Annotated in this window: 54 protein-coding genes and 1 pseudogene (2 of these 55 cut by a window edge); 33 read left to right on the forward strand and 22 right to left on the reverse strand. The window is 59.9% G+C overall.

Annotated features, from left to right (window positions below):
* The 3 genes in view from rpsN to rpmB are tightly spaced (at most 3 nt apart) and all read right to left on the reverse strand, a layout consistent with a single transcriptional unit that may run on beyond the window.
* Window positions 1-241, reverse strand: partial view of a 30S ribosomal protein S14 gene (rpsN, locus tag MHY24_RS00270; RefSeq protein WP_005279906.1) — the 5' portion only. The gene continues 65 nt to the left of window position 1, outside the view; 241 of the gene's 306 nt are visible here — the first part of the coding sequence; the start codon lies at window positions 239-241; the stop codon falls past the left edge of the window.
* A gap of 3 nt (window positions 242-244) precedes the next feature.
* Window positions 245-409, reverse strand: a complete 165-nt coding sequence (gene rpmG / locus MHY24_RS00275) for a 50S ribosomal protein L33 (protein ID WP_005279910.1) — start codon at window positions 407-409, stop codon at window positions 245-247.
* A gap of 2 nt (window positions 410-411) precedes the next feature.
* Window positions 412-648: a 50S ribosomal protein L28 gene (rpmB, locus tag MHY24_RS00280; RefSeq protein WP_005279911.1), complete on the reverse strand. Its 237-nt coding sequence runs from the start codon at window positions 646-648 to the stop codon at window positions 412-414.
* 473 nt (window positions 649-1121) lie between these two features.
* On the opposite strand from rpmB, the gene MHY24_RS00285 reads away from it, so the two are divergent.
* The 7 genes from MHY24_RS00285 (at window position 1122) to MHY24_RS00315 (ending at window position 6505) form a co-directional block, all read left to right on the forward strand.
* A complete protein-coding gene (locus MHY24_RS00285) occupies window positions 1122-1391 on the forward strand; it encodes a type B 50S ribosomal protein L31 (protein WP_005323793.1) in 270 nt (89 codons plus the stop codon).
* Window positions 1392-1406: 15 nt separating this feature from the next.
* Window positions 1407-1580: a 50S ribosomal protein L32 gene (gene rpmF / locus MHY24_RS00290; protein WP_005279913.1), complete on the forward strand. Its 174-nt coding sequence runs from the start codon at window positions 1407-1409 to the stop codon at window positions 1578-1580.
* Window positions 1581-1745: 165 nt separating this feature from the next.
* A complete protein-coding gene (locus tag MHY24_RS00295) occupies window positions 1746-2444 on the forward strand; it encodes a response regulator transcription factor (protein ID WP_005323792.1) in 699 nt (232 codons plus the stop codon).
* 140 nt (window positions 2445-2584) lie between these two features.
* A complete protein-coding gene (locus tag MHY24_RS00300; protein ID WP_239194387.1) occupies window positions 2585-4000 on the forward strand; it encodes a HAMP domain-containing sensor histidine kinase in 1416 nt (471 codons plus the stop codon).
* Window positions 4001-4109: 109 nt separating this feature from the next.
* Window positions 4110-5576, forward strand: a complete 1467-nt coding sequence (locus tag MHY24_RS00305) for a S1C family serine protease (protein ID WP_239227965.1) — start codon at window positions 4110-4112, stop codon at window positions 5574-5576.
* Between the two features lie 85 nt (window positions 5577-5661).
* Complete coding sequence (locus MHY24_RS00310; protein WP_204609787.1) at window positions 5662-6270, forward strand: molybdenum cofactor biosynthesis protein B; 609 nt, start codon at window positions 5662-5664, stop codon at window positions 6268-6270.
* 16 nt (window positions 6271-6286) lie between these two features.
* Complete coding sequence (locus tag MHY24_RS00315) at window positions 6287-6505, forward strand: hypothetical protein (RefSeq protein WP_204609786.1); 219 nt, start codon at window positions 6287-6289, stop codon at window positions 6503-6505.
* 110 nt (window positions 6506-6615) lie between these two features.
* Here MHY24_RS00315 and mscL read toward each other — a convergent pair whose 3' ends face one another.
* From mscL to MHY24_RS00330, 3 genes are all read right to left on the reverse strand, one after another.
* Window positions 6616-7107 (reverse strand): large conductance mechanosensitive channel protein MscL, encoded by a 492-nt coding sequence (mscL, locus tag MHY24_RS00320; RefSeq protein WP_239228107.1) that lies wholly within the window; start codon window positions 7105-7107, stop codon window positions 6616-6618.
* Window positions 7108-7218: 111 nt separating this feature from the next.
* On the reverse strand, window positions 7219-7905 hold the full coding sequence (locus tag MHY24_RS00325) for an SAF domain-containing protein (RefSeq protein ID WP_204611455.1): 687 nt from the start codon (window positions 7903-7905) through the stop codon (window positions 7219-7221).
* Between the two features lie 62 nt (window positions 7906-7967).
* Window positions 7968-8543, reverse strand: coding sequence for a 5-formyltetrahydrofolate cyclo-ligase (locus MHY24_RS00330; protein WP_204609784.1), 576 nt, complete (start codon window positions 8541-8543; stop codon window positions 7968-7970).
* Window positions 8544-8610: 67 nt separating this feature from the next.
* Here MHY24_RS00330 and MHY24_RS00335 point away from each other — a divergent pair, with 67 nt between their 5' ends.
* The 4 genes from MHY24_RS00335 (at window position 8611) to glpR (ending at window position 13133) form a co-directional block, all read left to right on the forward strand.
* Entirely contained in the window at window positions 8611-9537 is a 927-nt protein-coding gene (locus tag MHY24_RS00335; protein WP_204609782.1) for a UTP--glucose-1-phosphate uridylyltransferase, read from the forward strand.
* Window positions 9538-9592: 55 nt separating this feature from the next.
* A complete protein-coding gene (gene glp / locus MHY24_RS00340) occupies window positions 9593-10903 on the forward strand; it encodes a gephyrin-like molybdotransferase Glp (RefSeq protein ID WP_239227966.1) in 1311 nt (436 codons plus the stop codon).
* The gene (locus tag MHY24_RS00345) at window positions 10903-11613 is read left to right on the forward strand and encodes a GNAT family N-acetyltransferase (protein WP_239227967.1); all 711 of its coding nucleotides are present in this window, start codon (window positions 10903-10905) and stop codon (window positions 11611-11613) included. The genes glp and MHY24_RS00345 overlap by 1 nt, the downstream gene beginning before the upstream one ends.
* A 143-nt stretch (window positions 11614-11756) precedes the next feature.
* Window positions 11757-13133 (forward strand): gephyrin-like molybdotransferase receptor GlpR, encoded by a 1377-nt coding sequence (glpR, locus tag MHY24_RS00350; protein WP_239227968.1) that lies wholly within the window; start codon window positions 11757-11759, stop codon window positions 13131-13133.
* A gap of 14 nt (window positions 13134-13147) precedes the next feature.
* Here the strand turns inward: glpR and MHY24_RS00355 are convergent, their stop codons facing one another.
* Window positions 13148-13864: a DNA-3-methyladenine glycosylase I gene (locus tag MHY24_RS00355; protein WP_239194401.1), complete on the reverse strand. Its 717-nt coding sequence runs from the start codon at window positions 13862-13864 to the stop codon at window positions 13148-13150.
* 158 nt (window positions 13865-14022) lie between these two features.
* Between MHY24_RS00355 and MHY24_RS00360 the strand changes: the two genes are divergently transcribed.
* Window positions 14023-14436 carry a DoxX family protein gene (locus tag MHY24_RS00360; RefSeq protein ID WP_239227969.1) on the forward strand — a complete coding sequence of 138 codons (414 nt, stop codon included), beginning with the start codon at window positions 14023-14025 and terminating at the stop codon, window positions 14434-14436.
* A complete protein-coding gene (locus MHY24_RS00365; protein ID WP_239227970.1) occupies window positions 14423-15124 on the forward strand; it encodes a zf-HC2 domain-containing protein in 702 nt (233 codons plus the stop codon). Before MHY24_RS00360 ends, MHY24_RS00365 begins: the two co-directional genes overlap by 14 nt.
* A 17-nt stretch (window positions 15125-15141) precedes the next feature.
* Here MHY24_RS00365 and MHY24_RS00370 read toward each other — a convergent pair whose 3' ends face one another.
* Entirely contained in the window at window positions 15142-16761 is a 1620-nt protein-coding gene (locus tag MHY24_RS00370) for a dolichyl-phosphate-mannose--protein mannosyltransferase (RefSeq protein ID WP_239227971.1), read from the reverse strand.
* A gap of 24 nt (window positions 16762-16785) precedes the next feature.
* Between MHY24_RS00370 and rsmI the strand changes: the two genes are divergently transcribed.
* From rsmI to metG, 3 genes are all read left to right on the forward strand, one after another.
* Window positions 16786-17640, forward strand: a complete 855-nt coding sequence (gene rsmI, locus MHY24_RS00375) for a 16S rRNA (cytidine(1402)-2'-O)-methyltransferase (protein WP_239227972.1) — start codon at window positions 16786-16788, stop codon at window positions 17638-17640.
* A gap of 247 nt (window positions 17641-17887) precedes the next feature.
* Window positions 17888-19744: a BCCT family transporter gene (locus MHY24_RS00380; protein ID WP_301332435.1), complete on the forward strand. Its 1857-nt coding sequence runs from the start codon at window positions 17888-17890 to the stop codon at window positions 19742-19744.
* A 152-nt stretch (window positions 19745-19896) separates the two neighbouring features.
* Complete coding sequence (metG, locus tag MHY24_RS00385; protein WP_204609761.1) at window positions 19897-21729, forward strand: methionine--tRNA ligase; 1833 nt, start codon at window positions 19897-19899, stop codon at window positions 21727-21729.
* A gap of 126 nt (window positions 21730-21855) precedes the next feature.
* Here the strand turns inward: metG and MHY24_RS00390 are convergent, their stop codons facing one another.
* On the reverse strand, window positions 21856-22356 hold the full coding sequence (locus tag MHY24_RS00390; protein WP_239227973.1) for a GNAT family N-acetyltransferase: 501 nt from the start codon (window positions 22354-22356) through the stop codon (window positions 21856-21858).
* A 10-nt stretch (window positions 22357-22366) separates the two neighbouring features.
* Window positions 22367-22861 carry a GNAT family N-acetyltransferase gene (locus MHY24_RS00395; protein WP_239227974.1) on the reverse strand — a complete coding sequence of 165 codons (495 nt, stop codon included), beginning with the start codon at window positions 22859-22861 and terminating at the stop codon, window positions 22367-22369.
* Between MHY24_RS00395 and MHY24_RS00400 the strand changes: the two genes are divergently transcribed.
* From MHY24_RS00400 to MHY24_RS00415, 4 genes are all read left to right on the forward strand, one after another.
* Entirely contained in the window at window positions 22860-23714 is an 855-nt protein-coding gene (locus MHY24_RS00400) for a TatD family hydrolase (protein WP_239194415.1), read from the forward strand. The two genes, MHY24_RS00395 and MHY24_RS00400, sit on opposite strands and share 2 nt — an antisense overlap.
* A 284-nt stretch (window positions 23715-23998) precedes the next feature.
* Complete coding sequence (locus MHY24_RS00405) at window positions 23999-25180, forward strand: resuscitation-promoting factor (RefSeq protein WP_239227975.1); 1182 nt, start codon at window positions 23999-24001, stop codon at window positions 25178-25180.
* A gap of 72 nt (window positions 25181-25252) precedes the next feature.
* Window positions 25253-26113 carry a 16S rRNA (adenine(1518)-N(6)/adenine(1519)-N(6))-dimethyltransferase RsmA gene (gene rsmA / locus MHY24_RS00410; protein WP_239227976.1) on the forward strand — a complete coding sequence of 287 codons (861 nt, stop codon included), beginning with the start codon at window positions 25253-25255 and terminating at the stop codon, window positions 26111-26113.
* A complete protein-coding gene (locus tag MHY24_RS00415; RefSeq protein ID WP_239227977.1) occupies window positions 26114-27094 on the forward strand; it encodes a 4-(cytidine 5'-diphospho)-2-C-methyl-D-erythritol kinase in 981 nt (326 codons plus the stop codon).
* Here MHY24_RS00415 and MHY24_RS00420 read toward each other — a convergent pair whose 3' ends face one another.
* Window positions 27095-28432 carry a hypothetical protein gene (locus MHY24_RS00420; RefSeq protein WP_239227978.1) on the reverse strand — a complete coding sequence of 446 codons (1338 nt, stop codon included), beginning with the start codon at window positions 28430-28432 and terminating at the stop codon, window positions 27095-27097.
* A 92-nt stretch (window positions 28433-28524) separates the two neighbouring features.
* Here MHY24_RS00420 and MHY24_RS00425 point away from each other — a divergent pair, with 92 nt between their 5' ends.
* Together MHY24_RS00425 and MHY24_RS00430 are read left to right on the forward strand one after the other, a co-directional pair.
* Complete coding sequence (locus MHY24_RS00425) at window positions 28525-30333, forward strand: ABC-F family ATP-binding cassette domain-containing protein (protein ID WP_239194423.1); 1809 nt, start codon at window positions 28525-28527, stop codon at window positions 30331-30333.
* On the forward strand, window positions 30300-32033 hold the full coding sequence (locus MHY24_RS00430) for an alpha/beta-hydrolase family protein (RefSeq protein ID WP_204609743.1): 1734 nt from the start codon (window positions 30300-30302) through the stop codon (window positions 32031-32033). Before MHY24_RS00425 ends, MHY24_RS00430 begins: the two co-directional genes overlap by 34 nt.
* A 4-nt stretch (window positions 32034-32037) precedes the next feature.
* Here MHY24_RS00430 and MHY24_RS00435 read toward each other — a convergent pair whose 3' ends face one another.
* Entirely contained in the window at window positions 32038-32952 is a 915-nt protein-coding gene (locus MHY24_RS00435; protein ID WP_204609741.1) for an AEC family transporter, read from the reverse strand.
* A 165-nt stretch (window positions 32953-33117) separates the two neighbouring features.
* Between MHY24_RS00435 and MHY24_RS00440 the strand changes: the two genes are divergently transcribed.
* Both MHY24_RS00440 and MHY24_RS00445 read left to right on the forward strand, forming a co-directional pair.
* Window positions 33118-33708 (forward strand): hypothetical protein, encoded by a 591-nt coding sequence (locus tag MHY24_RS00440; protein WP_239194425.1) that lies wholly within the window; start codon window positions 33118-33120, stop codon window positions 33706-33708.
* A gap of 88 nt (window positions 33709-33796) precedes the next feature.
* Window positions 33797-34120: a putative quinol monooxygenase gene (locus MHY24_RS00445; protein ID WP_005323747.1), complete on the forward strand. Its 324-nt coding sequence runs from the start codon at window positions 33797-33799 to the stop codon at window positions 34118-34120.
* 186 nt (window positions 34121-34306) lie between these two features.
* Here MHY24_RS00445 and MHY24_RS00450 read toward each other — a convergent pair whose 3' ends face one another.
* Window positions 34307-38050, reverse strand: coding sequence for an acyltransferase family protein (locus tag MHY24_RS00450; protein ID WP_239227979.1), 3744 nt, complete (start codon window positions 38048-38050; stop codon window positions 34307-34309).
* Window positions 38051-38170: 120 nt separating this feature from the next.
* Window positions 38171-38968: an HAD family hydrolase gene (locus tag MHY24_RS00455; RefSeq protein WP_204609735.1), complete on the reverse strand. Its 798-nt coding sequence runs from the start codon at window positions 38966-38968 to the stop codon at window positions 38171-38173.
* 69 nt (window positions 38969-39037) lie between these two features.
* Here MHY24_RS00455 and MHY24_RS00460 point away from each other — a divergent pair, with 69 nt between their 5' ends.
* Complete coding sequence (locus tag MHY24_RS00460; protein WP_239227980.1) at window positions 39038-40081, forward strand: 3-hydroxyisobutyryl-CoA hydrolase; 1044 nt, start codon at window positions 39038-39040, stop codon at window positions 40079-40081.
* Here MHY24_RS00460 and MHY24_RS00465 read toward each other — a convergent pair.
* From MHY24_RS00465 to MHY24_RS00475, 3 genes are read right to left on the reverse strand one after another with little or no spacing between them, the layout of a single operon-like run.
* Window positions 40058-41236: a DUF6882 domain-containing protein gene (locus MHY24_RS00465; protein ID WP_239227981.1), complete on the reverse strand. Its 1179-nt coding sequence runs from the start codon at window positions 41234-41236 to the stop codon at window positions 40058-40060. The genes MHY24_RS00460 and MHY24_RS00465 overlap by 24 nt on opposite strands.
* A gap of 42 nt (window positions 41237-41278) precedes the next feature.
* Window positions 41279-41878: a TetR/AcrR family transcriptional regulator gene (locus MHY24_RS00470; protein WP_239192743.1), complete on the reverse strand. Its 600-nt coding sequence runs from the start codon at window positions 41876-41878 to the stop codon at window positions 41279-41281.
* Window positions 41871-44249 (reverse strand): MMPL family transporter, encoded by a 2379-nt coding sequence (locus MHY24_RS00475; RefSeq protein ID WP_239227982.1) that lies wholly within the window; start codon window positions 44247-44249, stop codon window positions 41871-41873. Before MHY24_RS00475 ends, MHY24_RS00470 begins: the two co-directional genes overlap by 8 nt.
* A gap of 233 nt (window positions 44250-44482) precedes the next feature.
* Between MHY24_RS00475 and MHY24_RS00480 the strand changes: the two genes are divergently transcribed.
* A complete protein-coding gene (locus MHY24_RS00480) occupies window positions 44483-45136 on the forward strand; it encodes a hypothetical protein (RefSeq protein ID WP_239227983.1) in 654 nt (217 codons plus the stop codon).
* On the opposite strand, the gene MHY24_RS00485 is transcribed toward MHY24_RS00480, so the two are convergent.
* Entirely contained in the window at window positions 45133-45672 is a 540-nt protein-coding gene (locus MHY24_RS00485) for a gamma carbonic anhydrase family protein (protein WP_239227984.1), read from the reverse strand. The genes MHY24_RS00480 and MHY24_RS00485 overlap by 4 nt on opposite strands.
* Before the next feature lie 19 nt (window positions 45673-45691).
* A complete protein-coding gene (locus tag MHY24_RS00490) occupies window positions 45692-46069 on the reverse strand; it encodes a hypothetical protein (protein ID WP_239227985.1) in 378 nt (125 codons plus the stop codon).
* Window positions 46070-46189: 120 nt separating this feature from the next.
* On the opposite strand from MHY24_RS00490, the gene MHY24_RS00495 reads away from it, so the two are divergent.
* The 3 genes and pseudogenes from MHY24_RS00495 to MHY24_RS00505 all read left to right on the forward strand — a co-directional run bounded on the left by MHY24_RS00495 (window position 46190) and on the right by MHY24_RS00505 (window position 48355).
* Complete coding sequence (locus tag MHY24_RS00495; protein WP_239227986.1) at window positions 46190-46987, forward strand: hypothetical protein; 798 nt, start codon at window positions 46190-46192, stop codon at window positions 46985-46987.
* Window positions 46988-47382: 395 nt separating this feature from the next.
* Window positions 47383-47769: a hypothetical protein gene (locus MHY24_RS00500; protein ID WP_239192727.1), complete on the forward strand. Its 387-nt coding sequence runs from the start codon at window positions 47383-47385 to the stop codon at window positions 47767-47769.
* 108 nt (window positions 47770-47877) lie between these two features.
* Window positions 47878-48355, forward strand: a pseudogene (locus MHY24_RS00505) (gluconokinase).
* A 197-nt stretch (window positions 48356-48552) separates the two neighbouring features.
* On the opposite strand, the gene MHY24_RS00510 reads toward MHY24_RS00505, so the two are convergent.
* Window positions 48553-48894: a hypothetical protein gene (locus MHY24_RS00510; protein ID WP_239227987.1), complete on the reverse strand. Its 342-nt coding sequence runs from the start codon at window positions 48892-48894 to the stop codon at window positions 48553-48555.
* A 25-nt stretch (window positions 48895-48919) separates the two neighbouring features.
* Between MHY24_RS00510 and MHY24_RS00515 the strand changes: the two genes are divergently transcribed.
* Together MHY24_RS00515 and MHY24_RS00520 are read left to right on the forward strand one after the other, a co-directional pair.
* A complete protein-coding gene (locus MHY24_RS00515) occupies window positions 48920-49789 on the forward strand; it encodes a patatin family protein (protein ID WP_239227988.1) in 870 nt (289 codons plus the stop codon).
* A gap of 151 nt (window positions 49790-49940) precedes the next feature.
* Window positions 49941-51506, forward strand: coding sequence for a TrkA C-terminal domain-containing protein (locus tag MHY24_RS00520; protein WP_239227989.1), 1566 nt, complete (start codon window positions 49941-49943; stop codon window positions 51504-51506).
* A 72-nt stretch (window positions 51507-51578) separates the two neighbouring features.
* Here the strand turns inward: MHY24_RS00520 and MHY24_RS00525 are convergent, their stop codons facing one another.
* On the reverse strand, window positions 51579-53213 hold the full coding sequence (locus tag MHY24_RS00525; protein ID WP_239227990.1) for a peptide chain release factor 3: 1635 nt from the start codon (window positions 53211-53213) through the stop codon (window positions 51579-51581).
* 24 nt (window positions 53214-53237) lie between these two features.
* The gene (locus MHY24_RS00530; protein WP_239227991.1) at window positions 53238-54074 is read right to left on the reverse strand and encodes an SDR family NAD(P)-dependent oxidoreductase; all 837 of its coding nucleotides are present in this window, start codon (window positions 54072-54074) and stop codon (window positions 53238-53240) included.
* Window positions 54075-54154: 80 nt separating this feature from the next.
* Here MHY24_RS00530 and MHY24_RS00535 point away from each other — a divergent pair, with 80 nt between their 5' ends.
* Together MHY24_RS00535 and MHY24_RS00540 are read left to right on the forward strand one after the other, a co-directional pair.
* Complete coding sequence (locus MHY24_RS00535) at window positions 54155-55507, forward strand: potassium transporter TrkG (RefSeq protein WP_239227992.1); 1353 nt, start codon at window positions 54155-54157, stop codon at window positions 55505-55507.
* Window positions 55500-55836 carry the start of a TrkA family potassium uptake protein gene (locus MHY24_RS00540; protein ID WP_005329053.1) on the forward strand. The gene runs 356 nt beyond the window's last position, so 337 of the gene's 693 nt are visible here — the first part of the coding sequence; its start codon is at window positions 55500-55502; its stop codon lies beyond the right edge, outside the window. The genes MHY24_RS00535 and MHY24_RS00540 overlap by 8 nt, the downstream gene beginning before the upstream one ends.

The raw sequence follows: 55836 nt of genomic DNA on the forward strand, positions 1-55836 counted from the left end.
GGGACAGGCCGAACTTGCGGAGGTAACCGCGTGGGCGGCCATCGGCAGCGTCACGGTTACGTACGCGGGCTGGGGAAGCGTCACGAGGCTGGCGGTTCAGCTCGAACTGAGCCTCTAGACGCTCCTCATCCGGGGTGTTCGGGTTCTTGATGATCTTCTTGAGCTCAGCGCGACGCTCCGCGTAGCGGGCGACGATTTCCTTGCGCTGCTCGTTCTTAGCGATCTTGGACTTCTTAGCCATTGATTATCGCTCCTCGCGGAATTCGACGTGCTTGCGGGCAATCGGATCGAACTTCTTCAAGGTGATGCGATCCGGGTTGTTGCGCTTGTTCTTACGGGTCACGTAGGTGTAACCGGTGCCCGCAGTGGACTTAAGCTTGATGATTGGGCGGATATCGTTACGTGCCATACTTAAATCTTCTCCCCACGTGCGCGAATCTTAGCCACAACGGACTCGATGCCATCGCGGTCGATGATCTTCATGCCCTTGGTGGAAACATTCAGGGTGATGGTACGGCCCTCAGAGGGCAGGTAGTAGCGACGACGCTGCACGTTGGGGTTCCAACGGCGCGAAGTGCGGCGGTGCGAGTGCGAGACCTGCTTGCCGAATTCCGGCTTGCGGCCCGTTACCTGGCAAATAGCCGACATGGGTCTTCTTTCTCCTAGCCGCCCACATCATGGCTATAGACAATGAAGCGCCGACTGCCGTGTGAGGGTGGCAGTGCTCAAAAGTGAGGTGTGAGCGGGTGCGGCGCCATCGTCAAACACCAGTAGACGGGGCGTAAAACGTATATTTTGACAACAGCAAGGGGAAATCTTACAGCCTCGGACGCGAATTACCTAATCGCTGCCTTGCTGCGGCAAGTGGGCCATTTGCCGTGCTGGGGTGGTGTTTGCCTGTGGGGCGACGCTTAGCGTGGCGCAAGAAACGTGAGTGAAATGAGTGGTCGCTGCTGGTCGGGGATTTCGTATATGGGTCAGTTGACTGTAGGATAATTCAGGTTGTTGACCCGTGCCACGCGGCGCGCGGTTAACAGAGTGAAATTTGTACGTCCCAACTCGGGCACGATCCACGCTAGGGGCGTGGAACCGACCCGTAGTCCAACCCTGAGGGAATATATATGAAGAAAGATATTCACCCGGATTACCACCCGGTAGTCTTCCGTGATGCTGGTACCGGTCACTCCTTTTTGACCAAGTCCACCGCTTCCTCCGACCGCACCGTTGAGTGGGAAGACGGCAACGAGTACCCACTGATCGTCGTTGACGTTACCGCTGAGTCCCACCCGTTCTGGACTGGTGCACAGCGCGTTATGGATACCGCCGGCCGCGTCGAGCGCTTCAACCAGCGCTTCGGTGGCATGGCTCGCCGCAAGAAGAAGAACGCGTAAGGAGGAGAGTAGAAAATGGCAACTCCTAAGTTTAAGAAGTCCCGTGCGAACACCCACGCACGCCGTTCCCAGTGGAAGGCTGACAATGTGGCCCTCCAGGAAGTCACCATCGACGGCCAGACCGTCCGCATCCCGCGCCGCCTGGTTAAGGCTGCCAAGCTGGGTCTGGTTGACGTAGAGCAGTTCTAAGCTCGCTCTTTAATCTCCCCGTCCGCTCTCGATTAGAGGGCTGGGCGGGGATTTTTAGCTTTAGAAGCGTCCTATAAGCATGTTTTAACCGTATTTGGGGGACTGTGGGGGTAAATATTTCCCTTAACTTCATGAAGTTGACTGCCATAAGTAATAATTAGGACTATGAAAATCCTTGTGGTGGATGATGAACAAGCCGTCCGCGAATCGCTACGCCGTTCCTTACGCTTTAACGGCTACGAAGTGCTGACCGCTAACGACGGCTTGGAGGCCGTGGAGACGGTGCGCGCTGAGAATCCCGAATTGCTTATTTTGGACGTCATGATGCCCAACATGGATGGCCTTGAGGTGTGCCGCACCCTGCGCAGTGAGGGCTGGGACCGTCCGATCCTCGTTCTGACTGCGCGCGATGGTGTTTCGGACCGAGTGGCTGGCCTTGATGCCGGCGCAGATGACTACCTGCCGAAGCCGTTCGCATTGGAGGAGCTCTTGGCCCGTGTGCGCTCCTTGGTGCGCCGCGCCTCCGCAGATTCCATCGCAGCTGAAGCCCCAGTGGAAAGCAAGCTGAGCTTCGAGGACCTTGAACTTGATGCCGATACCCGCGAAGTCAGCCGCGGTGGCCGGGCCATTTCCTTGACGCGTACCGAGTTCGCGCTGCTGCAACTGCTGATGGAAAATCCCCGCAAGGTTCTCTCTCGCAGCAAGATCCTGGAAGAAGTCTGGGGCTACGATTTCCCTACCTCCGGCAATGCTCTCGAGGTCTATATCGGCTACCTGCGTAAGAAGACGGAGGGCGAGGGCGATGCTCGCCTCATCCACACCGTCCGTGGCGTGGGGTATGTCTTGAGGGAGTCTAATCCGTGATTTTAAGGAAGCCCGCTTCCCCTGCGGTGGCTTCCGGGAAAGTACAGTCCACCCCTCTTACCGAGTTCTCTGAGCCTCAGGGGAGTTGGGCTTCACGGGCGCCACTGCGGTGGCGCCTTGCTACTGTTACGGGCCTTGTGGTGGCCGTAGCCGTTGCCTTGATGACGTTGGCAACGTATTGGGTAGTTTCTCTGTCCCTTACTGCCTCCGTCGACGACCGCCTGGAGGCCAAGGCCGATGTCTTGTTGCGGCAAAGCCAGGATCCACGGTTCATGGATAACGTGGACCAGGAGATCGAGGACTTTAAGTCCTATAACCCTGGCACCCGCGTAGCCCTATCACCGCCCTCCATGAGCTTTTCCTACGGCGACACCATTCCTGTGGGCGGGGACTTCCATCGGACGGAGGATTACACGGAAACTTCCGTGCGTACCGTGGGCGGCGAGCGAGTGCTGGCCAAGCGTCATGATCTTGGTTCTACCGTGGTCGTCGCTCAGTCTCTCGCTCCTACGCAAGAGCTCATCGCCATCTTGGGCACGGTGCTACTGATTATCGTTGCCCTTGGCATCGTGCTCGCCATTTTTGCAGGCCTCATCGTGTCCAAAACCGGTATGCAACCCATCGCCCGGCTGAAGCGAGCGGTGGATTACGTGACGCAGACCAACGACCTGCGCCCTATTGAGGTCTCTAATAACGACGAGATGGCGCAGTTGACCACCTCCTTTAACCAGATGCTGGAGGCGCTGCAGGAATCCCGTTCGCAGCAGTCTCAGTTCGTAGCCGATGCCGGGCACGAGCTGAAAACCCCGCTGACCTCTATGCGTACCAATATTGAGCTTTTGATGATGCTCAATCGGGCCGGTGGTGGCTTTGGTATGAGCGATGAAGACCGCAGGGACCTCGAAGATGACGTCATGTCCCAGATGAATGAGCTCTCCACCTTGATTGGAGACCTCGTTGATTTGGCGCGTGAGGACGGCAATGAGCGCGAACCGGAGCCGGTGGACCTGTGTGAAGTCATGATGGCTTCGCTGGAGCGTGCGCGCCGCCGCCGTCCCGATGTGGAGTTCTTGGTGCGCTTTATCCCGTGGGAGCTGGACGGCGACCCCTTCGCATTGGGCCGTGCCACGCTTAATCTTATGGATAATGCGGCTAAGTGGTCGCCGGCTACTGGCACGGTGCGCGTGTCTATGGAGCAGCTATCCACCCACGAGGTGCGCCTGCGCTTTGATGACTCCGGGCCTGGCATTGCACCGGAGGAAAGGGAGAAGGTCTTTGAGCGCTTCTATCGTTCGGCAGAAGCGCGCTCCATGCCGGGCTCGGGCTTGGGCTTGGCCATTGTGAAATCGGTGATTGAACGTCACGATGGCACCATCAAGATCCGCGAGTCTAATGATGGTGGTACCCGCATGGAAATCATCTTGCCGGGCAAGCCTGTGACGGGGGAGATTTTCGTGGACGGTTTGGCAGAGCCGCAAGAGGGGCTGCCGGGTGGTAAGGAAGACTCGATCGACCGCGGTGAAATCTTTGCGCAGCGCTGGTTTAATCAGAGCTAGCGTACAAGCGTTTATACTGGTGAGGTAATACAGCAACCTTTCAGGAATTCCTAGTAGGTTGGCAGATCAGTATCAGTCTTGACCAAGCGAAGTGAGGCATAGTTTTCTCATGAACATGAGGAATGACGATTACCGAGGCTTTGATGGGAACTCCCCGGAGGGAGCGTCCCAGGAAGGCCCGGGTAGGGCCGATCCGGTTCAGGGTGGTCCGAACTTTGGAGAAACCAACCAGCAAGATGCCGTGGCTGGCAACGCTGGCCCCTACAGTGACGGATTTGGTCTTCACAGCGACGCTGGCGCGCAGGCACAAGAGACCGGCTCCTATTCGCAAGGCTGGAATCAACCGCGCGGCGGTGCTGAAGGCAATGACCAGCGAACGCTAGGTTCGCTGGGGCCCTATCCGAATGCCCCACAGGCCCAAAACTTTAGCGGTCAGGGACAGGAAGGCCCGATGGTCACCCCGCTGCCTCCGCAGCCGGAGCAAAAGAAGAAAATTGGCTTGGGCGCCGCCACCGCTCTGGCGGCCGTCGCTGCCATCGCCGCAGGCTCGATCGCCGGCGCTGTGGTCGGCATGAGTTCCGGGGGAGGCAATAACGATACCTCCGTGGTCAATGAAGCCCTTAAGGCTGAGCCGGCGAACAATAGCACCGGTAAGGAACCGGAGCAGGGTTCCGTTGAAGAAGTTGCCTCCAAGGTTTTGCCCTCGGTGGTTTCTATCCAGACGATGACTCGTACTGGTGGCGCTGAAGGCTCTGGTTCTGTCATCTCCCCAGACGGCTATGTTTTGACCAACCACCACGTGGTTGCCGGTGCTGAGCACGGTGGCATGATGCAGGTGACCATGAATGACGGCAGTAGGCATGATGCTGAGGTGGTGGCCTCGGATGCGAATACGGACGTGGCCATCGTGAAAATCAAGGACGTCAAAGACCTGCCCTTCTTGCAATTCGGTGACTCCGATTCCGTTGCTGTGGGCCAAGAGGTAGTGGCCGTGGGCTCTCCTTTGGGGCTAAACGCGACCGTGACCTCCGGTATCGTATCGGCAAAGAACCGTCCCGTTCGCGCTTCCCAGGAAGGCGGCGAATCTTCATTGATTGACGCCATTCAGACCGATGCCGCAGTAAACCCTGGCAACTCGGGCGGTCCGTTGGTGGATCGAGACGGCAATATCGTGGGCATGAACTCCATGATTGCTTCGCTGTCTAATAGTTCCTCCGGCGAGGGCGGCTCCATTGGCTTGGGCTTTGCCATTCCATCCAACTTTGCCAAGCGAATGGCAGATGAGCTCATCAATGACGGCAAAGTTTCTCACCCGACCCTTGGCGTGAAGGTGCTAGCGCGCGACGACGGCAATGGTGCCCGCATCGCCGAGGTAGAGTCGGGCGGCCCGGCAGATAAGGCGGGCTTAAAGGATGGCGACATTGTCACCCGCGTCAACGATCGCCTGATTGAAAACGCCGATGCGCTTATTGCGGCGGCGCGATCGCAAGACTTTGGTGCGACGGTGACCTTGGAGGTTACCCGCGAAGACTCGGAAGAAACCCGTCAGGTAGAGGTAACCCTCTCAGGCGAGTAAATTACTGTGCAAGACCTCATTAGGTGCTGAATGCGCCGTACCTCACCCCGCCACAAGGCCGTATTGCCTTAACTTAAGGAGAAAAATGCCAGATTCGCAGCACGATGTGACCGACTCCGCGCAGCCCGACGGCGCGAATAAGCGCGATTCCTTGATGGATCTAGCCGAACCCGATGATGCCTTCTTGTTAGCAAGCGAGCAGGAGGATAGCCTTGCTGCCCCGCGCCGCGGGCTCATCGTTATTGTCACCGATCATCCCGGTGAGCAATCCGATAGCACTTCGCAGCTGGTAAGCGAGCTGCTCGCGGAGGCTAATTTCCGCGTTGATGGCGCCATCGTGGTGCGTTCCAAGAAATCCAAGATCCGCCAGGCCATTGAGACCGCTGTGGTCGGTGGCGTGGATTTGGTCCTCACCGTCGGCGGCACCGGCGTGGGCCCGCGCGATAAGACTCCGGAGGCTACCCGCTCCGTGATCGATAAGATGGTTCCGGGTGTGGCCCAGGCGCTGCGTTCTTCTGGCCAAGCTTGTGGCGCGGTGGATGCCTGCACGTCCCGCGGCCTATCGGGCGTTTCGGGCTCTACCGTCGTGGTCAACCTTGCCTCGTCGCGCGCTGCCGTCCGCGATGGCATGGCTACCTTGGCGCCTCTGGTGCACCACCTCATTGACCAGCTGCAGCAGTCTAGCGTCCAGTAAACGCAGGGTATTTTCTATGACGTCGCGGAGAAATCGCCGGCGAGTATTCCGCCAATCTGCTGCTGTCGATTATGACCGTAGTGCTGATAAGCCCGGCGCACACGCTGCCGATGGTGCCGATGAGGAGAGAATCGTTACCGTTGATGACGCGGATTCGGCGGCGACAGAGGGGGAGTCCGGCCAGCGTGATGAACAGTTCTACCGAGAGAATCAGCCCCCACACTACGGCGGCTAGTGCCTAAGACAGGCCGCAGGTAGGTAGCCACAGAGGTAGATAAAAGCCCGTGGTTTCGCTTTCGAAGAAGTGAAACCACGGGCTCTGTGCTGCGCAAGCAGCGAAGGGAACTAGGCCTGGTGGCGGCCGCCGCCGGTAGAACCGTGATCGGCGTCGGCAGCGCCGCGGGCGGAACCGTCAATGCCGGTACCCGGGATGTCCTTATCGGAGACATTCTGGGCCTCGAGCAGGTCGCGGATTTCCGCGAGCAATTCCTCGGAGGTTGGGGCAGGGGCCTCAGGGTCTACACCGTGGCGGCGCTTAGCGGCCTCGGTGAGCTTATTGAGTGGCATGACGATGAGGAAGTAAACCACCGCGGCGATGATGAGGAAGTTAATCGCTGCAGTGATTACTGCGCCGAAGTCAACAAACGTGTTCTTGTTGTCGGTGATCTGGAAGCCTAGGCCGTCCACCTCAGCAGAGCCAAGGGAATTGATGATCGGCTGGATGATGGAGTCAGTAACGGCGGTGACGATCGCGGTGAAGGCGGAGCCGATGATGACTGCGGTGGCAAGTTCGATGACGTTGCCGCGCATAATGAAGTCTTTAAAACCCTTGAGCATGGTGATATGCACGAACCTTTCTGGGAAAAACTAAGGGTTGGTATAAACCATGGACACCGCGAAACTTTAGTGCAGCTGTTAACCAACCACAACTGTTGTGGCTGAAAGGGTCTAGCGTTGCTGTGGGTGAGCGCGGTCACCCACGATAACTACAGTGAGTGGCTGGCTTAGCGACGCAGCGGCTACATCATTGGCGTGGTCATGGGGCAGCGCGAGCAAAACAGTAGAGGAAGAGGCCTCGCCTTCGGCGCTGGAGGTCGACACCACGCGCCCGCCGGTGGCGATAACGCGCGCGGTGGGCGTTGCGGGAGCCGACCCCTCTGCGGCTGGGGCGGATGCGGCGTCGACGGCGGTTACCACGTCCACGGTATCGCCATGGTGCAGGTGGGGGATGATGTCTGGCTCGGCGAGCTTCACCGGGATCATCCGCGCAGCCGCGGCGTCGGAGCCACCGACCAAGCTGGAGACGAGGTCTTCTCCTAGAAGGCGCGCATCGGTGACCACCTCACCCTTGCCGGCTGCGGCGGTAATAACGCGGCCGGTGAGTTCTTCTGGCTTTGCCGCTACTGCGGAATCGGGGATGGAGGAGGCAGGAAGGCGGGCCAAGTCGACGTCGGCAAGCGCCAGCTCCGCGCCCGCAGGCAGATCGCGGCTAAAGACGGGAACGCGCGGCAGCTCCTTGGCCGCAGATAAGGCCGAAGCCAGCGCGGCAATAAGAAGGGCCACCGCAATGGCGCGGCGCACTACAACGCCGCGGCGGTGGCCAGGAGTGCGAAGGGTGGAAATGAGGCGGGGCATACGCGAAGTGGACATACTTTTTTAGACTGCCCGAAACCGCGCATGGTTCCCGCACCCTAAAACTAGAAGCGTGTGATGCCCTCTGCGGTGACGACGGCATCAACCTTGCGGTCATGGTCCTCGGTAGGCAGCTCGTCTAGGAATTCGGAAGGGTAGACCATGGCGAAAACCGGCGGCTTGCCGTGGGGAAGCGGCTCTAGCGCGCGGTCATAGTAGCCACCGCCCTTGCCCATGCGGTTGCCCTTGGCATCTACCGCCATGGCGGGGGCGAGCACCAGATCGCACTCGGCCAGCACGCTGCTATCAAAGCTTGGGCCCTGAGGCTCATTCAAACCCAATGGGCTAGTGTGCATGGCTTCCTTGCCGCGGTATTCGGCAAAGGTCAACGTGCCATTCTCACCGGAAATCGGCAGGAGGACGCGGGAGACATGCTCCTTGAGCCACGGCACAAAGTCCGCACCACCGGGCTCAGAGCCCAAAGGCCAGTAGGCGGCCACCGTCATGGACTCGGTGAGCTCGGATTCGAGATGCTTGCGCACGGCGGCGGTAAAAGCATCGTGGTCCTCGGAGGAAAGTTCGCGGCGGGCCTGGACCAAGCGGGCGCGCAGCTCGTTTTTGGCGGTGATGGAAGAGGTCATGAATAAATCATAACCCCGCGGCGTAGCGGTGCACGGGAAAATAATGTGGCGTTGTACGCTATTGTGCATGGCTATAGAACGCGAAGATTCCGCCCGCGGAATCACCACGGTTGTAGTTCCAGCGGCAGGTATGGGCACCCGATTTTTGCCCGCCACCAAGACGGTTCCAAAGGAACTGCTGCCCGTTGTTGATACTCCCGGCATCGAACTCATCGCAGAGGAGGCGGCCTCTGTCGGCGCGCGCCGCCTTGCGGTGATTACCGCGCCCGATAAACAAGAAGTCATGCGCCATTTCGAGGCTTTCCCCGAGCTGGTAGAGACCCTTGAATCCCGCGGCAAGGACGAGCAGGTGGCCAAGGTCAAGCGCGCCAACCAGATCATTCACCCCGTCGCGGTGGAGCAGGAAAAGCCGCTGGGCTTGGGCCATGCGGTGGGCCTTGCTGAAGAGGTGCTTGGGGAAGACGAGGACTCCTTCGCCGTCATGCTCCCTGATGACATTGTCTTGCCCGCCACCGTCATGGCGGATATGGCGCGCGTGCGCGCGGCATTGGGCGGCAGCGTGCTGTGCGCCTTCGAGGTCCCGCGCGAGCAGACCTACAACTACGGCGTCTTCGACGTGGAAGATACCGATGCCCCTGGCGTGAAGAAGGTCGTGGGCATGGTGGAAAAGCCGGCAGTAGAGGAAGCCCCTTCTAACCTCGTGGCCACCGGCCGCTACCTTTTGGATCGCAAGATCTTTGATGCCCTGCGCCGCATTAAGCCGGGCAAGGGCGGCGAGCTGCAGCTTACTGACGCCATCGAGCTCCTCATTGAGGAAGGCGAGCCCGTCCACGTGGTAGTTCACCAAGGAAAGCGCCATGATTTGGGCAATCCCGGCGGCTATATCCCCGCCAACGTGGACTTTGGCCTGCGCGATGAAAAGTATGGTCCCACGCTGTATAAAGCGATTAAGAAAATCATGGCCGAGTATGAGGACGAGCACGGCCTAGCCTAGGGATTTTCCCAGTGGCCAAGGACGTGGAAGCGAAGAAAGGGCGGGCATAGACCTTATGCGTTCAGTTGATGACCAGTTGGCGCTGGTAACGGATGCGGCGACGACGCCGGAGCCGGTGCGCATCGGTATTTCCAACGCGCTGGGTTTGATGTGCGCCGAGCAGGTACAGGCTAACCAGCCATTACCAGGCTTCCCGCAAGCGGCCATCGATGGCTACGCGGTGCGCGCCGTGGATATTGGCGGCGAGCGGGGCTTGCGGGTGCGCCGCCACAAGGACCAAGAAGAACAGTCCGCAGAGAGCGAAGAGGATGCGGATTCCCCGCAGCCGGAGGTAGAGCGTTCCTTGCCCGTGGTGGGTGAGGTTCCGGCCGGCTCCAAGCAGCCGCTGCGCTTGCAACCTAAGCAAGCGGTGCGCGTATATACGGGTGCGCCTTTGCCCACGCTTGCCGACGCCGTCCTTCCCCTCGAGTGGACCGACCGCGGCCGCAAGCGCGTTACCGCCCACCGCCCGGTGCGCTCTGGTGATTTTGTGCGCCGGGTAGGCGACGATATCCAGCCTGGCGATGTCGCTGTATCCTCCGGGACCGTCTTGGGTCCAGCTCAGATTGGCCTTCTAGCCGCGGTGGGCCGCTCAAAGGTGCTGGTATATCCGCGCCCACGTATTACCATCATTTCCTTTGGCCGCGAGTTGGTTGACTTGGACCAAGAGCCGGCGCTGGGTCAGGTCTTTGACGTGAACTCCTATTCCTTGGCTGCTGCGGCCCGCGAAGCCGGGGCGGAGGTGCACCGCGTGGGCATTGCGGAGGGCGAGCCGCGCCGCATCCGCGAAGCATTGGAAAAGCACATTGCCCGCAGCGAGGTGTTGGTTATCTCCGGCGCGGTGGGCGGCGCTGGTGCCGAAGCGATCCGCGAGATTCTCGACGACCTTGGTGATATTGATACCTCGCGCGTGGCCATGCACCCCGGCTCCGTCCAAGGTTTTGGGCTGATGGGCGAGGAGCGCATTCCTACTTTCTTGCTGCCGTCCAATCCGGTGTCTGCGCTTGTGGTCTTTGAGGTATATATCCGCCCGCTCATCCGCTTGGCGCTGGGCAAGCGCAATGCGCACCGCCGCGTGGTGCGTGCGCGCGCGTTGAACCACATCGATTCCCGCCCCGGCCGGCGCGGCTTCATCCGTGCTCGCCTGATGCGCGATGCCGAAACCGCGGATTACTTGGTGGAAGGCCTCGGCGGTGCCGCGGGTGCCCCAGCCCACCTCTTGGCCGGCCTCTCCGAAGCCAACGCCATGATTCGCGTGCCGGAAGAGGTCACGGAAATCCGCCCAGGCGATGTGGTTGATGTGTTGTTTTTGACCCAGCGCAGCTAATGCTCGATCCTTTCAGCAACGCGGCGGATAGGTTCCGCCATCCTGCTACCGGCCCCACCGATGACATGCACCCGGGGTGGCCGGAATCTACTCCTATTGTCCAGCTTCCCTCCTCTTCTGTCTTTCCCTCGGGGGCGCGGATGCGCTTGCGCCCTCTGCTGCGTTCCGACGGCCATGAGTGGCGGCGTCAGCGCATCGACGATGAAGGCTTCCTCCGCCCGGTTGAGCCGACCCAAGCCGCACCGTGGGCGGCAGCGCATAGCCAGCAGGCGTGGTGGAATCACCTGATGTACCTGCGCACGGCCGCCCGCGAGGCGCTGGTGGTCCCGCTTGTCATTGAGGTGGAGGGGAAATTCGCAGGGCAGGTAACCCTGGGAAACATTCAGCATGGCAGCATTCGCGATTGCTGGATTGGCTACTGGGTCTATTCTGCGGTTCACGGCGCCGGGGTGGCTACGGCCGCGACCGCCTTGGGCGTGGACCATGCCTTTGGGCGGGTGGGTTTGCACCGCGTGACCGCCACCTATCTGGAGCACAACCCGGCCTCGGGGCGCGTCTTGGCCGCCAACGGGTTCCGGCATGAGGGGTATTTGCGGCGCAATCTGCATATCGACGGCGCGTGGCAGGACCACCACTTCGTGGCGTTGGTGAAAGAAGACTTTGCCTCTACGGCGGTGGAGCGCCTCCGCCAAGCTGGACGGTTGGCGTGAAATAGCGTCCCAATCGCTGGGAATCCGACCTCAGTTTTCACATAAGTCACAACATTGTAATTTGTGCGAATTTGGGGTGTTACGGTGCGGTTTCACCGTTTAAGGTGGAGTAATCATCTGTATTCAAGGGGAAGGTCCTTTTCGTGTCGACAGCTGTGCCGATTATCGCGATCATCGTGGTGTGGCTCTTCGTGCTCGCACCGTGGCTATTGGGTAGGAATAATCGCCCAATGAGCCATACCGGTGAGGCCTTTGAAGATACCCGTGTCCTCTTTGAAGGCGATTCCGGCAAGGTCGCTGGCCGGCGTCGTCCGCGCCTGCGCGCCGGCGACGTCCACCGCCGTGACGATGAGGACGAGGCGGACTACGAAGTCGTCGAGGCTGCAGACGTTGCCGACAGTGAATCCGATGCCGAGGCCACCAAGCCCTCTTCGCGCTCCGTAACTATTGCCGGTGCCGCACGCCGGGCCAAGTCCCAGCCCTTCGGTAGCGGTAGCCGTGCGTTTACTGCTGCATCTGCCTCCACCGCCGGTGAAGAATCCACGCAACAGGCAGAAACCATCGACGGCGAATTGGTGGAAGAAGCGATTGCAGAAGAAGACGAGTCTGCAGTCGAGCCAAAGGCAGCTGCGGTTCCTGCCTCTCAGCAGGCTGATGCGGACGAGGAAGCCAATGCCGCAGAGGCGGACGATGTCGATGACGTGCTCCTTGAGGACGAGGACGACGCCGCGGACGAGTCCACTAAGGACAATGCCTCCGATGTTGCTGCCGCTGAGGCTGAGGTATTTAGCGCCCCAGCTGTCTCTAGTGTGGCGAGCGATGCATATGCCTACGACGAAACCTATACCTCGCCGGTAGACCTCATGTATCCGGGGGCCGTAGACAAGGCCGAGGTCAGTGAGAACGACTCCGTAGTTCCTGCCGGCGCGGACGAGGAAGACGAGGCCGAGGGATCCGAGGAACTCGCGGCGACCGCCGAAGCAGACGAAACCGGCATGGATACCGACCTGTCCGAGGACGAGGTCGAATTCGCCCAGCGTCGTTTGGGCCGCGGTGGTTGGGACCCGGTAGCGGAAAAGGAAAAGTCTGCAACGCGCTACCAGCGCCGTCAGCGCACCCTGCTGGGGCTGGCCGTGGCCGTGGTGCTCACGGTAGCCCTCGGAATCGTGGTCGGTGGCTGGACGTGGTGGTTGGCTGCCGTCGCCGGCGTGCTCACCGTGGCCTACTTGATCGCCCTTCGCTCTCAGGTCCGCCAGGAACAGGCACTGATGCGCCGCCGCGTGCGCCACCTGCGCCGCGCCCGTTTGGGCGTGCGCAACGCCGAGGATGAAGAACTAAAGATTCCGCGCAACCTGCGCCGCCCAGGTGCCGTGGTTGTGGAAATCGACGACGAGAGCCCGGACTTCGTGCACCTTCCGCTGAGCTATAGCGATGGTGAGGACGGCGACTTTGACGGCCCGCACGCCGGGCCCGATGGCTACGGCCGCCGCGATGACCTAGCGGCCCGCCGCGCTGGATAAGCGCGTAAGGCGGACTAGCTAGCAGCGCCGTGAAGCTCGTCAGCGCTCGCTGTCTGCGAGTTCGCGAGCGCGTTGTATTCCTGCGCTAGGCCATAATTCGGCACGCCGCTCTCCAACCACACCCCGGAGGTACCGCGGCGATGGGAGCCGATAAGGTGCGTGTCAATCATGCCGATGGCCTCCATGAGGGCGAAACAGGTAACCGGTCCAACGAAGCGAAAGCCCTTCTTCTTGAGTTCGCGGGACATGAGCTTGGACTCGTAGCTCTTTTTCGGAATATCTTCCATCACGGTGGGGTAGAGGTTCTCCGGAGGCTGGTAGGCCCAAATGAACTCCGCCAGCCCGCCTTCCTCGCGCAAAGCGATGGTCGCCTTTGCGTTATTAATTGCGGCGCGGATTTTGGTTTCGTTGCGGATAATAGAGGCGTCGCCAAGCAAACGCTCCACATCTGCCTCGCCGAATTGGGCGACCTTGTCCGGATCGAAGTTGCAAAAGGCCGCACGGAAGGCTTCGCGCTTCTTGAGCACCACTGCCCAGGACAGGCCGGACTGGAAAGACTCGAGACTCAAACGCTCGTAAAGTCCAGCTTCATCGAAAATGGGCAGGCCCCATTCGGTGTCGTAATACTCCTTTAAGATCGGCGAGGACATCGCCCAAGGCGGGCGGCCCAGGCCATCATCGTCATAGACCAAGGTGGTGCGCTCTTCGGACTGCGTGGTTGGTTCGCTCATGGTGTGTTCTCCTTTTATCTTTTGTGCGTGGTTCCCATTGAAACAGCCCGCGCCGCTGTGTTCTTTTCCTTCCCCCGCCAAAGGGCGAATTTCCCAGGAGTATGGGTGTAGTCCATTGCCTTCGCATCGGGTGAGGGGTTCAGGGTAATCTGTTCAGCATGAATAGACCTGCCGTACGCGATGCTGCACTGCTTATCTTTCGAGCGGTCCTCGGAATAATCTTTATCGCACACGGCGTGGACAAGATGTTTATGACCGGCATGGATGAAACCGTGGGGCAATTTTCCGCCCTGGGGGTGCCGCAGCCACAGCTTTCCGGCTATATCGCCGCCATAGGAGAGATGGCCGGCGGTGCATTCCTCGTCGTTGGTCTGCTCACCACCTTTGTCGCCGGGGCACTCGCATTGCTCATGGGGTGTGCCCTGTATTTCGTGCATTTGGGGCACGGGTTATTTGCTGCCGATGGGGGAATCGAATACCCACTGGTATTGCTGGTATCCCTGCTTATGATCGTAATTTTTGGCTCCGGTAGAGCCAGCATGGACGGGGTGCTCAGCAATGTTGACGCATAGCCAGGTCCAAGCGGCAATCTCCGCGCACATGGATGGAGAGCACTCCGATCTGTCCCAGGACGTCATTGATACTCACTTGGAAAGCTGCGCCGAATGCCGCGCTTTTCGCGACAAGGCGGCCGCGCTATCGCGTTCACTGAGCTTTGTGGAGCCTGCGGATTCCGGTATGGCGCCGCCCACGGATCTTTCTGATGTCATCTTGGCCGGCGTGGAGCCGGAATGGCGGCGTACCGCGAGCGCGCGCCAAGCCAACCTCACGGTCGCGCGTGCCGCCATGGTTCTTATGGGTGCAATCTTTGCAATCTGGGCAGTGGTGCTCATCGTGCACGCCTCCGGGCTCGTACCGTTGGGCGAGGAAGGAAAAGTTCTGGATCCCACTGCGGATCCGGAGCGAGCCAACCTGCTGATGGAGGGCGCGGCAGTGCGCTTTGGCATGGCCTGTGGCTTATTCTTCAGCGCCTGGCGCCCCGCGGCAGTCACCGGATTGCTTCCGGTATCGGCCACGATGTTTGCCTTCCTCTTCGGCTTTGGCATGCGCGATATAGCGCTGGGTACCGTAACCATTGAGCAGGTGTATTTCCTTATCGCCACCGCACTGGCAACTCTTAGCCTGGCGTGGGCCTGGGCGGCGGAAAAGGGCTACCTGGTGCGCGCGTGGTGGAAGTCCCTCAACGCGCAGCCACAATAAGCTTCGTTCAGTCGCGGTTAGGTCCAGCTCGGCAGCCACATCATGGAGTGGTACCAGGAATCTGGAATCTTGTAGCCGTACAAAATGGGGGAGAAGTAGAAGAACATCGCCACTACCATGGCTAGGTAGAACACGGCGGCGATGGTGCCCCAACGTACGGGGCCGCCGGCCAAGCTCTTCAGCCATCCCCACCGCACAGGCCTGCCATGCCCGATGAGCTGGCCTAAAGCTAACGCAATAAGCACGATGACAAAAGGAATGAAGGCCGTGGCGTAGAAGAAGTACATTTGGCGGTCAAAGGCCGCGAGCCAGGGTAAGAAGCCTGCCGCAAAGCCGACCAGGGGGATAAGGAAGGCGCGGTTGCGGCGAATAATGAGCGACCACAGGCCCCACAGCACGGCCGGGATGACTAGCCACCAGATGGCCGGGGTGCCAAAGAGGTAGAGCATCTTGCGGCATTCGCTACTGCCATCGCCGCACTGCAGGTCGGTGGAGGAGTAGTACAGGATCGGGCGGGCGGCAACGAGCCAGGCCCAGGGCTTGGAATCCCACGGGTGATGATGGCCGCCGGAAGAGGTCAGGCTGGCATGGAATTCCAAGACAGAGGAGTGGTAGTAAAACCAGCCGGCCAAAGAATCGGGCAAGTTCATTAGCCACGATCCATCCTCGATGGTGCCATCCACCTTGGCATGGCGGTACACGGCGGTTTCGGAGGCAAACCAAGCCCGCCAGGTCCAGGCGTAGAGCAGTACCGGCACGAGCACAAGGGAGGCCAGGGCAGCAGGGGTATCGCGCACCAGGGTGCCGAGGATATAGCGGCGTACCCCATAGCGCTTGCGCAAGGCAAGGTCGCTAAAGACGGACAACAGGCCAAAGAACATGATGAAGTACAGGCCGGACCACTTGACGCCCAGGGAAAGTCCCAGGCAGACACCTGCAAGGAGGCGCCACCAGCGGAATCCAAAGCGCGGTCCGAAGGCGGAAGAGCCCATCCGGTCCTTCACAAACGCGTTGTGGAGGCGCTCGCGCATCTGATTATGATCGCGGGCGAGCGCCCAGGCGGCGGCTACCACGAAGAAGACTTGGAAGATATCCAGCATGCCGAACTTGGAGGAGACCAAGAGCACGCCATCAAATACGGCGATGAGGCCAGCTAGGGTTGCTACCTGCCAGGATGAAGAGACCCGGCGGGCCAGGGACATCGTCAAGAGCACGGTGGCTGCTCCGAAAAGCGCCGTCATAAAACGCCAGCCCAGAGGGGAATAACCAAAGACCCATTCGGCAAGTGCCACGATCTGCTTGCCCAGCGGTGGGTGTACCACCAGCCCATAGCCGGGGTTGGTTTCAATACCGCCGATAAAAAGGTTATCCCAGCTTCGCACCATGTCCCAGGCTTGGGGAACGTAGTGCTTTTCATCAAAGACGGGCGTGCCCTTGGAAACGGGCGCGGTAAGGCCGACAAAGCGGGTAATGAGTGCAAGGACGCCGACGACGCTAGTGCTTATCCAGTCAGCCTTGCCCCACTGATAGGCGCGGGGTGCTGGCGGAGCCACGGTGTCGTGCGTGGTGCGCGATGGGGCAGCGGTAGCAATAGTCACTTGGTTGAGTCTAGGCGACAACGTAGCGCGACCGCGCATTAGAGAGTATGGAATGCTAGAGGCATGTCTGTTTTAGGTCTGGATCCACTACCGCGCGGGGTAATCCTCGCCGCCACGCCGCTGGGAAACGTAGGAGATGCCTCCGCGCGTTTAATGCATGCCTTGCAGCATGCGGACGTCATTGCGGCCGAAGATACGCGGCGCGTGCGCAATCTGGCCCAGGCCTTAGGGATCGAGATTTCCGGGCGGGTGGTGTCCAATTTTGATCACAATGAAAAGGACCGAGCCCAGCAGCTTATCGACGCCGCCGCGGCTGGCACCGTCCTCGTCGTCACCGATGCCGGCATGCCTATTATCTCGGATCCGGGCCTGTCCCTTGTGTCCGCTGCAGCCGAGCGCGATATTCCCGTGACCTGTTTTCCCGGCCCCTCCGCCGTGCCGACGGCCCTGGCGCTTTCGGGCCTGGGCGTGGGGCACTTCCTTTTCGACGCCTTTCCTCCTCGTAAGCCCGGTCCGCGCAAGGCCTGGCTGGAGTCACTGCGCAACGAAAAGCGAGCCATCGTCTTCTTCGAATCTCCTCACCGCGTGGCCGAAACCCTGGCCGAGGCAGCGGATATTCTCGGCGCCGACCGCCCGGCTGCGGTGTGCCGGGAGCTGACCAAGACCTATGAGGAAATCCGCCGCGGCACTTTGGGTGAGCTTGCCGAGTGGGCAGTAGACGGTGCTCGGGGAGAGATCACCGTGGTGATCGAGGGCGGTACTGCCGCTGCCGCTACCGTCGCAGACTTGGTGCCCCAGGCGCTCGAGCTAGCGGAGGCGGGGATGCGGCTGAAGGACGCCTGTAAGCAGGTGGCCAAAGGTACTGAGGTTTCCAACCGCGAGCTTTACGATGCCGCCTTGGATGCACGCAAGTCCTAGCCTCACCGGTTGTTTCGATTACGTCACACCCCGTAACGCTCGTAGACGGTTTCACTAACGGGGTCTTTGTAATTGAATTGTTATAGTGTTCGGGCGTGTGGGCGGCTTAAAGCGGTATTTACATGGGGAAATGAAGCGTAAAAACCTTTCAAATTATCGTGGAAAATCCCTGGGAAACGGCGTTGAGCAGCGAGGTTTCTCTGTGCTTCGTTTGATAATTGAGTAGTTCCGCACCACTGTATAGCTCATGACAAACTCGGAAAATATGGGCACAGGCGTGCCAGAAGAAGGAAAGGAACCGGTCGGCGCACAGGCGCAGCCGGCTTCTGCTTCTTCGAGCGGGCAGCCTATTGGGAATTATCAGACTGTAGACGAACAGCTGGACGCACAATCTGCCACCGGCCAGCTTCAGGATATGATTCACTCCGATGGTTTCCACCCGGAGCGCTATGACGATCCTGAGGTGGAAATCGCGGCCGATCGTGACAATATGCCAATCGATTGGTCCATCGTCGGCATTGCCGGCGTGCTGATTGCCGCGATCGTTGTGTGGGGCCTGGCCGCCCCGGATAACTTTGCCAACTTCTCCTCTTCGGCCCTGACCTGGGTCGTGGACAACTTCGGTTGGGCCTATATCCTCTTCGGCACCGTCTTCGTGGTGTTCGTTGTCTTTATTGCCGCCTCCAAGTTCGGCTCCATCAAGTTGGGCCACATTAATGAGGAGCCGGAATTTTCCACGCCATCGTGGATTGCCATGATGTTCGCCGCCGGTATGGGCATTGGCCTGATGTTCTACGGCGCTTCCGAGCCGCTGGCTAACTACCGTGACGGCACCCCAGGCCAGGGCACTGGCAACGTGGGTTCGTCCATGGCCTATGCCATGTTCCACTGGACGCTGCATCCCTGGGCGGTCTACGCCATCGTTGGCTTGGCCATCGCGTACTCCACCTTCCGCATTGGCCGCAAGCAGCTATTAAGCCAGGCCTTCGTGCCGCTTATCGGCGAGCGTAACGCCAACGGTGCGGTGGGCAAGTTCATCGATGTCCTGTCCATCTTCGCCACCGTCTTCGGTACCGCCTGCTCCCTGGGCCTGGGCGCCCTGCAGATTCAGGCCGGCTTGAAGGCATCCGGAATCATCGATAACCCCACCAATTCCGTGGTTATTGGCATCGTTCTGGTCCTTACCCTCGCATTCCTCCTGTCTGCGATGTCCGGCGTGGGCAAGGGCATTCAGTACATTTCCAATGCGAATATGGTCCTCGCCGCAGTGCTGGCCATCTTCGTGTTCATCTTGGGTCCGACCGTTACCATCCTCAACCAGATTCCTGGCTCCATCGGTAACTACCTCAACTACTTCACCGAGATGATCGGCCGCACGGCCGAGTCCGAAAACGGCGCCGCCGGTGAGTGGCTGTCTGGCTACACCATCTTCTACTGGGCATGGTGGGTTTCTTGGTCCCCATTCGTGGGCATGTTCTTGGCACGCATCTCCCGTGGCCGTTCCGTCCGCGAGTTCTGCCTGGGTGTCCTGCTTATTCCAGCCGGCGTATCCACCCTGTGGTTCGCTATCTTCGGCGGCACCGCTATCCACATGGAGCAAAACGGCGAATCCATTACCGGCGAGTCTGCTGAGGAAGAGCTGTTCAACCTCCTGCAGTCCATGCCGGGCGGCTTCGTTGCCGGTATTGTTGCAGCGGTCCTTCTGGCTACCTTCTTCGTCACCTCTGCGGACTCCGCATCCACGGTGATGGGCTCCATGTCTCAAAACGGTGCTTCTACCGCTAAGCCGTGGCTATCCGCGGCATGGGGCGCACTGACTGCCTTGGTAGGCCTGACCCTGCTTCTGGCTAATGAGGACGCACTGTCTAACCTGCAGAACGTCACCATCGTTGCTGCACTGCCATTCTTGTTCATTGTCGTTGGCCTGATGTTCGCTATCTACAAGGCGCTGAGCGAGGATGTCATTTACCTCGAGTACCGCGAGGCACAGCAGTTCCAGCGCAAGATGGCCCGCGAGCGCCGCTTGCACCGTGAGTACCAGCGCACGCAGGTACTTAAGAAGCGCCGCAACGAGCGCCTCAAGCACCCAATGAAGCGCAAGTAATTCGCACCCTTTGCGGTTGCTTTCATAGCGCCCATCGTTTCCTCAGCAGTGGGGAAGCGGTGGGCGCTTTGTTCTGAAAAAGCGGTTCACCTGCGGAGTACATGTCTGCCCTGATCGTGTGGACAAGAGCCGGCTTCGATACAGTAGAACCCATGACTGAGTCTGTAGTAGTAAATGTTGCCTGGCCCTACGCCAACGGCCCGCGCCACATCGGCCATGTGGCCGGCTTTGGTGTTCCTTCTGACGTCTTTGCACGTTTCCAGCGAATGCGTGGCCGCAACGTACTCATGGTCTCCGGTACGGACGAGCACGGCACTCCGCTATTGGTTCAAGCGGACAAAGAAGGCGTATCCGTTCGCGAGCTCGCAGACCGCTACAACCGCCAGATCGTCACTGACCTAGCCAACCTCGGCCTGTCCTATGATCTCTTTACTCGTACCACCACCCGTAACCACTACTCCGTGGTACAGGAACTCTTCAAGGGTCTGTATGCCAATGGCTACATGCTCAAAGAGACCACCCAGGGCGCTATTTCGCCGTCTACCGGACGCACCCTGCCGGACCGCTATATTGAGGGCACCTGCCCCATCTGCGGTGCGGATGGGGCCCGCGGTGACCAGTGTGATGAGTGTGGCAACCAGCTCGACCCGGTGGACCTGATTAACCCGGTCTCCAAGATCAACGGCGAGACCCCGAAGTTCATTGAAACTGAGCACTTCCTGCTGGATCTGCCCGCCATCAAGGAGGAGCTGCAAAAGTGGCTTTCCACCCGTGAGGACTGGCGCCCAAACGTCCTGAAGTTCTCCCTGAACTTGCTAGAGGATATGCGCCCGCGCACCATGACGCGCGATATTGACTGGGGCATTCCCATCCCCGTTGAGGGCTGGCAGGACAATAACGCCAAGAAACTCTACGTGTGGTTCGATGCGGTCATCGGTTACCTGTCTTCCTCTATCGAGTGGGCATACCGCACTGGTCAGCCTGAAGCCTGGAAGGACTTCTGGCAGAACCCGGAGGCCCGCCACTATTACTTCCAAGGCAAGGACAACATCACCTTCCACTCCCAGATCTGGCCGGCCGAGCTTTTGGGCTATGCCGGCAAGGGCAACAAGGGCGGTGAGCTTCACCAGTACGGCGAGCTGAATTTGCCTACGGAAATTGTCTCCTCTGAGTACTTGACCATGTCTGGTTCTAAGTTCTCCTCCTCCAAGGGCGTTGTCATCTATGTCAAGGATTTCTTGGCGGAGTTTGGCCCAGATGCCCTGCGCTACTTCATCGCCGTGGCCGGTCCGGAAAACAACGACACGGACTTCACCTGGGATGAATTTGTCCGCCGCATCAATAATGAACTCGCCAATGGCTGGGGCAACTTGGTCAACCGCACCGTTTCTATGGCGTTTAAGAACTTCGGTGAGGTTCCGGCACCAGCAGCGCTGGAAGAAAAGGATAAGGAAATCCTGCAGCTGGCGGAAGAGACCTTCGAGACCGCCGGTTCTTTGCTGGAACAGTCCAAGTTCAAGCAGGCGATTACCGCCATCATGCACGTCGTCGGCGAAGCCAACGCTTATATCGCAGACCAAGAGCCATGGAAGTTGGCCAAGGATGAGACCCAGCGCGAGCGTCTAGCCACCGTGCTGTGGACTGCTCTTCAGGTGGTCTCTGACTGCAATGTCATGCTCACGCCGTACCTGCCGTTTACCGCACAGAAGGTTCATGAAACCTTGGGCCGCGAGGGCGTGTGGGCGGTCCAGCCAGAGGTCCATGATGTCAAGGACGATATCCCGGTAGAGCTCGTCGGTGCTGGCTTGCCGCCAGAGGGCCACGAGTATCCGGTCATCATGGGTGACTACACCCAGCAGCAGGCAAAGTGGGAGCGCATCCAGGTAGAGCCGGGCACCGCCTTGGCCAAGCCGAAGCCGCTCATCTCTAAGCTCGACCCGGAGCTGGGCGAGACTGGCCCGGAGTGGGCGCCTGTTACTAAGTAATAGCACCTAAAACGGCCGCGTTATTGCTCTTTTCCAACAAAGAAGAGGGCGTAACGCGGCCGTTTCTATATTCCGGTGTGGAAGGAAGGAGTTCGAAATACCCGAATCCTTGCCCGGAAGGGTGGTTTAGCGCTCGAAATCGCGCTGGAGGTGTACCAAGCCGAGGCGGACGCCATCCTTGGTATGGATATTCGGCATGCGGCCGGTCTCGGTAAAGCCGAACTTCTTGTGTAGGGCGATGGAACCCTCGTTGGTATCGACGGTATAGGTAATAATCGTCTGTACGTAGGTGTCGTCGGCGGCGACGTCCATGAGGGCGTCGAGAAGCTCGGAGCCCACGCCCTTGCCCTGAGCGGAGGGGGCAATGTAGACGGAGTCTTCCACGGTGCCGTAATAGATGGCGGGGGTTACGAACTGGAAGTAGGCCGCCCAGCCAATGACCTCATCATCGTCCACGGCTACAAAGACCGGGGAGCCGGCCTTAAACATTTCCTTGAGCCACTCTTCGCGGTCAGAGACATCTTCTTGCCACGTGACCAGGTTAGCGGCGGGTTTCGCTGCGGAGCCGGCGTTGTAGATGGCGGTGAGCGCGGGGGCGTCGGCAAGCTCGGCAGGACGGATATGCATAGAAATTCCTTTACACCAGAAGTTGTAGGTGGGTGAGGCTCAACCAGTGATCGAACTTGTAGCAAACCTCTTTAAGAGTACCCACGTTTTCAAACCCGAACTTTTCATGCAACTTTAGCGATGCAACATTGGTGGAAACGATGAGCGCGAGCAGGGAATGGACCTTATCATCGGCGCGGGCCGCATCCACCAAGGCGCCAAGCAACGTGGTGCCTACGCCCTGGCCCTGAGCGGCGGGGGAGAGATAGATGGTGGTCTCATAACAGCCCGTCCACACCTGCGGATCGCGGTAAGGATGGTAGAGCGCCCACCCCAGGTAGGCACCAGAATCGGACTCCGCGATGAGGCACGGGCAGCCCTCTTCCCAGATGTGGCACAGGTAGTCCTCGCGCTCTGCGATGCTGGCCGGGGTAGTGCGGAAGATAACGTCGGTGTGCTCGATGGCCCAGTTGAGGGTCTCGGTCATGGCGGGCACATCCGCAAAGCCAGCGGGTCTGATCAACATGGCAGCCAATATTACAATTGCCTACATGGCTAAAAAGAAGCGACGTCCCACTCCCGTTCCGGCACCAGGCCTAAGCGGCCTCATCGATGCGCACACGCACCTGTTTTCCCACAAGGACACCGATGAGGTGCTGGTCAATCGCGCGCGCACCGCCGGTATTAGCCGTATGGTGACGGTGGGCGATGACCGCCGTGAATCGGCCGCGGCGCTGGCTACTGCACATTCCTTTCCGGATGTCTATGCCGCCTGCGCCATTCACCCGGTGTGCGCCAATGAGTTGGATGCGCCAACCAAGGTGGCGCTGGAGGAGATGGTGGTGGATCCGCGCTGCGTAGCGGTGGGAGAGACTGGCCTCGATGCCTACTGGGTGCAGCACGAGCCGGAGACCACCGCGACTATGGCCCAGCAGGAGGAATCCCTGCGCTGGCATATTGACCTTGCGGTACGCCATGGCAAGACTTTGATGATCCACAACCGCGAGGCGGATGCGGACTTAATGCGCATTCTTGCCGACGCCCCCTCACCCGACACCGTCATGCTGCACTGCTTTTCCTCGCCGCTGAAGGTGGCCGAGGAAGCCTTGGAGCGCGGCTACGTATTGTCCTTTGCTGGCAACGTCACCTTCAAGCGCAACGCCGAGCTGCGGCAGGCGGCGGCGAAGGCACCGGCTGGTCAGCTTCTGGTGGAAACCGATGCGCCATATATGACGCCAGAGCCCTACCGGGGCCAGCGCAATGAACCGGCTCTTATCGGGCACACATATGAATGCATCGCTCGCGTGCGCCACCAGACGGTGCAGGCGCTAGCAGCGGAGGTAAACGACACTTTTGATCGCGTCTACGGCCTGCGCTAACGCCTAGGTGACGGTTTTCACAAAAATAAAACCCGCTGGTCAGGGGTTGCGGGGGTGTTTGGTGTGGCGGTTGTGCGCCCAGTGAGGCGTGTGGTGGATTAGTCTTCGACTTTGTGGTGCTGTTATCGTATCGTTATTAATCGTTCGTTTAGGTTTAGGGTCTTGCAGCGCCACTCTCGGTGCGGCAGCAGCGGATCCCAGTAGAGCAATTGCCTGCGTGGACAACTTTGCTGGCCTAAACTCTTGTAATTGTTGAAACCTGCACTACCGGAGATTCATTCAGCATGTCACCTCATCAAATCAAGCGCCTCAATAACTCCCGCTCGCTGCCACTGCGTCTGGCAACGGGTGGCGTATTGGGTACCCTGGCCGTCGGCGGTGTGGTAGCCGTTGCGGCACAAAAGGACGTCACCGTGGACATCAACGGCGACAAGGTGGAGTTGGCTACCTTTGCCAAGGATGTCGACGGCGCGCTGGAAGCAGCCGGCGTGCAGGTGAGCGAGGAAGACATCGTCTCCCCAGCTCCGTCCGAATCCGTGGGTGATGGCGATGAGATTTCCGTGCGCACCGCCAAGCCGGTGGCCGTGACCATCGATGGTGTGCAGCAGCAGCTGTCCACCACCGACCTCACCGTTTCTGACCTGCTAGGTAATCTCGACGGCGTAGTCAAGGGTGCTTCTGTGAAGTCCGGTGATGCTGACGTGGACGAGGACGCCCAGCTGGAAGAGGGCATGGACCTTGAGGTTGTGTCCCCGAAGATCGTCAAGATTAATGATGGCGGCAAGGTAACCTACACCAAGATTGCCGCTAAGACCGTTGAGGACGTTCTCAAGGCCCGCAATATCGACGTTGATGACGATGACCGCGTCTTCCCGTCCAAGGAGACCAAGGTTACCGAGGGCATGTCCATCAAGGTGGACCAGGTATCTACCACCGTTTATGACTCGGAAGAAGAGTTTGACGCCGAGCCCAACTTTGTCGATGACCCGGAGCTGGAAGAGGGCACCGAAGAGGTCCGCGAGGAAGGCGTTAAGGGCAAGCGCGTTATTACCCACAAGCTGGTAATGAAGGACGGCGCTAAGGAATCCAATGACGTCATCAAGGAAAAGGTGACCGTCGAGCCTAAGGCTGCCACCATTGCCCGCGGCACCAAGAAAGCTGAGGGAGAAAAGCCGGAGGAGGGCGGCAACTCCGGTGCTGCTGCTCCGGCGGTGGCCGATGGCTCCGTCTGGGATTCCATTGCCCAGTGTGAGGCCACCGGTAACTGGGCTATTAATACCGGCAACGGCTTCTCCGGCGGCCTGCAGTTCACCCCATCCACCTGGGCAGCATTCGGCGGCACCGAGTACGCCCCGGAGGCATGGCAGGCTTCCCGCGAGCAGCAGATTGCCGTGGCAGAAAAGGTGCAGGCAGCGCAAGGCTGGGGCGCGTGGCCGGCATGTACTTCCAAGCTGGGCCTGCGTTAAACCGCAGCGCTTCTTGGCCGCACACCCACTGTGGTGTGCGGCCTTTTTGTCTCTTCTACTAAGTTAGAAGGCATGACTAATTCCACCGGCGCCGCGCTTTTGGGCCCTGTAGAGATCCGCGCCCTCGCGGAGAAGCTCGACATCGTGCCCACGAAGAAGCTGGGGCAGAACTTTCTGCATGACCCGAATACCATCCGGCGCATCGTCGCCGCGGCGGAGCTGGACCCCACAGATCGCGTCCTCGAGGTAGGCCCCGGACTGGGATCGCTGACCCTTGGCCTCGTAGAGGCTGTGGGGGACGTGACCGCGGTAGAGATCGATTCCCGTTTGGCCGCCCAGCTGCCCGATACCGTGGACGAGCGTGCCTCTGAGTATGCACACCGCCTGCGCGTGGTGGAAAAGGACGCGTTGCGCGTGACGGATTCTGACGTCACGGAGCCGACTGCCCTCGTGGCCAACTTGCCGTATAACGTCGCCGTACCGGTTCTGCTGCACTTGCTGGAGACCTTTCCCTCCATTCGCCGCGTGCTGGTGATGGTCCAGCTGGAGGTGGCGGACCGTCTCGCCGCCCAGCCCGGCAGCAAGGTTTATGGCGTGCCCTCGGTCAAGGCGGGCTTTTATGGCAAGGTCTCCAAGGCTGGCACGATTGGCAAGAACGTCTTTTGGCCAGCGCCCAATATTGAGTCCGGGCTGGTGCGCATCGATGTCTTTGCGGACGCCCCCTGGCCGATCACCGATGAGTCGCGGGCTAAGGTCTGGCCGGTTATCGACGCCGCCTTTGCCCAACGCCGCAAGACCCTCCGCGCGGCATTGTCTGGCCACTTTGGTTCGGGTGCCGCCGCCGAGGAAGCCTTGCGCGCGGCGGATATCGATCCGAAGCAGCGCGGTGAAAAGCTCGCCGTGGAGGACTTCGTACGATTGGCAGGAATCTAAATGAGTGCACCACTAGATAACGAACCATTCGTCTACACCGCGCGCGCTCACTCCAAGGTCAATATTCACCTCGGCGTGGAGGAACCGCGCGAGGATGGGTTCCATGAGCTTGCCAGTGTCTTTCAGTCTTTGGAGCTGCATGACACCGTGACGCTCACGGACTTGGGAAATCCCGAGGTGGATAAGCCGCGCATTCAAGGCTTAAAGGTTACGGGCCCTCATGCACAGGGTGTGCCAGAGGACTATACAAACTTGGCGTGGACCGCGGTTAACCGCATCATGCAGTACCTATACACCACCCATGGGCCGAAGGCGCTGCCGGAGGTAGCGCTGGAAATCCACAAAGCCATCCCTACCGCCGGAGGCATGGCGGGCGGCTCTGCTGATGCGGCCGCCGCGCTGCGCTTAGCCGAGCGCTGCTATGGCGGCTACTACAACATCGACTCGGTGGGCGAGCCGATCTTGGACGCGCTAGGCGCGGCGCTGGGCTCGGATGTTCCCTTTACCTTGTTGGGTGGCACCGCGCTCGGTACGGGGCGCGGCGAGCAGCTTACCCCGATGATGGCGCGCGGTACCTACCATTGGGCGCTCATCGCCTCGGACCGCGGGTTATCTACCCCGCAGGTCTTTCACAAGCTGGATGAAATGCGAGAAAAGGGTCGCGGCGGCGCGCCGCACATGGATACCGCGGCGGTATCGCAGGCGCTCATCTCAGGCGACCCGCACCGGGTGGCAGAGCACTTGCATAATGACCTGCAGCCGGCGGCGCTTTCCCTGCGCCCGGATCTGCGTAAGACGCTGGAGGCGGGTGTGGCCGCCGGAGCCCTCGCGGGCATCGTCTCCGGCAGTGGTCCGACCTGTGCCTTCCTCTGCGCTGGGGCAGAGGAGGCTAGGGAAGTGGTCTCCCAAGCGACGATGGAAATTCCCGGAACCAAGGGTGTGGCTACCCATGGACCCGCCAGCGGCGCCGTGGTGCTGTAGTTAGAGCACCGTCATCTCGGTGGGCTCGATGTCGAGGTCGAAGCGGTTGACTTCCTTTTCTTGGAGGAGGTCAACGACAACGAGCTGCTTCTTTTGGGCGTCGGTAATAAAGGCGTAGCCATCGGCAGCCTGCAGGATGGGCCCCGGCTGCTGCCATTCCTTATTTTCCTTCCACCTAGAGATGGCATCGATCTGGGAGGTGATTTCGCCAGAATCTGGGTCGATGGTGTTGAGTTTGCCGTCGGTGGTGAGCACCAGCGCCTCGCCCAGCGGGCCGCGGGCCAGGGAGCGGAACCAATAGGAAGCATCGAGGTCAACCTTCTTCGCGGAAAAGTCCTTGGTGTCCACCAGGGTCACGGAGGTGGGGCGCTCGAGCTCTGCGTCCTTGTCGGTCCTATTATCGGCCAGAATGACATCGGATTCCTCCGAACCGGCAGCATTGCCGGAGCGCTGGTAGCCGCCTGCTCCGGCATAGGCGGAGGCATCCACCTTGTGGAACTTGGTGCCATCGAAGACTACAGGGCCGTCCTCGCAGCCGAAGAAAATATTGCCGTTTCCGGCGGCGGCCTCGCCGTGCACGCCAGGGCACTCGGTGGTTTCAGTAAGGACCTTGCCCTCCTTATCCAGATGCTGGATGGTGTGGCGCTCGTCCTCGGTTCCCTTGGTGATAACTACCGAGCCATCCTTCAGTGGTACGGCTACGCCGTGGTGTGCAGCTCCCGTATCTACGGTATTGACCGGCTGGGCATCGCCTTTGCCCATGTCTTCGGTCTTGTAAATTTTCGCTACGCCATCGCCATCGGAAAACAGTGCGGTAAAGCCGTCGTGGTGGACCACATGGCCGGCGTGCGGGGCCTTGATGGGGGCGTCGCCAAGCGAAGGCTCAGCGGTGTAGTAGTGGTTGTGATCGCCGTGGCCCTTGGTAATGCGCCCGGTGTCGTAGGTAAGGAAGCTATCGCCTTTGGTGACCATGACATGGCGGTTATCGCCGGCATCGCTCAAGCGCAGGAAGGCATTCATCTTGTCCTCGCCGATTACCTTGCCGGTCTTGGCGTCATAGGCGCGCAGTCCGTCCGCGTGGGAAATGACAATGCGGGTGGGTAGCTGGGCTACCTCGGTCTCGCCCTCCTCGGCTTCGAAACCTTCGTGCGAGTGTCCGGCGTGGTCATGGCCGTGCTCATGCTCATGGTCGTGCTCGTGAGCGTGGTCCTCCTCGCTGTGTGCGTGGTCGTGGGAGTGCAGGGAGTCCTTTTCCTCTTCGGTGGGGGCGGAGCAGGAGGCAATGGCTACTGCCGCGGCAGAGAGCACCGCGCAGAGAGAAAGTGTGTAGTGCTTCATACATAAGCACACTATTGGACGTGAAAATCAATAGCAATAGTTTGGAGAAATGCGGGGGTATGTGCAGGGAGGTATTAAGATGGACACTCGTTATGGCAAACCTGATTAACCTCGAGCAAGTCAGCAAAACTTATGGATTAAAAACCCTCCTAGACGGGGTATCCCTAGGTGTGCAAAGCGGCGATCGCATCGGCATCGTCGGCGTTAATGGCGGTGGCAAAACCACCCTGCTGGAGGTGCTCACCGGCATCGAGCCGCCCGACGCCGGCCGTGTATCCCATACCTCTGATTTGCGCATGGCCGTGGTCACCCAGCGCTTTGACCTGCCCGATGAGCTGACCATCGCGCAGGTGATTATTGAACCGCTGGAATTGGAGACCTATGAGTGGGCCTCCAATGCCAAGGTGCGCGATGTCTTAGGCGGGCTGGGCATCGTAGATCTGGGGCTCGATACTCCGGTGGGTTCGCTCTCCGGTGGCGAGCGCCGCCGCGTGAACCTGGCCGCCGCGCTGGTGCAGGATTTGGACCTCGTGGTGCTCGATGAGCCGACCAACCACCTCGACGTGGAAGGCGTGCAGTGGCTCGCGGACCACCTGCTCAAACGCAACCTGGCCGTGGTCGTGGTCACCCACGATCGCTGGTTCCTCGATACCGTGGCCACGTGGACCTGGGAGGTACACGATGGCGTGGTCGATACCTACGAGGGTGGCTACAACGATTGGACCTTTGCCCGCGCCGAGCGTGCCCGCCAGGCCGATGCCATGGAACAGCGCCGCAAGAACCTCGCCCGCAAGGAACTGGCTTGGCTGCGCCGCGGCGCACCGGCGCGTACCTCCAAGCCGCGCTACCGCATCGAGGCCGCCGAGGCGCTGATCTCTGACGTCCCGGAGCCGCGCAATAAGGTCGAGCTCATGGCTTTTTCCAAGCAGCGCCAAGGCCGGGTGGTCATCGAGCTAGAGGATGCCACCGTGCAGTCCCCGGACGGTCGCACCTTGGTAGATCACCTCACTTGGCGCCTAGCCCCCGGCGAGCGTATCGGTTTGGTGGGTGTTAATGGCTCCGGAAAGACCACTTTGCTGCGCACCCTGGCCGGCGAGTACGAGCTGGCGGCCGGCAAGCGCATCGAAGGCCAAACCGTGCGCCTTGGCTGGTTGCGCCAGGAGCTCGATGACCTAGATCCGCAGCGCCGGCTTATCGACTCCGTCGAGGACGTCGCCACTTACGTTCAGCTCGGCAAGAAGGAGCTTTCCGCTTCCCAGCTGGCCGAACGCCTAGGATTTTCCGCCAAGCGTCAGCGCACCCCGGTAGGCGACCTTTCCGGCGGCGAGCGCCGCCGCTTGCAGCTCACCCGCGTACTGATGGCCGAGCCCAATGTGTTGCTGCTGGACGAGCCCACCAACGATCTCGATATCGATACCCTGCAGGAGCTGGAGTCCCTCCTAGACTCCTGGCCAGGCACCCTGGTGGTCATTTCGCACGATCGCTACCTCATTGAGCGCATCGCGGATAATACCTACGCGCTCTTTGGCGATGGCAAGCTCACCAACCTTCCCGGCGGCATCGACGAGTACCTGCGCAAGCGCGCCGCACTTGAGGCCCAGCAGAGTTCCGGTGTGCTCAACCTGGGAGAAAAGAAGGCAGACAACGCTGCACCGAAGCCAGAAAAGAAGCTCTCGTCTCAGCAAGAGCGCGAAATTACCAAAAAGATGAACGCCCTTGAGCGCAAGATGCAGAAGCTGGAAAAGGCGGCCGCGCAGATCAATGAGAAGATGGCCACCGCTGCGGAAAAGGTTGATACCCAGGCCTTGACCGAATTGGATGGAGAGCTAAAGGAAAACCGCAGCGCCTACGAGGAATTGGAGATGGAATGGCTGGAGTTGGGGGAGAAGCTCGAAGGGTAGAAGCCCGCATCGCCGATATTGTCAGCCACCTTGACCTGTGGGGCATTATCGGCGCCGCAGCGCTTTTTACCCTGGGGCTTACCCCATCCATTCTGCCGCGCGATTGGCTCTACCAAGGGCTCGTCTCCGGCATCGCCGCTGGGCTTGGCTATACGCTGGGCATCGCCCTCAAGCTCGTGTGGTACCGGCTGGTGGTGCGCTATGTGGCGCCCCGGCATGCCTGGCTCGATGCCACCACGTGGCCAGCTCGGCGCTACCGCCTCGTCTCCCGCATCGCCACCGCCGCTTTTGTGGTGTGGATGATAGGTTTTGCGGTCTTTGCCGTGCGGTGGCAACGCCAACTCGCAGATGCCCTGTCCGCACCGGCGCCCACCATTGCCAGCTATGTGCTGGTGGTTCCGTTGGCACTTGCGGTATTTACCGCCTTCCTTTTCATCCTGCGCGTGCTGCGCTTTTGCGTGCGCTGGCTTTCCAGCCACTTCCCCCAGCGCTTCCGCGCCGCCTACCGCGTTGTGGGTGCGGTACTCATCGTGGCCTTGGTGGGCACGTATACCGTGGAAAACCTCATCCCCGGCGCCATTGTGGGCGTGGGCGAGAGGATCTTTACCGCCCAAAACGCCGAACCCGATCCCGCAACGCAGCGTCCCACGTCTGCTGAGCGCAGTGGCTCCCCAGACTCCCGCGTGGACTGGAATGGGGTGGGACTGCAAGGCTCGCGTTTCCTCTCCTCCGGTGCGCACCGCGCGGAATTGGAAGAGGTTACCGGAAAGCCCGCTAAAGAACCCATTCGCGCCTATGCCGGCCTGGGCAATCGCGCCTCCAATGAGGAGCGAGCGCAGCTGCTTATCGACGAACTCGAGCGCACCCACGCCCAAGACCGCAAGGCCCTGCTTCTCATTATGACTACCGGAACGGGATGGGTGTCGTCCTATTCCGCCCAGGCCTTCGAGCTGCTCTACGGCGGCGACACCGCCATCGCGGCCGCCCAATACTCCGCCATGCCCTCGGCCCTGCATTTCCTGTCCGGCGGTGGTCAGGTAGAACGCGCCGGGCAGGAGTTCATCAACCCCATCGTGGACTGGTGGAACGGCCTGCCGGAGGACAAGCGCCCGAAGCTCTACCTGTACGGCGAATCCTTAGGCACCACGGGCATTGAAGCGGCCTTTTCCGGGGTGCGCGATATCGCCAATTCCGTCGACGGCATCCTATTGACTGGGCCGCCGCACTTTAATCGCTTGCGCACTCAGTTTGTGGAGCGCCGCGACCCTGGCTCTTCTGAAATTTCCCCTGAATACGCCGGCGGCCTCGTCGTGCGCTTTGCCAACGATGACGCGCAGGTGCGCCAATGGGGCACGGTGCCAGAAGAGGAGTGGGGGCGCACCCGCATGCTTTATATCCAACACCCCTCGGACCCGGTGGCCTGGTGGTCGCCACAGATGGCTTTTAAGGAGCCGGATTGGATGCGCGAGCGGACCCCGTACTCTGCCGAGCGCGTGATGCAGTGGATGCCCATCATCTCGTCCCTCCAAGTAGCCGCCGATCTGCCCGGCGCAAAGGACGTACCCGATGGTCGCGGTCATAACTACGGGGCATCTGTGCTCGACGGCTTTGCCGCCATCGCTGGTCCGGACGTGGCGGGAGCCATTGACCCCGATGAGCTGCAGCGCGAATTTGCCGCGCTCGACGTCGGCATCTACTAGGTGTTTAGCCAAATAAGGCAGCGATGACCAGCATCGCAGGCAGCGACAGGAAGGTAGTGAGAAAGACCGTATCTCGGGCCACGGTTTCTCCTACCTCATAGGTGGCGGTATAGTTATACACATTCTGCGCCGTGGGCAACGCCGCCAAAATCAACGCCGCGTATAGCTCCGCGCCGTCGAGGCCCAGCGCTGCGCCCACGGCCAGCGCAAAAGCGGGCATGCCCACCAACTTCAACACCGTCGCGGTAATGGTGGCCAGACGGTCTTCTTCCAATAGCCCGTCGCCCTTTAACGAGGCACCAAAGCTCATCAGGATCATAGGAATAGAGGCGCCACCCAAAATCTCCAGCGGCTTCATCACCACATCCGGTACTTGCCACTGCGCCGCGGAGACAATAAATCCGGCCACCGCAGCCAACACCACCGGCGCGGTAACCCCCGAGACCACGGAACTCCAAATCGATCGCAGGCTCGTCCCCTGCGCATTAAGCCCCGCAATGATAAACGGGGAGAGCACCGCCATCTGGAGAACCAATGCCGGGATGACGTAGGTGGCATCACCAATGACATAGGTGGCAATGGGCAGGCCAATATTGACCGAGTTGTAATAGCTCGCCGCCGCGGCACCCGCCATGGTTTCGGCGCCGCTGCGTGGAAAGAGTAGCCGGCTGCACAGCCAATACAACAGCATGGTGGCGACGGACGCAGCGGCGATCACGGCCACCACTGGGGACGCAAACGCGGAGGTATCGGATGTAGCCACGCTGGAGAAGATAAGTGCCGGCGTGGCCGCCCAGAAGGCCGTGCGATTGAATTGCAAGCGCGCCTCGCCCTTGCCAATAACACCCCTGTGGGCTAGCACAAACCCGACGCCGATGACTACGAAAATAATCGCAAACCCGGTCAATACGTCCAGCAACAGTCAACAACCTTTCGCAGTACTCCAAAAATGCGCGGTGAGGATATTGTCCCACCATCCGTATTTGCTCAAGAACACAGGGACCATAACAAAGTTGTATCGAATTGCCTGCGCAGCCCGGAAACTCCTTCCGAACTGCCGGCCACTTATGGCACGGTGGAGGGCATGAAGCTTTCTCACCGTGCAACCGTAGCCGCCCTGTCCACCGCTCTTGTCCTTACTGGTACTTCCACCGTGGCCTCTGCTCAGCCGGCCTTGCCGCCGCAGATTCAGCAGGCTTCTTCGCAGGCTCAGCAGCTTTCTTCTGATCCTTTCGCTGCTGTGAAGGATTTCCGCGTCACCTTGCCACCGCAGGCCTATGAGCTGGCCGAGAAGTTCAATATCTCGCTGCCAGAATTCTTGGCCAAGCCGGCGGGCCACGCGCCCAAGGTCGCTGGTGAGTTGGGGGCCGCCACCACCGCCCACCTCGAGAAGGCTGGGCACCGTAAGGACGCCCGCGCGACCGCCATCGCCCAGGAATGGGCCAACCAGGGTGCCGCCGGCAAGCTCGACTACAAGGGCGGGGTAGCCCATGGCCTGAATCACAAGGACGAAGGCCAAGGTTCTGTTCACCGCCTGACCGAACAACAGGCACAAGACCGCCTGAACTGGTTCAATCGCGATGTACCAGTCAACGCTGGTTCCCCACACGGCTTTGGCGTAGCAACTGCTTATGACGGAACCTACATCTACGTTGCGGAGTTCTTCCTCAACTAAACCGCTTTCCACCAGCCCCGATTTCACCGCACTCGTGGCCTCCATCTGCGACGATGACGAAGCTGCACGGTACCGGTAGAATCGGGGCATGATTTTGATCAACGTACAGTTCCACGTCAAGCCCGAATACGCAGAGACCTTCCTCGATGAAATCAATTGGTACACCGAGGCCTGCAATGCAGAACCGGGCTGCATCGACTTCAAGTGGTTCCGCGATCCAGAAGACCGCCAGCGCTTCCTGCTGCTGGAGTCTTACGCAGACGGCAAGGACGTAGAGCACGTCCAGAGCGAGCACTTCCAGCGCTCCTGCGAGGAATTCCCGAAGTACCTCGTAGAAACCCCGGACATCATTAACGTTCACATCGAAGGCCGCACCGGCTGGGACAAGATGGGCGAATTCTCCGTCGACTAATCCCAGCGAATAAAGCTCGCCCTCTACCGCAATGTAGAAGGCGAGCTTTTTCTATGCCTAAGCGCACCAGCATCCTTCGCGCTCACCGGAAAGTTTGCTCCGCTAGTAGCAGCATCCGCAGTGAGCGCGAAGGGCGGGGAGGAAGCTAGGCGCTTTCCGACGCCCCTCCTCGCGCCTTCCATTGCTTTACTGCGGCACGCACTGAGAGGACACGGTCTTATCGCCATTCGAGTACTGCTTTAGAGCGTCGTAGAAGGCATCCGAGTACTCGCCGGTGCGTTCCGGCATCGGGTGAACACCATCGGAATAGAGGATTGCGGGGTCGCTCTGTGCGTGTCCGCACCAGTCTGCGACATATACGTTGTCGTATTCCTTGGCTGCGTCGAGGACATCCTGTTGGGATTGGGCCATCCATTCGCGGTCACCATAGGGAACAGCCATGACAATAGTGTGGTCTTCGCCGATGATGTCTAGCGCTTCCTTGATCTGGTCCGGGAAGGCAGGGCCGTTAGTACCAAACCCGAGGAAGACGGTGTCGCGCAGCTGGCCGGAATCCTTGAGCTGCTGCAGAATCTGGATACCCGCGGTGTAGTGGCGGGATACGTCTGCATCGACGTAAATCTGCGGGAAGCGCTGCTTGAGGGCGCCACTAGAAGCCAGCATCACCGAGTCGCCGACAGCGGTGATGTCTTTGCCCTGCGGCATCGGGCGGGTCTTCTTATCCTTCGCGGCAGCCTTATCGTCGTTGTCCTCAGCAGGCGGCTGTGGCGCAGCATCATTCGGCTGCGCCGGGGCATTGTTGCTGCTCTGGTTCTGCTGCTGAAGCTGCTCCAGTTGCTGCTCCAGCTCGGTCTTATCGCTGGAATTAATAACGCCGTAGACTACGCCGGCTACAGAGGCAATGACTAGGAATGGGACTACCGGCCACATGGTCTTGCCAAAGCCATCGCGCAATTCGCTAAATCCTGGGCGGGAGGACCAGTAGGTCTTCCATGTCTTCTTATAGCCGCCGCGGCGGAACGGATTCTCAATGAACTGATAGGAAATCTCGGACAGAAGCAGCGAAATCGGCACGGCTACAAGGCCTAGGATCCACGATTTATCGGAGTTTTGGTTGCCCTCGAAAAGCGCCTTGAGCATCATGATGACCGGCCAGTGCCAGAGATATAGCGAGAAGGAACGCTGGCCAAACCAGCGCATGACCTTGGTCCGAAAGAGCGGGGTCATCGGGCCGTATTCGCGAACCACGCCCCACACCATTAGGACACCAAGCACGCTAGTGAGGAAGAGTCCACCCCGGTAGGTGATCTCTGCATCATCCGGCATGAGGAATAGCTGGGCACCGTAGCCGATGAGCGCCACAGTGCCGATGATTCCGGCGATGCGCGATTCGGCTTTGCCTGTCGCTGCCCACGAATCCGCCTGTGGGTCGGACTTGGTGGAGGTCATTAGCAAAGACAGCACGGCGCCAGTGAGCAGGCCGAAAGCATGGGTATCAGTGCCGTAATAAACGCGCGTTGGGTCTTCGCCCGGCACGTAAAGGAGCGCCATGGCCACGGCGGAACCTATAGCTAAGACTGCGGCTACGAGGATGGGAAGCCGGCGCGGCTTGCGGCGAGAAATCAGGAAAACGCCAGTGATAAGAAGCGGCCAGATGACATAGAACTGCTCCTCTACGGCCAACGACCAATAGTGAGCAAAGACCTGAATCTCATTGTCCGCAAAGTAGGACTGGGAGGTGGCGATCTGGGTCCAGTTATTGACAAAGAATAGAGTTCCCAAGAACTGCTGGCGCAAGCCGACCGCGAGGTCCCCGCCTATCCATGCCACCAAAGCCGTACACATGACCAGGACGGATACTGCGGCCGGGAGGATGCGTCGGAATCGGCGCACCCAGAAGTCCTTCAAGCTGATGGTGCCGGAGGTACGGAATTCGCGCACCAGCAACGATGTGATGAGGAATCCAGAGAGGACGAAGAAGAGGTCAACGCCCAAGTAACCACCGGGAAGCAGAGAAGGGAAGAAGTGGTACAGCACCACGGCAATAACTGCGAGGCCGCGCAGTCCATCCAGTCCCTTGACTTGGCGCAGACGGGCGTGGCGCTTCTTCTTAACTACTTTGCTCTCTGGCGGCGTAGCCAGCGCTTCAGGATCCTCGGCCTGCTTTTGTAGCGGATACTTAGACTTAGTATCTACCTGCGTGCTCGAGGCTTTCGGTGAGGCTGGCTTCTGCGCAGCTTGTTGTGGCTGGCGCGGTGCCGCCTTTGCTTGTGGCTTTTTAGGAGCTGGCTGTTGCGCCTTCGACGGTTGTGCCTTTTTCCGTTTCTTTTCAGCAGCGGCGGCGGCCGCACCTGCACCAGCTACAGCGCCCGTTACAGCGGACTTGCCTGCCTTTGCAGGCTTCATCTTCGGAGTGGCTTGAGGCTCGGCCTTCTTCGGCTGGGACGGAGCAGGCTGTTGCTTTGCCTTAGGCTTCTGGGCAGCTCGCGACGGCTTTTGCTGAGCCGGGGTAGGAGTGCCCACCTGCTGCGATTTGCGAGCCAATCCGCGACTGATATCGGAAGGCTTAACCTGCGGGCGTCGCTTGCTTACTTTTTTGGCCTCGTTCTGAGGCGTCGCCTCCTTTGCCTTCGGCTGCGGCTGTTGTTTCTTCGCCTCTTGCCTGGGCAGGTTGCCCTTAGAGGGTGCGCCTTGCTGCGATTTCGGCTGGACTACCTTGTCTCCATTGTCGGCAGTCTTGTTCTGCACCGCCCCAGCTTTCTGCTGGGAAGGTTTAGATGCAGTCTTGGGCGCGGCCACCTTCGGCTTGGGGGCAGTGGTGCCTTTCTTTGGCGCTGGAGTGCTAGGGGCTGAGGCCTGTGGGGTAGCCTTTTGCTTTGCAGTGCCGGGAGTACGCGCTGGTCCTTGGCCCTTGGACGGTCGCGAGGGCTTCGACGGCTGCGCATTCTTCTTTGGCGTTGGTTGCGGCTGTGGTTGCTCTTTTGCCGAGTTTGCCGGCATGCGCTTGGGGGAGCGTGGCTTTTGCGCTTGCTGCTGGGCGGTGGCCGGCTTGGCATTAGCGGGCTGGGATTTCTGCGGCTTTGCCGGTTGTGGGGAAGCCTTCTTCGCGCTGGAAGAAGAGGATGGCTTGGGTGCCTGCTTCGGTTTCTCGGCGCTGGGGCGAGCCTGCTGTGCGGGCTTTACCGCGCCTTTCTGGGAGGGTTGGGTGACAGGCTTCGCGGCCGGCTTCGGGGAATTACTGCGGGTAGAAGGAGTCTTTGGGGAGGACTTAGACGGGGTGGTGCTAAAGCTTGCGCCGCGGCGCGGTCGCTGCACCGGTTCGTGCGCTTTGCGCTGTGGCTTCTTGTCTTGAGTAGGCGAGTTTTGTTGCTTTTTAACAGCTGCTTTGGGGGAGGATTCTGCCTTGTTTTGTTGTGCGGCGGAAGGCTTGGCGGCAGAACCTTGGGCTGCAGGCTTGGCCTTTGGTGCCTTGGCTGCAGGCGATGGTGAGGTGGACTTAGCCTGCTGCGGTTTTGTGGAAGTGGCCTTGCTTGCCTGGGATTTTTCGGTGCTGGGGCGAGTGGTGTCCTTAGCTGCGGGCTTAGCGGTAGGCTTCGCACCTTTCGGCTTCGCAGCAGCAGGCTTGGATTCGGAAGCCTGTGCAGGCTTCGTCGGAGTGGGCTTGCGCGCGGGTGATTGTTTAGCTTGGTTCTTGGACTCGCTGTCCTTATCGGTGCGGTCCTGGGGCTTGCCCTTCGGCTCGGTGGATTGTGCACCCGTGGTGGATTCGGTGTTGGCCGATTTCTGGGGCGCAGAATCCTTTTTAGTAGGGGTTTGGGGCGCACTGGTAGAGCCAGCTTTGGGCTGTACTGGCTGATAGACCGGTGTGCGTGGTTCGTTCGAACGCCCAGGTTTCTTCTTCCCCAGCAGTGAGCGCAAAATTTGCTTCACAAAAACTCCCAAAGCACTACGTATATTTTCTAAGCGGACTATTTTAGCCTGCGCACCAGCACTTCTCCCCATGCGGGGGAGTAACGGTGCGGCGCGCGGGGCGGAGGCGAAAATTCGAGTCTAAGACTCTTCGCTGTCAAAAAGCTGACGCAGAACTGTCATGACACCATATTCGGTATTGGGTGGGGCAATGCGATCGGCGATTTCCTTCAACTTTGGGTGCGCATTGTCCATTGCGATCGCGGTGCCTGCCTCGCGGAGGAGCTCGTAGTCATTGAGGAAATCACCAAAAGCGGCGGTGCGGGACATGGGAACCGAGAGAAGCTCGGCCATGGTCTGTAGCGCTACGCCCTTATTGACGCCAGCGGCCATGACATCGAGCCATACGGCGCCAGAGATGGCGATATTGTGTTCCGGTACGGCCGCAAGGAGGGGCTGGTGTAGGTGCTTTTCGCTGCCGTCGGCGCAGTAAGCGGCGATTTTGATGATGTCCGCATCCAGTAGCGCATCGAGGCCATCTACCCATTCCACTGACCTGTAGTACTTGGCAATCTCAGCGCGGGACTGCTCGTCGGCGCCTTTGTGTACATAGGCGGTATCCGGCGTGCACAGCACTACGGTATGCGGGGTTTCGACAGACTGGAGCGCGGCCACGGCGGCGCGCACGGCTGTGCCGGGCAGGGTAGTGGCGCTGATGACGCGATTATCATGGACGACCACGGAGCCATTTTCTGCGATGAAGGTGTCCTCGTGCGGAAACATCTCTTGCAGGGTGGCGAGCTGGCGGCCTGAGGCGGGTACTAGGGTGACGCCGAGCTGATGGGCACGGGTGCTGATCGCGGCGAAATCTGGTGGAAGCTGGCCGTTGCCGTCCAGTAGGGTGCCGTCCATATCCAGGGCGATGAGCTGTGGGAGCAAAATTCCAAACCTATCTGTGAATTGGCTGATGGTGGATAGGTGTATGCGTTCTGTGTCACACTAGGGGTTATGACTAATGCTGCACCTATCGTTTCCTCAATCCGTAACCATACCGGAGTCATTGAGCTCAACCGCCCCAAGGCTCTCAATTCTCTCACCCCGGAAATGATCCACCTCATTGCGGAGTCGTTGGCGCAGTGGCGCGACAATGATGAGGTGGAACAGGTGCTGTTTACCTCGACTAGTCCCAAGGCATATTGCGCCGGCGGCGATGTTCGCTACGCCCGCGAAGGGGTCAAGGACGACAAGGTGGATGAGGTCGATGCCTTCTTCGCCACCGAATACACGTTGAACGGTGATATCGCGGAATATCCCAAGCCCGTCATTGCTCTCATTGATGGCATCGCTATGGGAGGTGGCCTAGGTATCTCCGCCCATGGATCCCATCGAGTAGTTACGGATAAGACCTTTGCTTCTATGCCAGAGATGAATATCGGCTACGTCACCGACGTAGGCATGGCCTACGCCGCCCAGCGCGCGGTGGGAACGCGTGGGAAAGCCTCGCCTGAGTTAGCGAAGTTCTGGGGGATTACCGGCTACCGCATGCATGCCGCAGACCTTGTGTGGAGCGGGCTGGCCACCCACTATGTGGCGGACGGCGAGGCCTTTGCTAACGCGGTTATCGAGAATGGACTAGCCACGGCGCTATCCCAGCACGCCACTGCACCTAGCGGCGAGGTTCCCCTGGCCGAGTTTATCGACGCCATCGAGGACGCCTTTGCCCACGACACCTGGCAAGACATTTCCGCGGCCTTGGAACAGTACCCAGAACTGAAAAAACTGGTAGAAAAGCTGACCGCGCAGGCGTGCCCTACCTCCATCGTGGCGGCCATGGAGCTATTCCGCGCCGAGCAGGAGTGCAGCAGCATCCGCGAAGCGCTAGATATGGAGACCAACCTGGGTGCTTATATGTACCGCCGTGGGGACTTTGCCGAGGGCGTGCGAGCGGTCTTGGTGGATAAAACCAACGATGCGGCATTTGAGCCTGCCGCGCTTGCCGACGTCGACGTGGACGCCCTCCGCAGCGCCCTACACCTCCACCCCGCGAAATGATCCATAGGCGGCGCGGGCGCGATCGGCGTTGATCCATGAGGGAGGGGGCACCGCCAAAGTAGCTTCGGTCGCGGCTGGCGTCGGCTCCGGGAGGTGCAGCTGTGGGGCGTCGAGTAGGACGAGGCCCACGCGGGCGTCGGCAAGCGTAGTGCCCGCCAGCGTCCAGATCCCCAAAATGGGCAAAGCAAGGTGCGGCAGCTGGTGCCCGCGCGCCAGCGGAAGCGGAAGGTGCGGGCGTACCAGTTCGGGCACGGCCTCGTCGATGCCAAAGCGCGCTAGGTTTCTTGCCAACCGCGCCGCCGCGGTGTCCTTGAGCTGCGGATCCGCCCAAGCCCACGTGAATTCCTCGTCCGAAATGGTCGCGATAAGCACCGCGTTAGCCGTAATCTGCCCGCCACGATAGGACACCGTGGCGGTGGCCTTATCAACATCGAGTTCTACCGTGGCATCTGGGAAGCTGCCTTGGAAAAACATCTGGCTTTCGGTGCTTAAGTAAAAAGCATCCTCCAAGACGCGCGCGGCCGCCAAGCCCGGGGTGATGCCGGAAATCTTGTGTACTTCGGGGCTTGCCTGCTCAAAACGCACCGTGGTGCCATCAGAAAAATGCAGGTAGGGCTCTTCCTCGGTGGACTCCATGTCTAGGTAGCGGGCGAGTGCGAGGGCCGGCCCCTTCTCGTCCGCTTCCGCGCTGCTGTGCTGGAGACCCCGCAGCAAGGTCTGGCGAAAGTCCAGGTAGGGATGGAAATCTACCGCAACGATGGCCACATGCTCGCCCTGCTGGGCGCGCAGCACCGGCATGTTGCCCACGATAAGGGAGGCATAAGCAACCATTCGGTCGACATCCGTGTTAGCCATACCTGACTGCGGAAGGTCAGCAAAATGCTCGGTCGCAGCGGTAGTCCAGTGCCAGGCGCCTGCGGCGATGACGGCGAGACGCACGCCACGAAAATCCGCCACGTGCTGCGCGGAGCTTACCCGTACCTCCACGAGCTGGTCGGTGGCATAGCTTGCTTCGCTATCGCCTGTCGAGGCGCCGAGGAAATTGAATTCCACGTCGGTCGCCTTCCCGATGCGGTCTTGAAATGCGGCATTAACGCCCGCTTGAATGAAGCGGGCGTCTTGCGCGGTGCTCGATATAGGGGCTGTCTTATCCATAACTATTGCCGAGCATACGGATTAAAGCGCCCATTAGGCTAGCTAGTCGATGGCACGCACGGTGGCAAAGGCTGTGCGAACTATCTCATGCTTTGTGTGAGCGTCCAGTGATTCTTCGGCCTGGGAGAGGCGGTGGATTTCTTTCATGCTCATCGCACTGGCACCCGCACACGCTTGGAGAATGACCGCGATTTCAAAGCGCGACTTATCCGGGGCGCGTTGGTGGAAAGCTTCCAAAACTTGGTCATCTACGACTTGGAATTGTTGGCGCTCTTTCGAGGTATGGCTCAAGTTTTCTAAAGCCTCGCCAATGGTGAAAAGAGAGGTAAAAGAATGTAGCTCTTTGCCCTCGTTTTCGGCGGCATCGAGCGTTACTTGTTCGAGGAATTCAGAAATGGATGAATTAGGAAAGACAGTGGGTACTTCCTTGGAAAACTTGGCAAGCACATCGGTGCTAAAGGACAGTAGCGCATCAGCCACCGAGGAGAAGTAGTTGTGAAAGGTGCGCGGGGAGACCCCGACGGTCGCGGTGATGCCGGAGACCGTGGCGGCTTCGGTACCGCCGTCGAGGACGAGGCGCGCTGCCGCATCGGCCATGGCCTGACGCGTAGCTCGCTTCTTTTCTTCGCGCAGACTAGTCACGGTGTGTCTCGCCTACTTTCTCTCGTTGGGCGCGCAGGAGTTCCTCGCGGTCAGAGTGCAAGGCCTCGCCTTCGATGTCCATGTTAGGGGTGATCTTATCCAACCAGTGCGGGAACCACCATGCCTTCTTATCCAGCACAAACATGGTGGCTGGGATGATCATCATGCGGACCACGAAGGCGTCGATAAGCACGCCCGCAGCCAGCGCAAAGCCCATGGTCTTAATGAACGGCTCGTCCATCAAGATGAAGGCGGCGAAGACGGAAATCATAATGAGGGCCGCGGCCGTGACCACGCGGGCGCCGTGCTTGAAGCCATTCGAGGTGGCGTTGCCGGCCGTCTTGCCATTGACAAATCCCTCACGCATGCGGGTCACCAAGAAGACCTGGTAGTCCATGGCTAGGCCGAAGGTAAGGCCGATGAGCATGATGGGCAGGAAGGAAAGCAGCGGCTGTGGGTCGTCGACGATGCCGAACATGCCTTCTTGCCAAATGGCCACGGTGATGCCGAAGGTCGCGGCCATCGACAAAGCGAAGCCGGCCGCGGCGATGAGCGGCACCCAGATGGAGCGGAAGACCAGCATTAAGACGATGAAGGCCAGGCCCAGCACGATGGCTACGTATGGGATAAGCACGTTATTGAGGCGCTCAGAAATGTCATCGAAGATCGGGGTGATACCGGTAATGCCGTAGGAACCGCCGGTCTTTTCAAACTCACCCTGGTAATCGCGCAGGTGGTTAAGGGTTTCGGTGGTTTCCTCATCGGTTGCACCGGTGGTAGGCGTGATCATGATCTGCGCAGCATCACCGTTGTCCGTGGTCTGCACGATCTGGGCGTTTTCTACGCCGTCGTTGCCATTGATCTCCTGCAGGAGGTCCTGGAAGGCCGGCATGCGGTCCTGCTCAGGGACATCGGCCACATCAACGAACGCGATCATCGGGGCATTGCGGCCAGGGCCAAAGGCGTCTGCCGTGATCTCATAGGCCTCGCGCTGCGGGGTGCCGGGCTTTGCGGTGCCATCGGTAGGCATGGCCAGGCGCAGCTGGGCAAATGGTACGGCCAGGATGCCTAGCAAGACGACGCCCGCGATAAGGTGCAGCCACGGGTGGGCACGCACGCGGCGTACCCAGCGCAGGCCCATGGTGGGCTTTTCGTCCTCTGGGTCTGGAACCTTGGGGCCAGGTACGCGGCCGGCGAAGATCTTGGTGCCCAAGAGTCCCAGCAGGGCAGGGATGAAGGTATTGGCAACCAGTACGGCGATGATGACCGTAGCCGCAGCAGCGATGGCCATGGTGCCCAGGAACGGGATGCCGATAATGGTCAGCGCGGCCAAGGCGATGACCACGGTGGTGCCGGCGAAGACAACGGAACCGCCCGCGGTGCCCAGCGCCATGCCCATGGCGTGGGCACGGGTGGCCTTATCCATCTTCTTGAGCTCTTGGGCCAGTTCCTTTGGCGAAAGATCGTTGAGGCCAGAGGAAGTGATGAGCTCGTTGCGGAAGCGGTTGACAATAAACAGCGCGTAATCGATGCCGACGGCCAGGCCAATCATGGAGGCCAACGTCGGGGTCATATCGGAGATGGTATCCGTAAAGACCGTGGATACCTGCACGCCGAGGATGCCGATGCCTACGCCGATGATGGCGGAAATTAGCGGCATACCAGCGGCCACGAAGGAACCGAAAGTAATCAGCAGCACGATTGCGGCGACGATGAGGCCGATAATCTCGGCGCTGCCACCCATCTCTTGACCGGCGGAGCTAAAGGCATTGCCCTGGTATTTCACGGTGAGGTCGCCCTCGTCGTACTTATTGAGTACGTCCGTGACCTTGGTCATGTCCTCTTCTGGGATGTCCATGACGGTTTCCGCATCAAAAGTGATGGTGACGGTGCCGGTGGACTTATCCTCGCTCAGAGGGGAGAGCTGCTGCAGGTTCTTGTGAATCTGCTCGTCTGGAATGCGCTGGGCCTTCATCTTTTCGCCCATTTGCTTTTCCATACCGGCTGCAGCCATCACCGGGCTGACCAGTTTGTCCTGGTCCTTGAGCGCGCCAGTGTCCTTGAGCTCGCCAAGGAGGTCATCTACCTCGCCGGCTACCTGCTTATCGGTGAGGTTCTTCCCCTCTGGCGCTTGGATGACCACGGTGCCTTCGGGTGCACTCATGGCATCGGTATCTTGGCCGAAGCGCTCCATCATCTTGTCCTGGGTGGTGGTGGAGTCCATCTCCGGCATGGAGAAATTAGGGTTCGGGGCCTTGGCAAAGCCGGCGGTAAGTCCCGCCATGGCCACCAAGACGATGAGCCAAAAGGCAAGGAATGGCCATACCTTGCGGTAGGACCAGCTACCTAGCCGGTAGAGGAATCTAGACATAAAATGTGCTTTCTTGTGCAGTATGCGTGCAATGCTCTGCGCGCAGGTGACAGTGACTATGGAATCCACGGGGAGAAATTTGCACCCCGTGCGAAACATTGCATAGTGTACACAAAATTGCGGAATGTGTGCAAAAACCTGTGCGGTGGACCATAGGAAGCTGCAAGTGAGATATAGGTCTGGTGCACTCGGGCGTATCGGCGATGGCGGCAAGGGGCGGTAGACTGACCGGCATGCTCCACGCCGTTAGTTTTGCCCTCCTGGATTCCGTCAATGCCTTACTCATCGGAATCCTCGTGGCCATTGGCATCATCTTGCCCCGCAGCAAGTACCGGCGCATTGCCTCCTTAGTGGTGATAGGAGACTGGATGGGAGTGCTCGCCGCGGCGGCCGTGGTGATGTTTGTTTTGCTAGGGGTAAAAGACCAGATTGAAGCCATTTTGAGTTCGCCTGTTGCCGGCTGGGTCCTTGTTGCAGTGGGCATCGCGGTGGGGTTTGGCTCGTGGCGCTCTCAAGGCCAGCCCAATGCCTTAGTAAATCGACTACTTGAGCCGTTGCGTACTCCATCGCTGCTTACCGCGATTATCGGTTTCATTATGGGCGTGGTGCAATCGCTGACCTCGGTGCCGTTTTATTATGGACTCATGCACCTGGCTACCGAAGACATCGCTCCGGCCGCTCAGTACGGCGGCTTGGTGTGGTACGCCAGCCTGGCTTTGTCCCTGCCCACTATCTGCGGCCTTTTTATTGCGGTGGTGCGCGCCCATCCCGAATCGGCCGCCGGCCGTCTTTTTGCCGCGGCGCGCGCCAATAGCACTCAGGTGGCGCTCTTCGGCGGCTACCTCGTGGCGGTCTTCCTCATCCTCATGGGCGTGCTTTCCCTTTAATCAAAGATGACCTCATCCAGGCTCAACGCCACATCGGATTGGCTGCGCGCGCAGTCCACGTAGCGGGCAGCATGCGCAATGAAAGCCTGTGACTCTTCCGGGCTGAGCTCGCGACGCACCCTGGCGGGCACGCTGGCGGCAAGGCTGCGTGGTGGAATGGCGGTTCCTTCCAGTACCACGGCGCCTGCCGCGATGAGCGAGCCGGTGCCAATAGTGCAGCGTGAGAGCAGCGAAGAGGACATTCCCACTAGGGAACCGGCCTCCACATGCGCGGCATGGACCATTGCCATGTGTCCCACCGTGACATCATCTTCTAGTACGCACGGCGTGTCCTCTTCTACGTGGAAGACGCAATTGTCCTGAATATTGCACCTAGCGCCAATGCGAATTGCGCCCACGTCGCCGCGCAGTACGCTGCCATAAAACACGGAGGAATCCGGGCCGATTTCTACATCGCCGATGATGGTGGCATTGGGCGCAATCCACGCACTGCGGTGGATGCGTGGCTTCTTTCCCGCACAAGGCAAAAGCAGCATGTCAGTCCTTTCGAGGAAACTATTCCACCACCACGGCGACGGCGGGGGAAAGCTCGTAGTCGCCGGGGTAGGGGAGGTGGTCTACGAGGGCGTCGGCAAGCGCGGGCGTAAGCGGAATGACCCAGCCGCGCCGGGGATCTTTGATGGGCAAGGCTTCCTTCTTCGCGGCGGGAAAATGCACCGTCGTGGTGGGAGAGGCCAATGTAACTGACTCGCGGGCGCGGGCTACCTCCAGCAGTACCTCCGCGCCGGGCTGATTAGTGACCACAATGATAAGCGGACCAGCGGTGTGGATTTCCAGTTTTTCTACCCGTGCGGTGGGGGCGGTGAAATCGGGGTGAGCTAAGCGCGGGCTCTGCGCGCCGGTAAGTCGGGCGAGGGCGTCTTTTAATCCCATAAGCCCTTAGTCTAACCTGACTTAGGTCATGGGCAGGTGAGTAACGTCACTCTTGACACTGTTACCTGGTGGTTTTGTTTGTGGGGTGGGATTTTTCCGCACTAAGTGGGTAGTTCCGGGGTGTTCAGCAGTCTGATTTTGGTGAGTCCTTATATTCGCACCGTCAAGACTGCCTCTGGGGCGATAGCGGTGCAGGTGGTGTTCTCTGAACGCAAAAGTGCGAAAAGAATGAAGCATATCGGCTCAGCGCATTCAGAGTCTGAGCTTGCGCTTTTGCGGACTGAGACTCAACGCATCGTCGATGGTGACCAACTCGCAATGGACTTCGGCGAGGTTACACACACCCCACCGGCAACAGGCAGTGTTTCCAACCCGCTGCCGGTAGCCGGTCAGCGGGCTGGATACTTGCTGGACTGTATTGATGCGTGTTTCAACGAGCTAGGCCTTGCAGCAGCAAGCGGCGATGATCCGGTGCTTCGTGTTCTGGTGCGTGCCCGGATCATCCATCCCAGCTCAAAGCTGGATTTCATCGAGACTCTTGTCGAGGTTGGCATCACCAGCGCAAGCTACCGCACCATCCAGAGGCGTCGTTCCTCCTTCGCCACCGAATCGTTCGGGGAGATACAAACCCAAGCGTTGGCCCATCATGTAGGTATTGGGCCAGGCGCATTTATCTTGTACGACGTGACCATCTTGTACTTTGAAGCCGGTACTCCTGATGAGCTTCGCAAACCCCTATTTTCCAAAGAACGCCGTGTGGAGCCACAAAACCTTGTCGGGCTGCTTACTGATGCCACCGGTTTTCCACTGCATGTGGGGCGCGTTTGCTGGCAACTCGGCATAAACCCACACGATGCTACCGATGATCACACGGTTCCAAGATGCCGACCGGCTCGACGAGGTTTCCGTCGTTGCTGATGCGGGCATGGTTTCAGCGGCGAACAAGCAAGCACCCATCGATGCAGGTCTGCACTACATTTTGTCGGTGAAACCTCCACCGTGCCTGAGGTGATTGAAACCTGGCGGCGGGAAAACCCCGGTGAAGACTACGCCCACGGTCAGATCTGGACACAAGCCTCGGCTGGGACAACGGCGCTCATGATTGGCGGCCAGCCCCCGTTGGCGCGGCGAGCCTGGCTGAGGCCGTAACGGATCTCGTGGCTGCCGGTGCTAGCCTGCTGGGGGGTGCTGCCGCGTGGGGCCACTGAGATACGCCAGCTGCGCGCTTCCATCCTTCGCGCAACAAGCGGTTCCTCTGGACAATAGCGAAGGAATACCAGGACAACCCCAATGCACGGGGATACAATATTGCTATGAAAAAGTCTTCTTTCCTCGCAGCATGCGCTGCGCTCCTCGTCGCATCTCTGTCCGTACCCGCCGCCAACGCCGAGTTGACCCAGACTGAGCGGGACCAATTCCGTACCGACCCCGTTGGCGCGATTGCCTGGCAGGCCATCAAGGGCTCTTCCGAGTATGTGCGTGCCGATGGTGACACCATGATGGCCGCGTCCTTCTTCTCCATGACTTCGCCGGGCGACGACATCGGCCTGCCGGCCTTGCAGAACTGCGCCGAGCGGGTCGGCTCCTCTGCTCCGGTGGGTGGCGTGCGCTACGTGGCGGCTGCCCTGTGCGCGACCTTTGACCCGACCACACGTGGCGAGGTGCAGCGCGCGAACCTCATGTACGCGCCGCTGGGTTAAACCGCGCTTTATCGAGCCGCACGGTGGTTGCGTCATGTTGCGTTGAATCGCGCTGCGTCAGGCAGTGCGCAGCACGTTCGATTTGGTGGAATGCTGCAAGGAGGGATGATGCGCAAGCACGTGGTGATCAAGGGAGTCTCGAGCTGCGGTAAGTCCACGGTCGGGGAGTTGCTGGCGCAGCGCACCGGCCTGCCTTTTCGGGATGGGGGCGATATGCATCCGACGGCGAACATCTAGAAAATGGCCTCGGTGTAGGCCCTTGACGACGTCGACCGCAAGCCCTGGCTCGAGTCCTTAGGCCGCTTTCTCGCGGACCAGGACGCCGGTGCCATTGTGGGCTGCTCCGCGCTCAAGCGCTCCCACCGCGACTTTATCGATACGATCTTTGTGGGCCTGCACGGCTCTTATGAGCTGCTCAAGGAGCGCATGAGTCAGCACTCTGGGCAACTTCATGCCGGTCGTCCTTCTGGACTCGCAATTCGAGACACTCGAGGAACTGCAGCCGGGGGAAGCGGGCATCGTGCTGGATGTCAGCGAGTCCCCAGAGGAACTTGCCACCGCGGCGGCCGAATACTTACGGGGTTAGCTGGCGCTTCCCGACTTAGGCCATGTGTGGGTGAGTAACGTTTCTCTTGACACTACTACCTGGTGGTATTTGGCGGTGGGGTGGGATTGTTCCGCACTAAAATGGCCTAAGTCAGGTGGAATCGGGGCGCGCCAGGCGCGGGGACTGCGCGCCGGTCAGCCGGGCAAGTGCATCTTTTAATCCCATGGGAGCCCAGTCTAGTGAGCTCTCACGGTGATGGTGCGGCAGCGCTCCAGGTCGAAATAGGCACGTTGGCCGGTGGCGGCAACGCGCTCGCGGGCCACGGACTCATCGTGGGTGATGGCCGTGGCGAGGAAGACGAGCGGACCATCCGGCTGGCGCCATGTGCCGAGATACCGCGCGCCGTGTTCCTTGGCTAAGGCCAAGGCCTTGCTCACCGCGGCTGGGGTAGGCTCCGTCACCCGCAGGAGCGCCTTCCCGGTGGGGTTATAGGCGAACCCGGTGCGGGGCTGCTGGCCGGTTTCGATATCGAAGGTGCCTTCTTCGTCCGCGAGCAATTGCCGGAAAATGCGCTTCATTGGGCCCAGCGTAGTATGGGGCACCATGATTGATGCCAGCAACACCGCACTCGTTATTGAAGGCGGCGGTATGCGCAATTCCTATACGGCCGCCTGTATGGTCAAGCTCCTCGAAGAGGGCGTGGACTTTGGCTGGGTAGGTGGCGTCTCCGCCGGGGCATCCCACACCGTTAATTACTTGTCGCGCGATGCCCGGCGCGCAGAAGAGTCTTTTACGGACTTTGCTCAAAGCCCCAGCTTCGGTGGCGTGGGTTCGCTGGTGCGTGGTAGCGGGTATTTCAATGCCGAGTACATTTATGAGCGCGCCGCGGACAGGGATTTGCCCTTTGATTGGCAGGCTTACCGCGAGCATCCGGCCGATATGGTGCTCGCTGCAGCGCGCGCCGATACCGGCGAGTCTGTTTATTGGACGCGCGAGGACATCCACACCCCGGAAGATCTCTTCGTGCGCGTGCGCGCTTCCTCCACGCTGCCACTGATTATGCCGATGCGATTTATCGACGGCGCGCCGTACGTGGACGGTGCGTTGGGCTCTTCCGGTGGCATTACCATTGCGCAAGCAGAAGAGGCCGGATACGAGAAGTTCCTGTTTATCGGGACTAAGCCGCGTGGGTATGTGCGCCCTGCGGTTGCGCGCCCAGCCTTTGTCCGCCGCATCTTCCGCAGGTACCCCGCTATTGCCGACGCCCTCATAGCCCGCCCCGCCCTCTATAACGCGGCCAAAGACCGGCTTATGGAATTGGAGCGCCAAGGTAGGGCGCAACTATTTTTCCCGCAGGATATGCAGGTGACCTCTACCGAACGCAACGTGCACAAGCTGCGGGCGAACTATCACGCGGGGAAAGCCCAGACCTACACGGAGTGGCCACGGTGGAAGGAATTCCTCCTCGATTAGTTCACTATGGGAGTTTCCTGTGAGATGTACCGCCGCTGGGGGTGGGGTCTCGGCTGGGAAAGTGGTGTGCCCAGTGTAAATGCCAGAAGGCCAGGGCTTGGAAAAGCCTTTCACGTGGCACTTTGGGGGAAAATGCCTAAAATATTCCAGCGTGTTAGCAATTTTTGATGGAAATATATGGCTGAGCATCTTTTTCATAGTGCTGCTCGGCACGCTATTTGGCATGATCCCCTTCGGTCCGCTGCGCTTTGGCGCGGCAGGCACGCTATTTGTGGGCTTGGCCTTCGGCTCGTTTATTGACCTAGATAAAGACATCTTAAGCTCCCTGCAAGAGCTGGGCTTGGGACTCTTTATTTATATGCAAGGCCTGTCCGCCGGTGAGCGCTTCTTCAAGGGCTTTTCCAAGCAGATGAAGCACATGCTCACGGCGACCATTGCGATTGTGGTGGCCGCGGGCGCAGCCATCCTCTTTGGTGGCATGCTGGGGCTGGATACCTTGGCTTCCGTTGGTGTATTTGCCGGCGCCACGACCTCGACGCCGTCGCTGGCAGTTGCCCAGCAACAAACCGGTGAAGAGCTACCCGCCGTGGGCTACTCGCTGGGCTATCCCGTGGGTGTGGCGGTGGCCATTTTGGTCGTGGCATTCCTGCTCAAGCAGAATTGGCCCGCCAAGCACGATAAGGACAATTCTGCCTCCAAGATCTTCCGCTCCCGCACCATTCGCGTTACCAAAGACGTGAACTACGATGATTTGGAAGAACAGTTCAAGGATCACTTTGTTATCGCTACCATTCGCCGCGGTAATAAAGTGCGCGTGGCAGGTGACCGCCCCGAACTGCGCAAAGGTGATATTCTGCGCGTGATGGTCACCAAGGCCAAGGCCCGTGAACTGACCCAAATGCTGGGCAAGCGCCAGCCGCAAACTCCGTTCGTGGATAAGCGCCTGGTCATCGAAACCGTGGCTATTTCTAACCAAGACATTGCCGGCCGCACCGTTGAGGAGCTCAACCTGTTCTCCCGCTATGGCGGTCGCATCGTGCGCGTGCAGCGCGGCGATGAGGAATTCTTGGCCAATAATGAAACTCACCTGGCTTCCGGCGATATCCTCGAGCTCATCGTGAAGTTTGACCGCTTGGGCGATATCAAGGATTACTTCGGCGACTCCATTAAGTCCTACTCCGAGCTGAACTGGGTGGCCTTGGGCGGTGGCCTCTTCTTGGGTTACCTGCTGGGCCAGGTCGTGGTACCGATGCCAGGTGGTGCTTCTTTCGAGCTGGGCTTCGCGCTCGGCCCGCTGATTACCGGTCTTATCCTCGGTGCGCTGCACCGCACCCGCCGCATTCCATGGCAGGTTCCGGCCTCCATTAATACCGCCTTCCAGCAGTGGGGCCTCGTCATCTTCTTGGCGTCTGTGGGCCTCTCATCCGGCGAGGCATTCTTGTCCACCGCCTTCTCCTGGATGGGTCTGAAGTGCATGATCCTCGCCGCCATTGTCACCGTGGTGGTTTCGGTCCTATTCGCTGTAGCGAATCGCTTCATGGGTCAGTCCGAAACCCGTACCTCTGGCGGACTCTCTGGCATCTTTGCTCAGCCGGCCGTGGTCAATTACGCCACGGGGCTGAGCTCCGACTCGCGCATCATGACCGGTTATGCGGCCACCATTGTGGTGGGGCAGGTGGTCAAGATTGCCGTTGTCCCTGTGATGTTGATGGTTTAACACGCAACGGAAAAGGCCGCTTCCCAGAACGGGAAGCGGCCTTTTTCTCTGCTGTGTGGACCTGTGTGGTTTCTAATCCGCCACGAGGGTTTCCATAGTGAGCTCTGGGTGTTCCTTCTCAATGAAGGCGAGCTTCCACTTATCGCCAAAGAGCGCGATGAGCTCGCCATCTTGGCGAGTAAAGATCTCCACGCCACGCTGACGGCCGAGCTCTGGGGCGGATTCGGCATCGGTGCGGCGAGCCACGGAATAGGGAATAGGCTCGGTAACGGTTTCCACGTTGTATTCGAACTCCATGCGGGCCTGCATCACCTCGAACTGCATGGGGCCCACCGCCGCCATGACAGGGGAGGCATCGCCACGCGCCTCGTTCTTGAGAATCTGGACCACGCCCTCGGCCGCCAGCTGCTCCAGACCCTTACGGAAAGCCTTGTACTTGCCCAACGACTTCGCGCGCAGAATGCGGAAGGCCTCCGGCGCGAACTGCGGCATGGGCTTGAATTGCACCTTCTTGCCGGAATAAATGGTGTCACCAGGGGCAAGCGAGCCAGCGTTGACCAAACCCACGATATCGCCCGGATAGGCGGTATCCACGGTATCGCGCGTGCGACCAAAGACAGTCAGGGCGTACTTGGTGGAAAAGCTGCGGCCGGACTGGGCGTGGTTGACCTGCATGCCGCGCTCGAATTCACCGGAAACCACGCGCATAAAGGCCAAGTTATCGCGGTGCTTTTGGTCCATGCCTGCTTGGACCTTGAAGACGACGCCCGAGAAGTCATCGCTAACCTCGCGGACCTCATCAATGGCGCTGGTGGCAGCCTCAACCGCCTTCGGATCGGAGTCGCGCGAGTGCGGAGCCGGGGCAATAGCGCACAGGGTGTCCAAAATCTGGTGCACACCAAAGTTCAGCATCGCAGAAGCGAAGATGAGTGGGGAGGTCACGCACTGCTCAAAAAGTTCCTGGTCATGTAGGGCACCGTCGGCGGCAAGCAGCTCGGCTTCCTCGACTGCGGTCTCCCACACGTCTTCTTCCTTCTCACCGGCGGCATCCGGATCGAAGTGTTCTTCCGGGGCGATAGTGGAACCACCAGCGGTGCGGATGAAGTGAATGTACTCATCGGCCTCGCCATCATCGTTGATGTGTGCCAGGCCGCGGAAGTCACCGGCAATGCCTACCGGCCAGTACAGGGGCGTGGGCTGCAACTGGATTTCGTTGACGATTTCGTCAACAAGCTCCAAGGGCTCGCGGCCCACGCGGTCCCACTTATTGATCACGGTAACGATAGGCAGGCCGCGGGCCTTGCACACGCGGAAGAGCTTAAGGGTCTGGGGCTCGAGGCCCTTGGCGGCGTCGATAAGCATGACTGCCGCATCCACCGCGGTGAGCACGCGGTAGGTATCCTCTGAGAAGTCCGCGTGGCCCGGGGTATCGACCAGGTTAATCATGTAGGGTTCGCCCTCGTGGCCCTCCGGTGCATACTCGAACTGCAGCGCCGAGGACGCCACGGAAATGCCGCGGTCCTTTTCCATATCCATCCAGTCAGACACGGTGGACTTGCGGTTGCCCTTGCCGTGGACCGCGCCGGCCTCATTAATAACGTGTGCGTGCAGCGCCAGCGCCTCCGTCAGCGTGGACTTACCAGCATCCGGGTGGGCGATAACGGCAAACGTGCGGCGGCGCGAGGCCTCAGAAACGACAGAACTCATGCGCCATAGTCTAGTGGTTTCGCGCTACCACTCCACATTGAGGCGGCGCCCCAAATCATCAAAGACGCGACGAGCCACCGACAGCTTCTTCGCAATGGGGCGCTGGAGACCAGGTTTGCGCTTGTCGTTGTAGTATTCGCCGGATTCAAAGTGGATTCCCTCGGTGCCGGTCAAAAAGTAGGCGAGGTTTTCGCCGCCGTCGGCAGGCTTGCCAAAGGTCTTGCCAATCAGCCCGGAGTACATCTTGGACATTATGCCGGTAGAGGACTTGGAAAAGTCAGTGGCAAGCACGCCAGGGTGGAAGGACACCGCGGAAAGCCCGTGGGCATCAAAATAACGGGTGAGCAGGATATCGCCCAGCTTGGCGTTGCCGTAGGCGCGCTCGGGGCTGAAGTGATCCAGGGTATTGGGATCACTGGGGTCGAATTGAGACATGAGGAAATTAGCTAGGGAAGCCGTTTGAACTACGTTCGCGTTATCCGCGCGCAGCTTGTCCCGAAGCAGCGAGGTCAACAGGAAAGGCGCCACCACGTTGACCTGCCAGGTGCGCTCAAAGCCATCGGCGGTGGTAGACGGGCCGTCGAAAATGCCGCCAGCGTTATTGCCTAGGGCGTGGATATGCTCCAGGCCCTCCAAGTCCTGTGCCAAGCGGCGAACTTGGCCCAAGGATTCGAAGTCCGCCAGGAAGTACTGGCCTTCGACTTCCTCAGCCACCGCGCGGGTCTTTTCCGGATTGCGGCCGATGATAACCAGGTTGTCTTGTGGCCGGGTGCGGTGCAACTGACGAGCTGCCGCGGCGCCCAATCCGCCCGATGCGCCGGTAATCACAATGGTCTTGGCAGTGCTATTTGGCGAAGTCATAGCACCAATCCTAACCGCCCACCGAGGGCACCGCCGGCTAGCAGTTTCCCTGGGCCGAAAGCAGGTCTATACTTCCGCTCGTGAAACATCTGCTTTCCATACGGCAGTGGGGACCGGCGCGCTTAACCGCCGCCGGCTTTCTTTTGCTCATTTTACTGGGAACGGTTTTGCTCATGCTGCCGTTCGCCGAGGCCGGCACCGCCCGCGCTTCCTTCCTGTCTGCCCTGTTTACCGCTACGTCTGCGGTATCGCTCACCGGACTTATCGTGGTGGATACCGGCAGCTTTTGGAGCCCGGCCGGGCAGGTCATCATCTTGGCGCTGATCCAGCTAGGCGGCCTGGGCATCATGTCGCTCGCTTCGCTATCGGGCCTGCTTTTTACCGGCCGGATTAGCTTCAAAGCACGCAAGACGGGTGCCTATGAGGGGCGCCCCATTGCTCCTGGCGGAATCCGCAAGACGCTGATTTTTACCTTCGCATTTACCGCGGTGGCTGAGACCATCATCGCTGTCATCGTGGCTGCGCGGTTGATGATTGGCTATGGGCACTCCTTTCCGCGCGCGGTATGGGAAGGCATCTTTCACGCCATTTCTGCATTCAATAACGCGGGATTTAGCACCAATAGCGATAACCTAGTGCCCTTTGTTGCCGATGCCTGGATTCTGCTGCCCTTAGCCGCCGCGCTGATCGGTGGCGGATTGGGCTTTCCGGTGTGGGCGGAGTTGGTGCGCTTGGTACGCCGCGATCGTCACGTGGTTCATCGCATTTCCATTACCGCGCGCATGACCCTAGCAGCCACGACCGTGCTTTTGCTCGCCGGCGGCGTCTTTTTCGCGTGCATGGAATGGACCGGGCTTTTATCCTCCATGTCGCTCGGGGATAAGTTGCTCAACTCTTTCTTTGCCAGCGCGTCCCCGCGCACGGCGGGCTTTAATGCCATCGATTACGGGCAGGCTCACCCCATTACCCTGATGGGCACCGATATTTTGATGTTCATCGGTGGTGGCTCGGCCGGTACGGCCGGCGGCATCAAGGTCACCACCGCCTGCGTGCTCTTGGCTGCCATGGCCGCGGAATTTACGGGCCGGGAAACCACCACCATCGGCCACCGCAGCCTTCCGCGATCGGTGACCCGCCAGGCCCTAGCCCTGAGCTTTGCCGGGGTTCTGGTGGTCACGCTGGGCGTGGCGGCGCTGCGCTTTTTTGATCCGGAGTTTAGCGGTGATCAGGTGTCCTTTGAAGTGCTCTCCGCTTTCGCTACGGTGGGCTTGTCCACCGGAATTACAGCAAGCCTGTCTGCGCCCTCGCAGATTGTGCTATGCCTCATCATGTACCTGGGCCGCGTTGGCCCAACCACCTTGGTAGCGGCGCTGGCGGCGAAATCCGTTAGCCGGCGCTATAGCTATCCCGAAGAAAGGCCGTTCCTTGGCTAATATTCTCAAGGCGCTGGGACGCTCCCGCGCTGGCATCGATATACCACCCGTCGTCGTTATTGGACTAGGCCGATTTGGCTCCTCGCTTGCGCATGAGCTGATGGCCAATGGCGTCGAGGTCCTCGGCATCGACTCCAGCGAAAAGCGCGTGCGCGAAGAAGCGCCCTACCTCACCGAGACCATTGCGGCCGATACCACCGACCCAGAGGCTTTGCGCCAGCTGGGCGTGGAGGAGGTCGAGCGCGTCATCGTCGCCATCGGCTCTCACTTGGAAGATTCCATCCTCACCGCGTCCAATCTGGTGGAGTTGGGGGTCAAAGACATCTGGG

This window comes from Corynebacterium sp. ACRPQ, from assembly GCF_022347225.1.
In the GTDB taxonomy this organism is placed as follows: Bacteria; Actinomycetota; Actinomycetes; order Mycobacteriales; family Mycobacteriaceae; genus Corynebacterium; species Corynebacterium tuberculostearicum_D.

Excerpts from the sequence above, each read along its gene's own strand:
- rpmG (WP_005279910.1), bottom strand. The coding sequence starts at position 409 with ATGGCACGTAACGATATCCGCCCAATCATCAAGCTTAAGTCCACTGCG.
- rpmB (WP_005279911.1), bottom strand. The coding sequence starts at position 648 with ATGTCGGCTATTTGCCAGGTAACGGGCCGCAAGCCGGAATTCGGCAAG.
- MHY24_RS00285 (WP_005323793.1), top strand. The coding sequence starts at position 1,122 with ATGAAGAAAGATATTCACCCGGATTACCACCCGGTAGTCTTCCGTGAT.
- rpmF (WP_005279913.1), top strand. The coding sequence starts at position 1,407 with ATGGCAACTCCTAAGTTTAAGAAGTCCCGTGCGAACACCCACGCACGC.
- MHY24_RS00295 (WP_005323792.1), top strand. The coding sequence starts at position 1,746 with ATGAAAATCCTTGTGGTGGATGATGAACAAGCCGTCCGCGAATCGCTA.
- MHY24_RS00305 (WP_239227965.1), top strand. The coding sequence starts at position 4,110 with ATGAACATGAGGAATGACGATTACCGAGGCTTTGATGGGAACTCCCCG.
- MHY24_RS00310 (WP_204609787.1), top strand. The coding sequence starts at position 5,662 with ATGCCAGATTCGCAGCACGATGTGACCGACTCCGCGCAGCCCGACGGC.
- MHY24_RS00315 (WP_204609786.1), top strand. The coding sequence starts at position 6,287 with ATGACGTCGCGGAGAAATCGCCGGCGAGTATTCCGCCAATCTGCTGCT.
- mscL (WP_239228107.1), bottom strand. The coding sequence starts at position 7,107 with ATGCTCAAGGGTTTTAAAGACTTCATTATGCGCGGCAACGTCATCGAA.
- MHY24_RS00325 (WP_204611455.1), bottom strand. The coding sequence starts at position 7,905 with ATGCCCCGCCTCATTTCCACCCTTCGCACTCCTGGCCACCGCCGCGGC.
- MHY24_RS00330 (WP_204609784.1), bottom strand. The coding sequence starts at position 8,543 with ATGACCTCTTCCATCACCGCCAAAAACGAGCTGCGCGCCCGCTTGGTC.
- MHY24_RS00335 (WP_204609782.1), top strand. The coding sequence starts at position 8,611 with ATGGCTATAGAACGCGAAGATTCCGCCCGCGGAATCACCACGGTTGTA.
- glp (WP_239227966.1), top strand. The coding sequence starts at position 9,593 with ATGCGTTCAGTTGATGACCAGTTGGCGCTGGTAACGGATGCGGCGACG.
- MHY24_RS00345 (WP_239227967.1), top strand. The coding sequence starts at position 10,903 with ATGCTCGATCCTTTCAGCAACGCGGCGGATAGGTTCCGCCATCCTGCT.
- MHY24_RS00355 (WP_239194401.1), bottom strand. The coding sequence starts at position 13,864 with ATGAGCGAACCAACCACGCAGTCCGAAGAGCGCACCACCTTGGTCTAT.
- MHY24_RS00360 (WP_239227969.1), top strand. The coding sequence starts at position 14,023 with ATGAATAGACCTGCCGTACGCGATGCTGCACTGCTTATCTTTCGAGCG.
- MHY24_RS00365 (WP_239227970.1), top strand. The coding sequence starts at position 14,423 with ATGTTGACGCATAGCCAGGTCCAAGCGGCAATCTCCGCGCACATGGAT.
- MHY24_RS00370 (WP_239227971.1), bottom strand. The coding sequence starts at position 16,761 with ATGCGCGGTCGCGCTACGTTGTCGCCTAGACTCAACCAAGTGACTATT.
- rsmI (WP_239227972.1), top strand. The coding sequence starts at position 16,786 with ATGTCTGTTTTAGGTCTGGATCCACTACCGCGCGGGGTAATCCTCGCC.
- MHY24_RS00380 (WP_301332435.1), top strand. The coding sequence starts at position 17,888 with ATGACAAACTCGGAAAATATGGGCACAGGCGTGCCAGAAGAAGGAAAG.
- metG (WP_204609761.1), top strand. The coding sequence starts at position 19,897 with ATGACTGAGTCTGTAGTAGTAAATGTTGCCTGGCCCTACGCCAACGGC.
- MHY24_RS00390 (WP_239227973.1), bottom strand. The coding sequence starts at position 22,356 with ATGCATATCCGTCCTGCCGAGCTTGCCGACGCCCCCGCGCTCACCGCC.
- MHY24_RS00400 (WP_239194415.1), top strand. The coding sequence starts at position 22,860 with ATGGCAGCCAATATTACAATTGCCTACATGGCTAAAAAGAAGCGACGT.
- MHY24_RS00395 (WP_239227974.1), bottom strand. The coding sequence starts at position 22,861 with ATGTTGATCAGACCCGCTGGCTTTGCGGATGTGCCCGCCATGACCGAG.
- MHY24_RS00405 (WP_239227975.1), top strand. The coding sequence starts at position 23,999 with ATGTCACCTCATCAAATCAAGCGCCTCAATAACTCCCGCTCGCTGCCA.
- rsmA (WP_239227976.1), top strand. The coding sequence starts at position 25,253 with ATGACTAATTCCACCGGCGCCGCGCTTTTGGGCCCTGTAGAGATCCGC.
- MHY24_RS00415 (WP_239227977.1), top strand. The coding sequence starts at position 26,114 with ATGAGTGCACCACTAGATAACGAACCATTCGTCTACACCGCGCGCGCT.
- MHY24_RS00420 (WP_239227978.1), bottom strand. The coding sequence starts at position 28,432 with ATGAAGCACTACACACTTTCTCTCTGCGCGGTGCTCTCTGCCGCGGCA.
- MHY24_RS00425 (WP_239194423.1), top strand. The coding sequence starts at position 28,525 with ATGGCAAACCTGATTAACCTCGAGCAAGTCAGCAAAACTTATGGATTA.
- MHY24_RS00430 (WP_204609743.1), top strand. The coding sequence starts at position 30,300 with ATGGCTGGAGTTGGGGGAGAAGCTCGAAGGGTAGAAGCCCGCATCGCC.
- MHY24_RS00440 (WP_239194425.1), top strand. The coding sequence starts at position 33,118 with ATGAAGCTTTCTCACCGTGCAACCGTAGCCGCCCTGTCCACCGCTCTT.
- MHY24_RS00445 (WP_005323747.1), top strand. The coding sequence starts at position 33,797 with ATGATTTTGATCAACGTACAGTTCCACGTCAAGCCCGAATACGCAGAG.
- MHY24_RS00460 (WP_239227980.1), top strand. The coding sequence starts at position 39,038 with ATGACTAATGCTGCACCTATCGTTTCCTCAATCCGTAACCATACCGGA.
- MHY24_RS00465 (WP_239227981.1), bottom strand. The coding sequence starts at position 41,236 with ATGGATAAGACAGCCCCTATATCGAGCACCGCGCAAGACGCCCGCTTC.
- MHY24_RS00475 (WP_239227982.1), bottom strand. The coding sequence starts at position 44,249 with ATGTCTAGATTCCTCTACCGGCTAGGTAGCTGGTCCTACCGCAAGGTA.
- MHY24_RS00480 (WP_239227983.1), top strand. The coding sequence starts at position 44,483 with ATGCTCCACGCCGTTAGTTTTGCCCTCCTGGATTCCGTCAATGCCTTA.
- MHY24_RS00485 (WP_239227984.1), bottom strand. The coding sequence starts at position 45,672 with ATGCTGCTTTTGCCTTGTGCGGGAAAGAAGCCACGCATCCACCGCAGT.
- MHY24_RS00490 (WP_239227985.1), bottom strand. The coding sequence starts at position 46,069 with ATGGGATTAAAAGACGCCCTCGCCCGACTTACCGGCGCGCAGAGCCCG.
- MHY24_RS00500 (WP_239192727.1), top strand. The coding sequence starts at position 47,383 with ATGAAAAAGTCTTCTTTCCTCGCAGCATGCGCTGCGCTCCTCGTCGCA.
- MHY24_RS00510 (WP_239227987.1), bottom strand. The coding sequence starts at position 48,894 with ATGAAGCGCATTTTCCGGCAATTGCTCGCGGACGAAGAAGGCACCTTC.
- MHY24_RS00515 (WP_239227988.1), top strand. The coding sequence starts at position 48,920 with ATGATTGATGCCAGCAACACCGCACTCGTTATTGAAGGCGGCGGTATG.
- MHY24_RS00525 (WP_239227990.1), bottom strand. The coding sequence starts at position 53,213 with ATGAGTTCTGTCGTTTCTGAGGCCTCGCGCCGCCGCACGTTTGCCGTT.
- MHY24_RS00530 (WP_239227991.1), bottom strand. The coding sequence starts at position 54,074 with ATGACTTCGCCAAATAGCACTGCCAAGACCATTGTGATTACCGGCGCA.